This window comes from Chitinispirillales bacterium ANBcel5 (assembly GCA_029688955.1).
Classification (GTDB): Bacteria; Fibrobacterota; Chitinivibrionia; order Chitinivibrionales; family Chitinispirillaceae; genus Cellulosispirillum; species Cellulosispirillum alkaliphilum.
This window is the reverse complement of the sequence record JARUKZ010000017.1, coordinates 1-57,671: the sequence shown is the minus strand read 5'-3', so window position 1 is coordinate 57,671 and position 57,671 is coordinate 1. Positions and strand designations below refer to the sequence as shown.

General features: G+C 40.6%; 44 protein-coding genes (1 of these 44 running past the window's edge). 17 read left to right on the top strand and 27 right to left on the bottom strand.

Annotated elements, in window-relative coordinates; all coding sequences use genetic code 11:
- Both QA601_10650 and QA601_10645 read right to left on the bottom strand, forming a co-directional pair.
- Positions 1–153: the beginning of a glycosyltransferase family 4 protein gene (locus tag QA601_10650; GenBank protein MDG5815541.1), read on the bottom strand. The gene continues 963 nt to the left of window position 1, outside the view; 153 of the gene's 1,116 nt are visible here — the first part of the coding sequence; the start codon lies at positions 151–153; its stop codon lies off the left edge, out of view.
- 73 nt (positions 154–226) lie between these two features.
- Positions 227–1,723, bottom strand: coding sequence for a capsule assembly Wzi family protein (locus tag QA601_10645; protein MDG5815540.1), 1,497 nt, complete (start codon positions 1,721–1,723; stop codon positions 227–229).
- 277 nt (positions 1,724–2,000) lie between these two features.
- On the opposite strand from QA601_10645, the gene QA601_10640 reads away from it, so the two are divergent.
- Entirely contained in the window at positions 2,001–2,681 is a 681-nt protein-coding gene (locus tag QA601_10640) for a hypothetical protein (protein MDG5815539.1), read from the top strand.
- Entirely contained in the window at positions 2,675–3,805 is a 1,131-nt protein-coding gene (locus QA601_10635) for a glycosyltransferase family 4 protein (protein ID MDG5815538.1), read from the top strand. The genes QA601_10640 and QA601_10635 overlap by 7 nt, the downstream gene beginning before the upstream one ends.
- On the opposite strand, the gene QA601_10630 is transcribed toward QA601_10635, so the two are convergent.
- The 9 genes from QA601_10630 to QA601_10590 all read right to left on the bottom strand — a co-directional run bounded on the left by QA601_10630 (position 3,786) and on the right by QA601_10590 (position 14,532).
- Positions 3,786–4,886: a glycosyltransferase gene (locus QA601_10630; GenBank protein ID MDG5815537.1), complete on the bottom strand. Its 1,101-nt coding sequence runs from the start codon at positions 4,884–4,886 to the stop codon at positions 3,786–3,788. The genes QA601_10635 and QA601_10630 overlap by 20 nt on opposite strands.
- Positions 4,887–4,913: 27 nt before the next feature.
- On the bottom strand, positions 4,914–5,999 hold the full coding sequence (locus QA601_10625) for a hypothetical protein (protein ID MDG5815536.1): 1,086 nt from the start codon (positions 5,997–5,999) through the stop codon (positions 4,914–4,916).
- Positions 6,000–6,149: 150 nt separating this feature from the next.
- Positions 6,150–7,310, bottom strand: a complete 1,161-nt coding sequence (locus tag QA601_10620; GenBank protein MDG5815535.1) for a polysaccharide pyruvyl transferase family protein — start codon at positions 7,308–7,310, stop codon at positions 6,150–6,152.
- A gap of 69 nt (positions 7,311–7,379) precedes the next feature.
- Positions 7,380–8,684 carry a Coenzyme F420 hydrogenase/dehydrogenase, beta subunit C-terminal domain gene (locus QA601_10615; GenBank protein MDG5815534.1) on the bottom strand — a complete coding sequence of 435 codons (1,305 nt, stop codon included), beginning with the start codon at positions 8,682–8,684 and terminating at the stop codon, positions 7,380–7,382.
- Positions 8,684–10,141 (bottom strand): oligosaccharide flippase family protein, encoded by a 1,458-nt coding sequence (locus QA601_10610; GenBank protein ID MDG5815533.1) that lies wholly within the window; start codon positions 10,139–10,141, stop codon positions 8,684–8,686. The genes QA601_10615 and QA601_10610 overlap by 1 nt, the downstream gene beginning before the upstream one ends.
- A gap of 53 nt (positions 10,142–10,194) precedes the next feature.
- The gene (locus QA601_10605) at positions 10,195–11,256 is read right to left on the bottom strand and encodes a Wzz/FepE/Etk N-terminal domain-containing protein (GenBank protein MDG5815532.1); all 1,062 of its coding nucleotides are present in this window, start codon (positions 11,254–11,256) and stop codon (positions 10,195–10,197) included.
- 187 nt (positions 11,257–11,443) lie between these two features.
- Positions 11,444–11,923 carry a hypothetical protein gene (locus QA601_10600; protein ID MDG5815531.1) on the bottom strand — a complete coding sequence of 160 codons (480 nt, stop codon included), beginning with the start codon at positions 11,921–11,923 and terminating at the stop codon, positions 11,444–11,446.
- Complete coding sequence (locus tag QA601_10595; protein MDG5815530.1) at positions 11,920–13,488, bottom strand: MraY family glycosyltransferase; 1,569 nt, start codon at positions 13,486–13,488, stop codon at positions 11,920–11,922. The genes QA601_10600 and QA601_10595 overlap by 4 nt, the downstream gene beginning before the upstream one ends.
- A 453-nt stretch (positions 13,489–13,941) precedes the next feature.
- Positions 13,942–14,532 (bottom strand): CDP-alcohol phosphatidyltransferase family protein, encoded by a 591-nt coding sequence (locus QA601_10590; protein ID MDG5815529.1) that lies wholly within the window; start codon positions 14,530–14,532, stop codon positions 13,942–13,944.
- A 366-nt stretch (positions 14,533–14,898) separates the two neighbouring features.
- On the opposite strand from QA601_10590, the gene QA601_10585 reads away from it, so the two are divergent.
- The 3 genes from QA601_10585 (at position 14,899) to lepB (ending at position 17,386) form a co-directional block, all read left to right on the top strand.
- Positions 14,899–15,129 (top strand): hypothetical protein, encoded by a 231-nt coding sequence (locus QA601_10585; protein ID MDG5815528.1) that lies wholly within the window; start codon positions 14,899–14,901, stop codon positions 15,127–15,129.
- A 121-nt stretch (positions 15,130–15,250) separates the two neighbouring features.
- Positions 15,251–16,015: an inositol monophosphatase gene (locus QA601_10580; GenBank protein MDG5815527.1), complete on the top strand. Its 765-nt coding sequence runs from the start codon at positions 15,251–15,253 to the stop codon at positions 16,013–16,015.
- Between the two features lie 240 nt (positions 16,016–16,255).
- On the top strand, positions 16,256–17,386 hold the full coding sequence (lepB, locus tag QA601_10575; GenBank protein MDG5815526.1) for a signal peptidase I: 1,131 nt from the start codon (positions 16,256–16,258) through the stop codon (positions 17,384–17,386).
- Positions 17,387–17,454: 68 nt separating this feature from the next.
- On the opposite strand, the gene QA601_10570 is transcribed toward lepB, so the two are convergent.
- The 6 genes from QA601_10570 to QA601_10545 form a co-directional block, all read right to left on the bottom strand.
- Positions 17,455–18,459, bottom strand: coding sequence for an alpha/beta hydrolase (locus QA601_10570; GenBank protein MDG5815525.1), 1,005 nt, complete (start codon positions 18,457–18,459; stop codon positions 17,455–17,457).
- A 19-nt stretch (positions 18,460–18,478) separates the two neighbouring features.
- Positions 18,479–19,483, bottom strand: coding sequence for a transposase (locus QA601_10565; protein ID MDG5815524.1), 1,005 nt, complete (start codon positions 19,481–19,483; stop codon positions 18,479–18,481).
- Positions 19,484–19,704: 221 nt separating this feature from the next.
- Positions 19,705–20,391: a phosphoribosylaminoimidazolesuccinocarboxamide synthase gene (locus tag QA601_10560; protein MDG5815523.1), complete on the bottom strand. Its 687-nt coding sequence runs from the start codon at positions 20,389–20,391 to the stop codon at positions 19,705–19,707.
- A 156-nt stretch (positions 20,392–20,547) separates the two neighbouring features.
- On the bottom strand, positions 20,548–23,100 hold the full coding sequence (locus tag QA601_10555; protein MDG5815522.1) for a hypothetical protein: 2,553 nt from the start codon (positions 23,098–23,100) through the stop codon (positions 20,548–20,550).
- A 443-nt stretch (positions 23,101–23,543) separates the two neighbouring features.
- Positions 23,544–24,641 carry a transporter substrate-binding domain-containing protein gene (locus QA601_10550; protein MDG5815521.1) on the bottom strand — a complete coding sequence of 366 codons (1,098 nt, stop codon included), beginning with the start codon at positions 24,639–24,641 and terminating at the stop codon, positions 23,544–23,546.
- A gap of 423 nt (positions 24,642–25,064) precedes the next feature.
- Positions 25,065–26,882, bottom strand: a complete 1,818-nt coding sequence (locus tag QA601_10545; protein ID MDG5815520.1) for a cellulase family glycosylhydrolase — start codon at positions 26,880–26,882, stop codon at positions 25,065–25,067.
- Between the two features lie 1,561 nt (positions 26,883–28,443).
- Here QA601_10545 and QA601_10540 point away from each other — a divergent pair.
- The 4 genes from QA601_10540 (at position 28,444) to QA601_10525 (ending at position 33,315) form a co-directional block, all read left to right on the top strand.
- Positions 28,444–29,562 (top strand): hypothetical protein, encoded by a 1,119-nt coding sequence (locus QA601_10540; protein MDG5815519.1) that lies wholly within the window; start codon positions 28,444–28,446, stop codon positions 29,560–29,562.
- Complete coding sequence (gene nudC / locus QA601_10535; GenBank protein MDG5815518.1) at positions 29,543–30,358, top strand: NAD(+) diphosphatase; 816 nt, start codon at positions 29,543–29,545, stop codon at positions 30,356–30,358. The genes QA601_10540 and nudC overlap by 20 nt, the downstream gene beginning before the upstream one ends.
- 181 nt (positions 30,359–30,539) lie before the next feature.
- Positions 30,540–31,877: a cryptochrome/photolyase family protein gene (locus tag QA601_10530; GenBank protein ID MDG5815517.1), complete on the top strand. Its 1,338-nt coding sequence runs from the start codon at positions 30,540–30,542 to the stop codon at positions 31,875–31,877.
- Positions 31,878–32,103: 226 nt separating this feature from the next.
- On the top strand, positions 32,104–33,315 hold the full coding sequence (locus QA601_10525; protein ID MDG5815516.1) for an FprA family A-type flavoprotein: 1,212 nt from the start codon (positions 32,104–32,106) through the stop codon (positions 33,313–33,315).
- Here QA601_10525 and QA601_10520 read toward each other — a convergent pair.
- The gene (locus tag QA601_10520) at positions 33,308–33,433 is read right to left on the bottom strand and encodes a hypothetical protein (protein MDG5815515.1); all 126 of its coding nucleotides are present in this window, start codon (positions 33,431–33,433) and stop codon (positions 33,308–33,310) included. The two genes, QA601_10525 and QA601_10520, sit on opposite strands and share 8 nt — an antisense overlap.
- Positions 33,434–33,664: 231 nt before the next feature.
- Between QA601_10520 and QA601_10515 the strand changes: the two genes are divergently transcribed.
- Positions 33,665–34,648: a hypothetical protein gene (locus QA601_10515; protein MDG5815514.1), complete on the top strand. Its 984-nt coding sequence runs from the start codon at positions 33,665–33,667 to the stop codon at positions 34,646–34,648.
- Between the two features lie 37 nt (positions 34,649–34,685).
- On the opposite strand, the gene QA601_10510 is transcribed toward QA601_10515, so the two are convergent.
- The 6 genes from QA601_10510 to QA601_10485 form a co-directional block, all read right to left on the bottom strand.
- Positions 34,686–34,820 (bottom strand): hypothetical protein, encoded by a 135-nt coding sequence (locus QA601_10510; GenBank protein ID MDG5815513.1) that lies wholly within the window; start codon positions 34,818–34,820, stop codon positions 34,686–34,688.
- Positions 34,821–35,102: 282 nt separating this feature from the next.
- Positions 35,103–35,771, bottom strand: a complete 669-nt coding sequence (locus QA601_10505) for a four helix bundle suffix domain-containing protein (GenBank protein ID MDG5815512.1) — start codon at positions 35,769–35,771, stop codon at positions 35,103–35,105.
- Positions 35,772–36,187: 416 nt separating this feature from the next.
- A complete protein-coding gene (locus tag QA601_10500; protein MDG5815511.1) occupies positions 36,188–36,346 on the bottom strand; it encodes a hypothetical protein in 159 nt (52 codons plus the stop codon).
- A 299-nt stretch (positions 36,347–36,645) separates the two neighbouring features.
- A complete protein-coding gene (locus QA601_10495; GenBank protein ID MDG5815510.1) occupies positions 36,646–37,170 on the bottom strand; it encodes a hypothetical protein in 525 nt (174 codons plus the stop codon).
- Between the two features lie 1,630 nt (positions 37,171–38,800).
- Complete coding sequence (locus QA601_10490; protein ID MDG5815509.1) at positions 38,801–39,214, bottom strand: hypothetical protein; 414 nt, start codon at positions 39,212–39,214, stop codon at positions 38,801–38,803.
- Between the two features lie 156 nt (positions 39,215–39,370).
- Positions 39,371–40,216, bottom strand: coding sequence for a hypothetical protein (locus QA601_10485; GenBank protein MDG5815508.1), 846 nt, complete (start codon positions 40,214–40,216; stop codon positions 39,371–39,373).
- Positions 40,217–40,822: 606 nt separating this feature from the next.
- On the opposite strand from QA601_10485, the gene QA601_10480 reads away from it, so the two are divergent.
- Positions 40,823–41,092, top strand: a complete 270-nt coding sequence (locus QA601_10480) for a hypothetical protein (GenBank protein ID MDG5815507.1) — start codon at positions 40,823–40,825, stop codon at positions 41,090–41,092.
- Between the two features lie 237 nt (positions 41,093–41,329).
- Here the strand turns inward: QA601_10480 and QA601_10475 are convergent, their stop codons facing one another.
- Positions 41,330–42,124, bottom strand: coding sequence for a hypothetical protein (locus QA601_10475; protein MDG5815506.1), 795 nt, complete (start codon positions 42,122–42,124; stop codon positions 41,330–41,332).
- A 258-nt stretch (positions 42,125–42,382) separates the two neighbouring features.
- Here QA601_10475 and QA601_10470 point away from each other — a divergent pair, with 258 nt between their 5' ends.
- The 6 genes from QA601_10470 to QA601_10445 all read left to right on the top strand — a co-directional run bounded on the left by QA601_10470 (position 42,383) and on the right by QA601_10445 (position 53,855).
- Positions 42,383–43,189 (top strand): hypothetical protein, encoded by an 807-nt coding sequence (locus tag QA601_10470; GenBank protein ID MDG5815505.1) that lies wholly within the window; start codon positions 42,383–42,385, stop codon positions 43,187–43,189.
- A gap of 167 nt (positions 43,190–43,356) precedes the next feature.
- Positions 43,357–43,974 (top strand): hypothetical protein, encoded by a 618-nt coding sequence (locus QA601_10465; protein ID MDG5815504.1) that lies wholly within the window; start codon positions 43,357–43,359, stop codon positions 43,972–43,974.
- Complete coding sequence (locus QA601_10460; protein ID MDG5815503.1) at positions 43,971–45,995, top strand: two-component regulator propeller domain-containing protein; 2,025 nt, start codon at positions 43,971–43,973, stop codon at positions 45,993–45,995. The genes QA601_10465 and QA601_10460 overlap by 4 nt, the downstream gene beginning before the upstream one ends.
- A gap of 1,071 nt (positions 45,996–47,066) precedes the next feature.
- Positions 47,067–50,042 (top strand): DEAD/DEAH box helicase, encoded by a 2,976-nt coding sequence (locus QA601_10455; GenBank protein MDG5815502.1) that lies wholly within the window; start codon positions 47,067–47,069, stop codon positions 50,040–50,042.
- Between the two features lie 661 nt (positions 50,043–50,703).
- Positions 50,704–53,208, top strand: coding sequence for a DEAD/DEAH box helicase (locus tag QA601_10450; GenBank protein MDG5815501.1), 2,505 nt, complete (start codon positions 50,704–50,706; stop codon positions 53,206–53,208).
- Positions 53,208–53,855, top strand: coding sequence for a DUF4391 domain-containing protein (locus QA601_10445; GenBank protein MDG5815500.1), 648 nt, complete (start codon positions 53,208–53,210; stop codon positions 53,853–53,855). The genes QA601_10450 and QA601_10445 overlap by 1 nt, the downstream gene beginning before the upstream one ends.
- 268 nt (positions 53,856–54,123) lie before the next feature.
- On the opposite strand, the gene QA601_10440 is transcribed toward QA601_10445, so the two are convergent.
- Both QA601_10440 and QA601_10435 read right to left on the bottom strand, forming a co-directional pair.
- Positions 54,124–55,161: a hypothetical protein gene (locus QA601_10440; GenBank protein MDG5815499.1), complete on the bottom strand. Its 1,038-nt coding sequence runs from the start codon at positions 55,159–55,161 to the stop codon at positions 54,124–54,126.
- A 141-nt stretch (positions 55,162–55,302) separates the two neighbouring features.
- Positions 55,303–56,979, bottom strand: coding sequence for a tail fiber domain-containing protein (locus QA601_10435; GenBank protein MDG5815498.1), 1,677 nt, complete (start codon positions 56,977–56,979; stop codon positions 55,303–55,305).
- Positions 56,980–57,671 lie beyond the last annotated feature (692 nt).

Below are 57,671 nucleotides of genomic sequence, written 5' to 3'. Positions count from 1 at the left end.
ATATTTTGCCCCCAGCGCTTCAAGTTTTTCCGAATAGCTATCAAAAGGAGCACAAACAAAGACTTCATGTCCATTTTCAAGCAGACTCAAAATTAATTTCTTTCTAAAGTTATAAAGATACCAGCTCGTATTGGCAAGCAGCACTATTAGCATCGCACTATCTCAACAAGGTTTTATCCCTGTACTTCTCCAAGTCTAAAAGGGTTCAAAAAACATCATTTAAAGATTAATCTAAGCTGTAATTAAGATTCCATGGCAAACCGATCGTAAGATAGGTATGGAAACTGTGATTAAGTTCTTTATTTTTCACCCAGGGTCTGTAATACATGTTTAAAGAAATCCAATCCCTTGGTAAATAAGTCGCAGAAAGTATAAATGACCAGATCCGATTCGGATCCTCCGGAAAATAAGGTTTATCATCATAGTTTGGTCTTCCATCTTCGTGCCAGGAATCATAAACTGTACCTTCACCCAGAAGCCAGTAATTTGCCTCCACTCTCGCAATTATATCCGGCCTGAAACGAAAAAGTGCTCTTGCATGAAATAGGTCCTGATCATTACCCCAAGGCCACCCTAAGCTTTCACCCCAAAATGTATGGCGATTTAAAACGCTGTAATGCCCATAAGTGTAGTAACTCACATGGGTGTATTCAAGCCCTATCTCACTTAAGATCCCATCACCAAAAAACCATGAACCGCCCAGTTGAAGTGCGTACTTGCTTGGATTTCCAGTGGTATCAAAGTTTGTTATATCATCATTCAGAAACTCTCCATATATTCTTAATGGGTAGAATATCAGGTTAAAATCAAAACCACCTAACAAGTTCGGCGCATTGTCTCCACCCCTTTGACCGACATAATACATCTGAAGAGGATTGGCATAACGGACGAGATCTTGTGAACCATAGAACGAAACTTTCTCATAAATACCAAGCTGGAAATGCTTATTAAATTTAACATCCACCCGATGTGCTGCACCGTATCTTGTGGGGATTTGCTGGTCAGGATTTTCAGATAACATTGCCAATTTTCCTGGAACCCTGTCCATAGAAAAATCATCCCGATCAAATGAAATTTCATCATCGTACCCGGATAAATAGGCTGACATTCTTATTCGATCAGCAAGATCAAGCTTAAAGTGGTAGAAATAAAAGGGTGCATGAGTATGTCCGGAATGAAGAAGTGTACCTTTAAAACCAGGCCCCCATCTCAACCTTTTACGCCCAAAACCAAGCTGTAGGTTTTGATACATAAATGTCAAAAATGCTTCCGGCATTATAAAATCTTTTTCTGACATCCCAGTGATAGGTGCACTTCTATCAGAAATGAATCTTTCAACCTCTATTTCCTGAAAATCGTATTCTGTTGAGCTATTTAGATTGTAAGCATTTAATCTAACTCTTGCATTGAGCCAAGGGGTTTTATACTGACCAATCGCATCGAAGACCCCAAAAACAGCTTTCTTGTCCTGAACTTCTAATGCCGTTGAGAACTTCAAATCAAAAGAAAGCGCCTGTTCCTGTTTAAAAAAATTGAGTGGTAAGTCACACTCAAATATTTGGCCAGGAAGTGATAAAAAGGGTGGCGAAACACTTATTTTTGTGGCAACAGAATTAAGATATTTTTTAGATAATTCAAATCTATTAATGTTCGAAATAACAGAAGATGAATAAACTATGTTAAAACAACTGAGAATATAGAGTAAAATTATCGATTTTTTCATGTGTTTTCCAATCCTAATTAATGTAAGTATTATAAATATAATTAATTGTTTTTTTTTAAGCTAAAACTGTGGATTTAAGTATCTACTTTGTAGTAATTTTTTAAATAAATTATCAAAAGCTATGTTTATGTATATAATTTCCATTACAGTATAATAATATTGCAAACCAGCATTTTAATAGATATGAAACAGTGGTTAACCAATATTTTAATATTATGAAAGAATAAGTATTTTTTTAAACAATTACTTCCTACACAACATAAATTACGGTAATTTTATGGTGACAATTGAATTTTTGGGCTTACCTGGTACAGGGAAAACAACTCTTGTTAAGGAGATATGTAACCGGGTAAATGACTCTGAAAACAGCCTTCATTTTACAAATGCTCTGGAACATTACACAAACTCAGGCAGACATAAGAGACTTTTTATAAAAACGTACTCAGTTATAAATGAAATCCTAACAGATCCACGAAAATTTTTTCGCGAATTTAGGATTATTTATGACTCCGTACAACTTAGCATTAAAGATTTTTTTATTGTTCTCCTAAACTTTTCTTTTATCAGTCATATTTTACGCAAAAACAAAGGTCATATACTGCTTGATCAAGGTTTATACCAGGCTGTTTGGTCAATAAATATCTCTGCTAAAAAGTATGTGCCTATAAAAACTATCATTCCGCCAACTCTAAAGCCCGATTTAGTTTTTTATATTTGCGCTAATGACCATATCATTAATAAACGAATCGAAAATCGTGATGGTATCAATTTAAGGATGAACAAAAAATTAACTGATGTAACAAAATTAAAGAATATTGCTGATCGTATTATTCAAGAAATCGAAGAAAATAACGTTAAAATAATAAAATTGCAAAACAACAAAACTGATCAAATAAAAAGTTTGTCTCAATCAGTTATCGAAACCATCAAAGAACAACTTAAACAGGAGATATGTTGAGAATACTTTTTATCAAAGATAGAATTGGCCCTGGTGGTGCTTCAAAACTCCTCAGAGAGCTATTGCCAAGGTTTAAACAACAAGGCCATTATGTAGAAGTGCTATTCTTAACCACTATAGATGAAAAAGGGTTCATGGCAGAGTTGGGTAACCTAGGAGTAGTGGTAAATCATATTAATAGCAATAAACCATACAGCCCTCTTAACATATTTAGTATAAAAAATCATTTAAAACATGGTCATTACCATATTGTTCACTGCCACTTGTTTCCAACCAGTTATTGGGTTTCTTTTGCTGTAAAACTACTCCGAAAAAAACCAAAAGTTGTGTTTACAGAACATAGCACTCATAATAAACGCAGAGATTTATGGTATTTTAAATACATTGATAAGTTTATATACAAAAGTTTTGATTCTATTATTTCAATAAGCCAAAAAACACAGGACATTTTATTAAAATGGTTAAATGAAGATAGTGATAGGTTTACTGTCGTTGAAAACGGTATAAATATAAATAAATTCAAAAATTCTATCCCGTATAATAAATCAGAAATCAATCAAACTTTCAATGATACTACCAAATTAATTTGTATGGCAGGAAGATTCAAGGCTCCAAAGGACCAGAGAACAGTTATTGAAGCTATGTCTGATTTGCCAACTAATAGCCACTTGATCTTACTAGGCGAAGGTCCCCTTAGAACAGAATATGAAGATCTAGTAAAGAATCTGAGCCTTGAAGGTAGAGTTCATTTTCTTGGTTTCAGAAATGATATTGAGAGGATATTTAAGACAGTTGACATTATTGTACTATCATCTTATTGGGAAGGGTTTGGGCTAGTTGCTGCAGAAGGAATGGCTTCGGGTAAACCTGTTGTAGTAAGCAATGTGGACGGGTTGAGAGAGGTTGTACAAAACGGAGGTGTTTTAGTTGAAAAAGGTAATTCAACTGAATTATCTGATGTTCTAAAAGTGTTAATTTCTAATAAACAATACTATTCGGTGATATCAAAGAAATGCCTACAAAGATCCAAAAGGTATGACATAGAAGTAATGGTTGCTAAATACTTAGAAATATATTCAAACTTGAATGCCTTTCAAGAAAGTTTTATGTGGACATCAAGGTAGAAACTATTTTTTTTGCTCTCAGATCCCACGTATGACAATCTCTTAGTGACATGATTGACTTAGTAGTTTCAATCAATTCTGACCTGTTGCTATTCAGGCGATTGCATATATCTACTATTTCATTATCCCCTGTAACAACCCAACCGATATCATTGTCATTTACAAAATCAGTTGTTGCTGTCCCTGCCGTCGTAATGATTGGCACACCAGCTCCAATTGTCTCAAAAAGTTTATACGGTAATGTGTGTTTCAAATATGGATGAGATGCCCAAAGCAAAGCAAAAATATCAGCATTCTTATACAAATCATCAAGGTCATTTCCGTCTTTATGAACTACTTTGACTTTTGTATAATCAATATACCCGTACATAGACTGATTTAATTCCCACTCTTCTTTTCTGCAGCATATTGTAAGCTCTACATTGTTCAATTTGTTTATTGCTTTGAACAAACCTCGCAAGTCATAAAAAGGCAATTTTATTCCCCCAACATAAAGAAGCCTTAATTTTGAATTTGACACTCCATTTTCTTTCTCTCTTATTTCAGCTCCCGGAGGTAAATCATATAATAATTTTTTAGGCCACTTAGAAGGTAAAATGTCACTCATAGCGAGTGTAGGTATGAATAATTTGTCAACATACTTTCGATAAATAATCCAGTCTAATTGATATAGCGGTAAATTGGTTACTTTTTTTACGATAGAGCCTAGTTTCTTGGGTTGCATCAGATTGTATCGCCAGTGTACATCTCTATAAAACAAAGATATAGGCAATTTAGCTTTCTTGAAAGATATTAGTACTTTTAAATCAAATAATATAGAGGGTCTGATTTTCTTATCAGAAAAAAGGAGGGGTAAATTACAGCTTTCAATATAAACACCAATATAATTGGATCTGTTTTTATTAACATCCACCATAACCCTCTTTAATTTTTGTCTAGATGAACTGCCTTTTCCTGAAATTAATTGCACATCATGTCCGATATCTTTAAGTGCCCTTATCATTCTTTGGGGACGCATTGAACTACCACTGTTTTTCTGATCTTTTATTTCATAAGGCAGATATACAATAATTTTTTTCATATATTTTTAGCTCCTGTAGTATTAATATCAGAAATCTTTATTAGTTTCTATTCTGTGCTTAACTGAACATTTTAAAAAGTTATAAATTATTGGTGTACTGAGAGTAATAATTAATGGAACAACTTTCATGTAGTGCCTAAATGCATGCTCATAATAAGTAGAAATTACAGCAAAACCAGCTATGTTTATAAAAATAAAAAATAACCCAATTCTATTAATCCCACTTGGAAAAAAAGACTTTAAAAATAAAATGAAAAGATTAAAGTTAACATAAAGTACTATGACCATTCGAATGATATCGAAATTTCTAAACTCACCCGCGAAAAAAGGACCAAATAAGCTCTTTATAATCAACTCCACTTTATTAAAGAGAAAACCACTTCCTTGGGACCAAGCTATTAATTCTGAATCCTGGGCTCGCCTTCCAATAAATGTGATGCTATTCCAGATCAGATCTGAAAACTCTGTAGAATTATACAAAAAGTAAAGCTTTGAATGCCCAATTTCTGCCTGAATGGAATAGTATAGAATAAGAGATAGAATTAACGGAAAGAAAACGAAAATGACAAAACTGTGTTTTGACAAAAACCTCTTTTGCCCTGTCAAAAAAGGATAGATCATTGTAACCAAGATGGGTAACAATAAAATTACAAACGCACCATGAAAGATGACTAGGAGTATAAAGTACATTAATATAACTGTAATATATTTTAAGCCAAAAGAATGATTCTTGAATGTGTATAAAATATAGAAAAATAATTGTGAAAGTAGTAAAAGAAGTAGTGTCTCGCGCAATAATATTGCAGAGTTGAATATTAAAGGGGGGCAAAGAGCTATTAGCCACGAAGACATTTTTGCCGAACCAGGTGTTCCCAACAAAACAGCAGTTTTATGCAACGACACTACGACTAAAGTGCCTAAGACTGAATTGAAAACCAGTGGAGCAAAAACAGTGTCTTTTGAAACAAGCATGACCAGTCCCAGCAGCCATGACCAAACATAGGACTGAGTGACATCAAGGTTCCCTACAAGCCCAGTCATTTGTACCTGGTGTGCGGTTTCGATAAACCGCCCAATATCAGTAGAATTAACACCAGGAAATTCTATACCCATAACATTCAAGATAGAAAAGAACAGTCTTAGTGTTAATGCGATTGTAAAAACGAAGTTAGTTCTATTTTTTCTTTCATATCTCAGAAAGAATCTATAACTGAGAAGAATTGCGAAAAAATTGAACACAATACTGTACATTTGAACGCTTCTCTATTCCGCAGTATTATCTCTAATGCTAGAAATCACCTTATTCCACATAGCTTCTGTTTCCTGCTTTAAAATTATTGTTCTTTGGGCAATCTTTTCTTTTAATCTTGTCTTCGATTGTTTGCCTAAAATCAGTTCCAGTTTTTCGTAAAGCACCCGATCATCTTCTTGAATATCTATTACCCCTTCAGGAATGCCATAGTCTTCAAATAGCATCTGGTATTTGTGGCTCCATCCTGTTGCTAAAGAGGGCACACCCTGTGACAAAGCGCTTACCAAACCATGAAAACGGCCTCCCAAAGTAGCTTCACACATGCTCAGCATTCCTTTTAGTATTAGCGGATTTGGTTCTTCAACTACAGGCAGCTTATTTCCAACCTCTTCATTTATTCTTTTAGCAATTTTCAGATCGCTCCTGCTTTCGTGAATGAGCAGAAATGGTTTTGCGCCTTTTTTCACAAGATAATTAACACATTTTATCAAAAAGGGCAAATAGTTATCTTTTTCTAACCCACCCACTTTGTCTAACATCCTGTAGTTTGGTATAACTGCCACTTTACAATTTTCTGTGTCGAACTCATTTGGTTTAAGACCCTCAATAAGATTTGTAAAATCAGGAGCGATCGATATCTTTTGTTGCTCCCCGGTTACCCCGACCAGGTTTTCATATGATGTCTTATCTCTTGGAAATACCAGCTGAGAGTTTTTAACAGCTTCGTTTATTGCCTTCTTGATAGTACTGGATGTGAATGGTCCGAATGCTTGTGGCAGCATAATCAGTTTAGCGCCATTTTTCTTGAACGTCTTGGAAGCGGATGCAAGCTCACAGCATCGTTGTGCTCCCCACAAATCACTATATTCAAAACCTGCGGAGTCTATTACTACATCTACCTCGTTGTCAATAATGACCCCATACATTTCCCTGAGCTTTTTGGGAATTAATTGAAACAGTTTTCCAAATTGAATACCATGCCTCCACAGCGAAGCCTTTTGATAAAAGCCAAGTTTCGCCCTGTCTAAGTATGGAGCTGAACCATTTGATCCAGTTGGTCCCATGGTAAATTTAGCCTCAGGAAATTCAGTTTGCAGCTTTTCTAAAATAGCATACAGCATAAGCTGTGCACCCTTATTGGTGAACCCTGTTTTTCTAATTTCGATAATCATACTATCTCCAAATTACTCTGGTGTAATGTAATGTCGCAGGTATTACCATCTATAAACACATTTTTATAGTCAGAACCTGAAAACATTTCTGACTATTTTTTTAATCCCCCGGCTTATAAATTTATACATTATCAATCTTCTGTGGTGCCTAAGTAACACCTTCCTGTCTTTAAACTCATTTAATTCTACTGACATTTGTAAGTCTTTGTCTATTTTTCTATTTGAATTCAGATTATTACTGATTTCTAGACTACCATAATCAGGTGTTACTTTCAGTGCTCTGCTCCAGGAAGAAATAAATTGCGTCCAATTTGATCTTTTTTCATCTATTTTCTGCCCCGTAAAGATTTCTTCAGCCTGTACCTTACGCAAAATAACATATCCTTCTCTTTGTGCGTAATCAATGACCTCCCTACCCTTTTGGGTCCTTGCAATTACGGCACTCTCACCACGAATTCGGTCCACATCTTGAATCCCATGGGGATCACAAACAGTTATATCACTGAACACATTCATCTTATCGAAACATACTCTGCATCTTGCAGGAGTAAAGTACTCTTTTATCGCCATACGGTACTTAGGAGGAAGAACAGTCTCTTTACCAGTATTTGTATAAATTACAGTATTACCAGGATAGGATGGTTTAGATTTATCTCTGAATACTATAGATTTGGTGTTGTCATATTCTGAGTAGTAGTAACTCAAATAATCCAAAGCTGAAGTTGTAAGAACTCTGTCGCAGACCAAGCCAATTTTTAGTATACATTTGTTGTTCATTGATTTGAACAAGTCAAAATAATTAAACAAGCCATGAATATGACAGCTTAACCCCACGAGAGCAAACTTTTCATTGGTTTTTTCAATCTTCCTAATGGCTTTCAATATCGGTATGGGGGTATACTTTGATTTTTGTGTTAAAGCAAGTTGTTTTTCAGAACGAACAAGTAGGACATCTCCCCGGGGAGGTACTTGTTTTTTCATAACAGTTAGTATTGCAATATCTATTTTTTGGGTTTTAAAAAGATGACTTAATATTGAAGTGACAACCCCCCCGCTTTGAGAGTTTTCAAATATCTCAAGATTAGTAGCCTTACCGATAAAACATCCTTCAATATTTCCTTTGAAAGGGTCTGGAGGTAGTGACCTTTTTAAGCTCTTTCCAAAACCTAAACCAGGACAAATTTTGAGACAAACCCCACAGTTGTTACATTTACCTTTATGTATTTTGGGGAAAATATAACCACCAACGGTTTCGTAGAATTCAATCGCCTCTGAATTACACGAAGAATAGCAGGCTCCACAGCTGTTACAAAGGTAATTTTTTACAACAAATGAAATGTTGTTATTATTATTTAATAGTTTGTTATTACACATTATTTTATCATCAATTTTAAAAGATTAATCGCTTCCCTATCTGTATACATAGTTATGGTCGGCATAATTATTACACCTGTCAGGATTAAAAGGGTAGAATTGACAAGGTAATTATTACTACCAGATAAGAACATATTAACAGAAACAATTGCACCTGCCATTAACAAAACCCGCATTGACACCCTTAAATATAACCCAAAATGTTTAGCCGGAGAAATCTCTAAACTTTTATTTACCATAACCTGGAGTGAAAAAGCCTTTAAAAAACAATAACCAAAATAGCTAAATAAAATAAAATCAAAACCTATAGGGCCATATATATATAGTACGGTCAGATACATGGAATTTATTATTACGTCTAAAATTAGTACCCTTTTAGATTTCCCAACAGAATATAGCAATGATGTTGCAAGGTTAGCTGTTAATACAGTTGGTATAGCCGCAATCGAAAGGACTTGAAATGGTAAAATAGCTTCAGACCAATTTTCTCCAAAAATAGCGGGCACAAGATTACTTGCAGTTAAGCATATACCTACAAAGATAGGTATCCCTGTGTATGAAACAGCCAAGGTGATATTTTTGTATGCCTTGCCAAGATTCTTCCGACTACCATTAATTCGTGAAAACAGTGGCAAAAGGATTTTAGAGAATGAAGAGCTAACAAGTGTAATAATCTTGTCAAGTGTCTCTTTTGCTAAATGGTAATATCCTAAAACTTCCGGAGCGAGAGTAACTGCAATAAATAGTTCGTCCGACCTTCTTGTGAAATAAGTGAAAATACGTTTAAGCGCAACAGGGACACCAAAAGAGAAAAAGTAAGACAAAATACTTAGATCTATGCTTTTTTGTGGTTTAAATACACCAAGCCGAAATACTAGCACTATCAATCCAACAGTACTTATGAATGTAGATATCAGCATTGCATATACAACCGATAGCGCTCCCATGTTGAGCATAAAAAACACTAAAAGAAATATTAAGGTTAGAGATCTTTGAGCAATTACAATTATAGATGGACCTTTGTAAATAAGTTCTCTATGAAGCAGAGATCTGAAAAATTGATTGACTTGAGCAAAGAAAAACAAGGGGCTGCCATAAACTAGCAATTTTGCTGTTCCTGGGACGTTTGTCTTTTGTTCCAGTATGCTTGCAGTAAAAACCATAATTGTTACACCTGATAACCCCATAATTACTGACAACAAAAACAATGTGCTTTTTTCTGCTTGGGTCAAATTCTTTTTTTGTATAAGAGTTTCTTGCATCCCAGCATTTTCTATTACTTGCAGAAAGCCATAAACCAGCATGAACATTGCAACCGAAGCAAGTTCTGATGCTAGCATGTAGCGTGCTTTTACAACCTGTAAAAGGGGGCCTATCAAAGCAGAAAGTACAGTCATCCCAGCAGTCCAGCGCAAACCCGTTACTGCACGTTTTTTTATGTTTTCTGCTTGTCTCAAAGTAATTAGATCCCGATTAGCCTACGCAATTTTTCTATTGGATGAAATAAAAGTTATCTATTATGACCATCTTTGGATTGTACTGCGCTGGTAATAAATGGCAAAGTATGGGCAAAAATAGTTCCTATCAATCCTAAGAAAATTCCGCCTATTAAAGAAAAAATGACAAGCTGAGTTCTCCTTGGACGACTTCTTCTCACAGGCACATCAGGATTTCGGACCACCTGAACAAGCGTCTGATCATCCAACTCTTCGATCCTCACCATTTCATACTGCTTTTGAAACTGAAGGTAAATTTCCTGATTAAGAGTAACCTGTCTCTGTAACCTTGCTTCCTCCAACTGTATTTGAGGTGATCTACTCATTAGATTTCGTTCTTTAAAACGCACAAGAGCATTTTCACTTCGATTAAGATCATTCCGCACCTCCTTAATTCTCTCCTCAATAAACTCTCTTTTTTCCCTAGCCTGACTCTGAAGAGAATTCCTAATATAGTTACTTACATATTCAAGGGTATACCTGTTAAGTTCATAGGCCAACTGAGGATCAGATGCATTGGTCGTAAGCGTCAGAATTCCGGTTCTAACATCCCTGTTTATTGTAATAAACCGCCCTCTGCGCACCCGTTCAATTTTTTGCATTTGGTAGACCCGTTCCCAGTTGCCAACAGTAGAATCAGGTTCAATCTCAAGGATCTGTTCAAGATGTAAGGAGTCATTACCAAGTGGCCATTTACGCTCATAAAGAGATGCAACAAAGTTATAGTCCTGAATTACCTTATCCAAATACTCAGAAGGGTCTATACTACCACCACTCCCCATGGATATACCTGCCATTGAAGCTAACTGGTTGAGATTGCCTCCCCCAGAGCTCCTCCCTGTTTTAGTTATAAAATGTGCACTGGTAGAAAAAACATCAGGAGCATGCAAAGCATAGATAACCCCAGCAGCTGTAGCCAGCAGGGTACATATAACAACGATCCATTTACCCTTCCATATTATCAAAATCAAATCAATAAGTGAAATTTCATCAGAAACGCTATTTATTGTGGAATGAGAACCACTGTTAGAACCAGAAGCACTGCTTTGTGAGCTGTGATTTTCTTTAACTTTCATTTTTTTCCAGGAGTTTATGTTTTTAAGAGTAACTAATAACTGATTCAATAAGGATTTACTATAAAAATAGTTAGCAACTCTGCTCTTTTGCTAATTTTAGTCAAAATTCTATAGCAATTTGCTAATTAAGCCTTAATGATTTATTTGACCTTAAACCAACCATACACTTTAAGAGCAGTAGGGAACCTTATTTTGTTAAAAAATAGAGCAGCAGAAACAACACCGGAGCAGCTAACCCTGCGTGCATCAGAAAGTCCTTTAAAAACAGGTTTTTGGATCGAACTTTCATGTACCCCACAGTGCGCTTTATAACAAAGATTAAATTTTCAATCTTAAACGGTATGTCCACCACTTCATAGACACCATCGTGAAAATAGGAGTACTCGCTAAGGTCCCGGTCTTTTTTTGAGAAAATGATAACTGCCGGGGTGCGGTGAGCCATCTTAAAGAACTGCACAAGCCTGTGGGGATAGTTGGGGAGAAGTGCAGATTCGATCAGAAGAAGAGAGTGGCGATGCAGCATAAAGAGCCGCATAGCATCATTTCGGTTTTCTGCTATATCAACCACATAGCCAAGTTCAGGAACCACTGTATTTAGAGTAAAACGAAGAGAGAGGTCTTTTGTTACTATAAGACATCTGGGCTTTGCTATGTTACTGGTAATCATACTACACTGCCGCCCTTATCTGGCTCTGCATTGATTTCAACAACCCGCTCATGTACATGCCTGGCATTGCTTTTAACAGAGACATTTTGCATCTCACGGGCAAGCTCCCGTAAGGTCTGCTGTTTATTTTTAACCTTTAGTGTTCCATTCTTAAAAAATTCCATCATTGCCAGCTTCGAGTTCTTTTCTGCAGTAACAAGAAATATTGGGCCTTTAACACTGTACGCCAGCTTCTCTGCTTTTTGCAGATCAGTTTTATACTGAGAAAAAGAGCTGCGTATAATAACTGCGTGAAGATGGTTCTTTATTCTATCGGGAATCTCTTCAGTGACCGGCAGGAAGACCACATCATCTTTTCTTTCCAGTTCAAGCGCATGAGAAAGTATACCATCCTTATCTATTACCCCTATAAGGGATGTCCTGGTGTAGCCCGATATTCTTGAGTCACTCAGCCGTAGTGCTTTTTTGAATCTGCCACCAAATCCAAGTTTATTAAGAATAAGCACCACAGGAATGGAGAGATAGATCAGAAAGGGGGCTACCAGATACTTGGGTAGAAAAATGAGACATACCGCACCACCACAAAGCGTGATCGCTGTTAAAGACAGAATCAGAGCGGTTTCAAAGTGGTCAAAACCGCGAAACATAAGACGATGGTGGATATGTGAGTTATCCGCAGTACTTAAACTTTTTAACCGTTCAGTAAACGACTTATTCCTGTCCACTGCCTTAAAATAGCGACGTACCATAGTCACTAACACTTCCACTATGGGAACTCCGGCGATAAGGGGCATTATTAGAAAGGAACGCGATCCGGTAACCGTGCTGGCCAGGTATAGTGAAAGGATGGCAATCATTCCTCCCAGAAAGAGAGAGCCGGTATCTCCCATGAAAGTTTTTGCAGGTGGCATATTAAAGAGAAGGAAACCAAAAACAGAGCCAGCCAGCATGAGACTGATTGTAAGGGCTGCAACATTTCCCCCTATAGCCGAAATCAGAGCAAGGGTAAGAATGGCAATAAGAGAGATTCCACCAGCGAGCCCATCAACTCCGTCGATAATATTTATGGCATTTATAATCCCCAGAATCCATAAAACCGAAATAATCTGACTTGCCCAAAGAGGTATGGTGAAAAAGCCGAGAATAGAGATAGGGCCTGTATGAATCGAACAGACATACACAGCACCCAGTGCAAGCAAAAGTTCGGCAACAACTTTATGCCTGACTCTAACCTCCACAAAAACACTGTCATCTAAAAAGCCAAAGATTCCAATTACCACAGCAACGGCAAAGATCGCCCCTGCCACTCTGGGATCTACCCCGTCTGCAAATGTCGTATAGTGTGCTAAAACAAACCAACAACATAAAGTAAAAAGAAAAGAGAGCACTATTGCAAGCCCACCCATTCGGGGTATAGGCTTGGAGTGTACTTTTCTTTCATCCGGTTTATCGCTGAAATAGCTGGTGATTGGCAATCGAAGCAAAACTCTCAGCAATAAAACAGAAAGAATACATGCGACCAGAAGGGAAACTAAGGGTAACAAATTAAAAGGTAAAACCATCATTTTTGCCTAAGTCTGAAATTATCTAATCTCGATTCTAAAAAAAGAGAAAAACAGAGTATCAATTATTACATTAAAAACTTCGGTTGTATACACTTTTTTCTCCACAAAACTCAACTGTTTAGGAAAAGCACGGATACATTTGACCATCGAACCGGAAATATATCATTTTTTTCGGCTAATTTCCAAAAATTGAGTGAAGAATACACACCCGAAACTCTTAATAAATCCCCTATTCCAGCACAAATGGGGGAATCCATTCTTAGAAAGCATTCTACCAACAAAGCCTTGTACTTACTTTTCAGCTTAAACTAGATGAACAATTTGAGCTGAAACAAGTTAGTGTCTTTTACGTAACTATACGTTCTGTTTTTCCCAACTTATTATTATAATATAATTAACTGCTGTTTAAATTAGTTAAATAACTTCCCTTCTAACAGAACCGTCAACCTATTTTTATTTAGTCTCCATCATCTTGCCGATAAGTTTTCTATTTGGAATAACATAGTCTATAACTGAAAGAAGTGTAAAAAGCGTTGGTAAAAGCATGACCCAGAAGCCAGGGTGAAAACCAAGGATCTGAGCAGGCATCCATTCAACCTGATAGCGAAGCAGCAGGATCACAAATAGGACACCAAAAGTTGCAATCCCCTGGAGTACGGCTTTTGCTTTTCCCGATTTTCTGGCAGCCAGAACGATTCCGCTTGAAGCGCACACGATTCTAAGCAGTTGCAAAAAAGCATCTCTATAGAAAAATATCAGATACATCCATAAAGGGATCACTCCAGTAACCATAAAGGAGATAAAAATGGTCTGCCGTGATACACTATCAGCCACCGGATCGAAGACTTTCCCAAAATCAGTCACTTCGCCCCTGCTTCTTGCAATAGTACCATCTAACAGATCGCTTAGCTCAATGAGAACGGCAAGAGCAAAACAGATCCAAATCCATGCAGTTTGGTCTGTGGGAAAACCAGTTATAAAAAAGTAAGCAAAAAGGGGGGCAAAGACTACTCTTGATGTAGTAAAAAGGGTAGCTATATTCATATCTTTTCCTTATAATTAAGAATTTTATTCAAAACAGACTAAAAAATCACTTCTGCCCAGTCTTTTTTCAATTCGTTTTTTCAGTATACCAGCTCTTACAACAACCTTTAGGGTTAGTTTCCATCATTTTTTCCCATCATCACCCCTTCGATTTACTTTTAGAAACAGTCAAAAAACCTGCCAAGAGTTTTGGGTTGTGAAAACACCCTATGCCTTCCAAAAAATTATGGCACAGGCTCTGCTATAACATACTTTCATTAAGTTTTGCATACTATTTTCGTAGGAATTACTATATATTTAACTATTGTCCCTTTCACTTATCGGTACCGTAGAACTACTCAGGTAAAAAAAGAGGAGTGTGAAAAAATGATCTGCAAAATCTTATCCTTACCGTTTTGGCTACTTTCAAAAGTTTTAGGCACGTTCTCATCGGTTTTAAAACTTATCCTATCACTGTTGGGCAAAATCGTTGCATTTGCTTTTAACCGTGGCACCGGAACTGTTTTCGGAGCACTGATTGGGCTTATTCTGGGCAGAAAACATGTAGGCATAAAGTTGTTTAATCGTAAGAAAAAACTACTTAAAACGAATAAGTAGAAAACTATGTGTGCGGTTTTCTAAATTAAGGGCTACTGCCTCACTGGGGTGCAGAGACACCGATAGGCTTGAAATCCAAACGGAAACTACATCTAAGAACTAACTACTTTCAGGAAGTTACATGTTAAAAAAAGAACTGTCGACCGCACTTTTAGCAGCTCAAAAAGCGGGTGCAATTCAAAAAAAAGGATTGGGAACAGCACTCTCTATAGAGCGAAAAAGCGACTGCTCACCAGTTACGCAAATCGATCAAAAGTGTGAGCAAACGATTAAAGAGATCATCCTGAATGAATATCCTGAGGATGGTTTTTTGGGCGAAGAAACCGAAGAAATTGCGACAAATAATGGTAGAAGATGGATAGTTGACCCTCTTGATGGAACTCGCCCCTTTATCCGTAGGATTCCAACTTATAGCGTCCTTATTGCACTGGAACAGGACAATGAACCTGTTCTTGGGGTAATTTATCTTCCTGCCATGGACTGTATGTGTTATGGTACAAAGGGCGGCGGTGCTTTTATTAACAATAACAGTATAAAGGTTTCTCCCACTTTAAAACTCCAAAATGCTATGGGCAGTGTTTTAGGGTATGTGGAAAATGCAAACCAACCGATAGGGCCCAAATTGCTAGAGCTGATGAAGCGGTGGGATTATACGTACGGCTTTATGGATGCCTACAGCTATGTATGCCTCGCAAGCGGCAAAATTGATATCTGTGTTAACCTTCTGGATAAACCGTGGGACTGTGCAGCTGCAGCCTGCATCATACGGGAAGCCGGAGGGTATTATACCGATATAAAAGGTAATGATTCAATCCATAACGGCTCAATTCTTTTCACCAATAAACATCTTCATTCCGAAATTCTTTCTGTCCTCAATAATCCATAAAGAGAGATCCACTCCCCGGGTATTACATCTATATATCGGAATAAACCGACATTACCCGAACGATTAAGGCCTAAGAATTGAAAAAACCAAACAGAGCATCCCTTAAAAGGTGGACCGGAGATTAAGAATTAACGTATTTTAAATATTCTTTCAGTAGTAACGAAATAGCTTTTTTAAAAGCATGCCTTTATTCCAGCTGCAACATTATGCTCAACGTTATTTTAAGACGGAGGAATCACATTGTCCAAAGATCAAGCCCGCAGGTCTGAGAAGGCCGGAATTTTACGATTATTCAGAGAGATGGGCTCTGCACTTGCTATGGCCCTTATCGCAATAATATATGTGATCCAGGCCTTTAAAATCCCTACCGGCTCAATGGAAGACAGTCTGCTGGTTGGCGATATGCTTCTGGGCCTTAAGTTTATCTATGGTGCCCCTATTGTCCCCTTTTCACAGGACCTGGGGATAACTACCCGATTTCCCGCCTTTGCAGACCCCAAGCCGGGTGATGTTGTAATATTTAAGTATCCCGGAACCGAAAGAAAAGACTACATTAAGCGCAACATCGCAGGCCCGGGCTCTACGGTAGAAATAAGAAACCAGCTTGTACTGGTAGATGATATACCAATTGAACTTCCCCCCGATGGGAAATACATAACCGGCAATACTCTTGATCCACGCATCTCCTTTTTTGCTCCGCTCGAGATACCTGCTGAAGGTGATGTTTTAATACCTCAACTGATGCCGGTAAGAGAGTTTTTGTTCTTTAAACACCTGGTTAGACAGGAAAACCCACGCAGGGATGTTTCAATCGATTTTTCTTTATACCTTGATGGTGAATTTTCAAACGATGCCCGGTTCCCCGCCTTTAATACTACTATAACTCTTAACGACCTGCTTTCGGGTAGAGTTACTGTTTTTAACAGGTTAAAAAACAAGCAGGTTCCCTTTGATTTCAATACAATTGATGACTGGGTTGAACTGGACAATGTTTTAAAGCATGTAGAAAGTGGGGTGCAAAAACGCTATCCGGATGCAGAAATCGAACTCCGAAAACATGTCTATATAGATGGCCAGGAGATAGAAGAATACCAAGTCAGGTTTGATAACTATTTTATGATCGGTGACAACCGTAACAACTCCATGGACTCACGATACTGGGGGTATGTGAATCGTAACTACATAAAAGCAAAAGCTTTTATTCTCTATATGTCGCTTGATTCAGGCTTTCCATGGATACGCTGGGATCGCCTTGGCAGGCTCATAAGGTCCTATAATCTCACGGCTCAGGAGTCTTTTGCTACTGAAACCACAGATAATGAATTGGCACACGCCTTAGAGCATGGCCATGTACCTGAGGACGACAATTGAGCAAGTAATAAGGAACTCCAAAAATAATTTTCCCGTTTCAAACCAAGAAGTTCTTTGGAACGGGGAAGCTACTTTTCTACCCCCCTCTTTAAAGCATCTATAAAGTAGTCTAAAACTTCTCTTCTAATCGTTTTGGATTCATTAAATAACTGATGCTTCGCGCCCTCGACCACTTTGGTCGTGCATTTTTCTAACCTTTTCTCAAGAAAAGGTATATTATACCTCCAATTTACTACATTATCTTCATCACCCTGAACGATAGTTATCGGAACACTTACCGTTTTCATATTTTGTATATTTCTCTCCCACTCATAATAAGCGGTGGCCCATTGCATGGGAAAATACTGATGCTGCAATGGATCATTCTGTTGTTTTCTGAGAAAAAGTGTATCTGAAGAGGAGTTTCTGAACCATCGGGGGAGCTTACTTTTAAAGGGGCTTGTAATGAAGTGAGCAATTTTTGCGACCCGGAAATGGGAACTGCGTATTAGAGGAGCCAGGAGCACAGCCGTTTCAATTTTAGAGTCATCGTAAGTAGTAAGGTAACTTATGATTACTGCACCACCAGTTGAATGTCCGGCGGCAAAATAGGGCCCGGGGAGCTCATCAGCAGCAATGGCTACTGCACTCTTAAATGCGTTTGTATAATGATCGAACGATTCGATTGAAGCTCTCTTTCCCGTTGAGAGCCCATGGCCGGGAAGATCGAAAGCCACCACATTAAACCCCGAAGACAACGCTTTTTCAATAAGATGAGTAAGCATTCCCACATGGTCATAGTATCCGTGTACGAGAATAACTGTACCTTGCGCCTTTTTGACCTTAAAAACCTGAGCTGCACAAACAAAAGAATCTGATTCAAAGGTAGAGAGTGTGTGGCAAATGTTGTTTGAGGGAAGGTCGTATTTACTGATATAGGCATAAAAGGCGCCATTTTCAGCACAAATTTGCTCTTTAGGTGAAGGAAGGTGGGCGCGTAACTTATCGATGCAGAATTGAGAAGAGCTTGCTGCCCCTAAGCTAAAAAGAATCAGGCCAAAGGTCTTAAATAGAGTAGTTTGTAACTCCCCCACCTTCTACATCCACCCTTCACTACATTTCATTCTTCATCAAAGCCATTTCTTCTATCTCTTTAAACAGAGTGTGTATAGCGGCGCTACCTTCACAAAAAGCATGACCCTGCTTTATGAGCTTAGATACCGTTGCGTTAGATACCCCAAGGTAAGTAGCAATATCTTTTCTTTTGAAACCAAATCTGTATAGCGCAACAAACGCAAGCACTTCCTGTGCAAGTTTAGAAACATTGGAACGTTTTGGTTTAAAGAAATCGCTGTTTTTCACTTTCATTAAAGAAACTATGTTATTCTTTAATTTCTCCAAGCTCACATTCTCTTTTATATATCGAGCTACATTTCTACTTCCGGTAATATCGCAGCTAAACACCATAGTTGTAAATTTTGGGTCCCCAACAACCCAACTTTCAGCTTTTGTGAAACTATACCAGCCTTGGTTTGCTTCTCTTACGCACCTAATGAGAAAAACATCTCTATAGTTTTGAGGTGCAGAAAGGACAAATTTCCTGTAAGAATTTACAGGTTTAACCCCGGAAAAATTTCTTAAAAGTGCATCACAATCTATAATTCCTTGCTCATCCTTCACAATTTCTCTATGCCCACTCCATCTGTAAGACTTTAAACTGTTTAACGAACAAGCCCCCCTGCGTACAGGGTTTAAGTGAACCCATCGGACCAGATCTTTAATAAAAAGTTCCTCCTGTACTATTATCCCATTAAAACGGCTACTAAAAACATGTCCCTCCCTTTTATGTACATGATTGTAGCGCAAAGCAAAACTTGTGTTAAGTTTGTTCATAAATGAAGAGATTGGAAGGATACTAGTTTTTACTATGAGGTGAAAATGATCATCCAAAACAGACCAGCCCAAACATCGATAACTATAATTTTTCAACAATTCTGAAAGTTTTTTCAGAAAATATGCTTTAAGATTATCGTTTCTGAAAATGCCGTTTTCTGGAATGCCATGAGCAAAAACCTGGTATACTGCTCCTGGTACCGTTAAAACTGATTTGCTTCCCATAACAAACGTTCTCCATTAGTGGTGCACCCGTAAGTGGAAGCAAAAATTCGGCCATTTTCTTCATTATATATGAATGAATATTTCTGTTTATTCCGCGGGCAACGCTACATTCTGATTATCTTATAGGACCAAAAACTCACTCAGTTTTTTGCTAATCTTAGGGAGGGGTACAACTCTGTGAAATCAATAATTTCACAGAGTTAAAATCCTGTTTTGGTGTATTACCCAGTAACTAATTTTTCAAGAGTAAGCGGCTCTATATACTTTCCATCTTTATAGGCTCTCATGTTACCACCTGAAATCTCATCGATAAGAACGATTTGGTTATCCGGTTGCACTCTCCCAAATTCAAGTTTGATGTCATAAAGCTCAATGCTTTTCTTTTCCAGCTCTGATTTTATGATACCTGAAATTGCGATCGTGAGTTCTTTGAGTCTTTTGTACTCGTCTTTAGAAAGGATACCAAGCATCTCCAGTGCATCACTACTTATAACAGGGTCATTTCTCTGATCATCTTTGAGGGTAACTTCAACAAATGCATCAAGTGGCTCGCCCTCTTTTACATAATCTCCGTACCGACGCAGAAAACTTCCAACAGCTCTGTAACGACAAATTACTTCCAGGCCTTGTCCAAACACTGTGGCTGGTTTAACTTTCATAGTAGCGTTTTGGATATCTGCATCTATATAATGGGTTGGAATTCCTTTATCCCGCAGCACCTCAAAGAATTGTTTTGTGAGTTTAAGGCCGGCTTTACCTACTCCTTCTATGGTAAGCCCTACAGAGTTTGCACCAGGATCAAATACGCCATCCTCACCTGTAACATCATCCTTGAATTCAAGTAGGTAATTTCCATCTTCAAGTGCGTACACATCCTTTGTTTTACCTTTATAAACAAGTTTTGCCATAAACCAGGCCTCTTTTGGAAAAGTGAGAGATTTAAGAGAAAGAAAATACAAAAAAAATTACATCTAAAATATATTTTTCCGTTTTTTTCTATATTTGTATCTCACCAATAAAAACGTAACTGATTTATGATTAAACCAGTTACGCTCACCATCGTTTCAAAGACCAAAAAAATCTACACAATCTTTAATATCAAAACCTCCACCTCCAAAAATCTCCCTTTCCCTGTCACTGAATATTTGTGAATTTTCCAGTGTAGCAGTAGAGTTTTCATGCCATATTCCTTGAGCAAAGATTACGGCCCTGTTATCAAAAAAGGATGATCCGGTCATAAACAAATCACTTTCCACACTATAGACCACCCCCCCTTTTCCTGAAGCCCGGTTTGCTATAAAGTTAACATTTTCTATGGTCAAATCCGTATTATGGATGGCAAGAGCACCTCCCCCGGCAGTTTCTGATGAATCCAGCGCCCTGTTATAGGAAAAATTCACTTCCTTTATAAGTGAAGTCGCGCCAAAAGAATATACTGCCCCTCCCCGACCACTTTTTGCGATATTGTATCTTACTTCACCTCTCTCAAGTAGACTAAAGCCGGCTCTTGACGCAATAGCTCCCCCTGAGGAGTCAGCGATGTTGCGCTCTATATATACATCATATATAGAAGGGGTGCTGTTTCTACTCATTATGGCTGCTCCGGTGCTTTTTTCACCACCCCCTTGCGCCACTCCACCCGTAATCACTACTCGTTCTACTCGTATTGCCTTGCTACCATAGCTTGGCCCTTCCATTGTGACTACATTGTATGCATTATCATTTAAATAGATACTGTCACCAGGAGCCGGCGGCCATTGAGAAACAAGGTCATCATTACCTTCCAGATCACCCGATAACACCGTGGGGTTAGACGCATCCCCCCTTGGAGGCAAGCTGGTTTCGGTACCAAGAAAACTGGCTATTATTCTAAGCCCCGGATACATCATGAAAGTAGCAGATCTGGGATCATCGGGATCGGTTCTGTAGGTTGGATTGTAAACACCTATAGCAACCCATAGTTCCCTTCCTTCCGTAACAGCCTTATCGATAGCGGGCTGCAAGTCCGCGAACGCGGTCTCCCAACTTTCTCCATCCTGTTCACTTTCAGGCGCAGGAGAGTTTACATTTACAAACAATTGATGATTAGGTGACCTAATAACCGAAAGTATGTACTGACTACTACCACAGCCAACATCGTTTTCAAGGTTAACCACTATGTCAGTAGTGTCTCCAGTCAAATCTATTGGCAACCCCGGCTCACCCCCATTTACAGTAACAGTTACTCCTGGTAAGTAGTCTACTTTTGGTATTATGTACGTTTCACTCTCGGGGAACACTGTTTTATATCTAAAAACTGTAGGATCAAAAGAAGGTGCCTGTGCCCATCTGTTGTGATAAAAATCAAACAAAACAGGGGGTGTACATACGATTGCATCAGGCTCAACGACAACTTTTTTTCCTGCTATTGAGCCGTAAAGAGTGGTTCTGGATGAGAGATAGATATCTGCATTTGGAGCTTTTATGTCTCCATACAACAAAGCATCGGTACCTATTCTCAGTTGCCCCGACTGGCCGCTAAAAAATGAAACATAGTAGGGGGAGAGGGAAGTATCTAAGGCCATCTCAAACCTGTCTCCAATACTGATCTGATCACTTACGTGTATTTCAACCTTACCTTCATCCTCCACCTCAACTATTATATTTACATCCGGCTCAACAATGAAGTTCTTTGCTGAATAGGTTCCTGAGCTGAGAGTAACAGTCGCGTTACTGAATATTTGAATCGTTCTGTATTGCCCCGGATCTAAAGTAGCTGTTTCGCCCGGACCAACTGACACATCAGCGCCACTGTACTCTACCTCAATTTCGGGAATAGGGGGAAAAGTGATTTGAGCATACTGGCGTTGTTCACCGCTCACAACTACTCCATTTTGTTTGTTAATACTTTGTACAGCAGCAACATCTCCTTCAATGTTAGCTCTCTCTCTGATAAAAACGTTGCCACCGGAGTAGATTCCTCCGAAAATCTCTGTGCCAGCCCCTGCTTCTGTATAAAAAGCAGAACCAACCCGTCCGCCCCGTATAGTTGAGCGATCCCTGATGTCAGTAAATTCTTTGGAATACACTGCGTAATTTCCCTGACTTAGATTGATTACAGGGGGTTGCGGAGGGTTTTCCGGATCTTCGATTCCGTTACCATAAATCTGAGTCCCATCTGAAAGGAAAACTGAAATCGCACCATTAAGTGTGAAGTAATCACTTCTAGTGTTGGATGGATCGTTTGTTTTGTTCCATTCTGCCCAATCATCGTACATCAAACCAACAGAATTACCATCGGTATTGGGATGTATTTCACCTGGCCCAAGAGTCAGTCCCGAAAAATCATATTTAAGAAAGTATATTCCATTTATAGTATCATGCATTGTTATAATACAATCAGGAGCATAGTATTCTTGAAAAACCGGCACTCCCCCCTCAGGCTTAAAAAAGTAATAATAATAGAAATCAGCTATTGGTTCAGTGCCACTATTTTCGATATAGATTCGTGGTCGTGAAACATTATTCTCATGCAGCGCATCCTCTCTTGAATACACTCTTACCGATATAGAACCATGTACAGAAAAGACTGCCAGAACAACAACAAATACTGCATTTAGCAAGTTACGAGTATACATAGCACCTCCATACATTAAGGGTGATGGGAAATAAACTTTCTCTCTCTTTGAAATTTTCAAATGCTAAAAGCATTTCAAATTTTGTATTACCAGTAATACTCTTTAATTAAGATTATATATATAATCAAGATTTATTTCAATCCTTTTTTTATATATTTGATTATAGAACAATATGTTATATTTGGGTGACAATTTATTTTTTTTCTTTTGTTTTGCAAATATTAAGTTCTGCTAATTTTATTAACTTTCTCACATGCCAAAATAGTAGTTTGCAGGCTACAATATCAACTACTTTTCGCGATACGAAAACAATGTACAATTCGCTGTCAAACCATTATCTCTTCAAATGTTATTTTCATAGCCAAAATAATGATAACTATGATACTAAACCCATTTTTCTGGTTTGCAACCAGAAAACGATACTGTATAAATAGTTTTCTTTTTTACTCCCCGAGGTAACGCTGTTTTATTCTGTTCAAATCGCCATTTTCAATCAGCTCAAGAAGTATAATATTTACATGTTGACGCAGATGGCTGTCCAATGGCAAGGCAATACCATATTTTTGCGGATTAAAAGTTGAAGAAAGGGTATGTAGTTTTCCGGCATAGTTTTGGTTTATAAAATAGGTAAGTATCGGTGCATCATACACAATCGCGCCAACGATTCCTGAACTGAGAGCCAAAAGTGCATCTTCTACCGAATCATAAAGTTTAGGATATATTCCCCGATCATGTAAATAATCAAAACTTGTTGTATTATTTATAGTCCCTACACTAACTCTCTTTAAATCCTGGGGGCCACTAATTTCTGTATCCAGTGAAGCCACTGTCAGTGCAGAAGTAATCGATGCTGTAATGATTGAGATCCCAATGATTGCTGCAAACATCCATATCAGTGCTACCAGCCGCCCCCACAATGTAACCGGAGCTTTATCCCCGTATCCAACAGTAGTCATGGTTACAGCCGACCACCAGAAACCCGCACCTATACCCCTTAAAGTGTTACCCCCAAACTGAGAACGGTTACGTTTCCTTTCGAAAAACCAGATCAAAAAACCGAAAACAAAAAGCACTAAACTCAAAGTGGCGATAATCTCTAAGAATTGCCTGGAAAATACCCTTCTTAGTATAGACCACAATGTTGGCTGTTGTTTCTGATGAACTGCTATGCCAAGACCTGTTGTAAAAAAGGGGTGGGAAAAATCCATGACCGTTTCCCGTTCACTGGTTATGGAAAGTGCTGCCGCACCAACATCTACAGTTCCATCCTCTAAACCCTGAAGTATAGCCGGCAGAGTAAATGATTTATAGCGATACGGGATATTTAACTGTGCAGCAATTCTTTCCCAAAGCTCAATTGTTATGCCTGACCAGTTCCCGTTTTTATCCTGCATGGCAAAGGGTGGAGTTTCCCGGGTTCCCACCAGAAGTGGCTCGGATGTATAATCTGCATTTGTTGTAAAAAGAAAAGCAATTGAGACGATTAGCATACCAAATTTCACAATAGTCGTCTTTAACCCAATAAACCTGTAAACGTTCATGTCGCTTAATTCCTGAAATAACTTAAATTGAATAACAGCACTCTATTTTAGAGGTGAAATGAAAATAACAAATAGTTTCTATTATACAAAACTATAAAATTCCTTATTGCAATTTAGATTATTGCCAGGAAGCCTAATCCCTGTTAAATCTTTCTACTCACATGAATCTCCGTTCCCTTGCCCCAAAAAACCAAGGCGAAATGTGATATGAAGAGTAAAAAAAGATGTTTCTTCCAAGTACCATATTGATCATACATTAGATCTGTCCCCTGGTGAGATCGAATTTTCAACATTTTGGCACAGATATACTCATAATTATTTGGGTAAACAATAGATATCTTTCAAACCAAAACAGACCGCCGGAAAACTCCAGCGGTCTGAGATTGTGATGACACGACATGTAAGAATTATATTTTTGTACACTTAATTCATAAGCACCATTTTTCTGTTCAAGACCTGTGAATTCCCTGTATTTAGTCTGACATAATACACTCCCGAAGGAACAGAGCTTCGGTTAAAAGTGTAATTGTAAATTCCTTTATCAAGAACCCCTGGCCTAAAAGAGTCAACAAGCCTTCCGGTAACATCAAAGACCTGAAGAACAACGTTGTTTCTCTCAATGACATTGAAGGTTATATTGGCAACAGGACTCAGTGGGTTTGATGTAATTTCCATAAACAACCCACCTTTTCTAACAAAGGCATTATTAACTGAAGAGGCTGGAGTGTGTTCTTCAATGATTACATTATCGATGAATACATCTTCAGATGAAGTGGATCCTGCATTAAATTCGACCCGTGAGTTGTCATCTGTAGTGTGAGTCATTGTAAATTCAATTTGAAAGGTTTGCATAGATGCTGTTAAGTCAAAAACACCGTGCCCCTCTCCAATATAGCTCTGCCAGGGATCATCAGCCATTCCAATATTTGCCTCAATGGTTCTGCTCCCTTCCGCTCTGGCATCAAAAGAGAATCTGTATGTTTTGCCTTCTTCTAATCTAATACCCGATTGTGTAAATTGGACATGCCACGGTTCACTTCCGGCATCCTCAATTGATATCCTGTATTCTCCGTTTGTTACACCACCTGAACCTGCTCCGTCGTGGAATTCCAGATTCCAATAGTCATCCCCCTGTGAGAAATCACCATTCAATAATGTCCCTCCGGTATCACCACCTCCGGTATCACCACCTCCGGTATCACCACCTCCGGTATCACCACCACCAGTATCACCACCACCAGTATCACCACCCTGGTCAGAATAAGAGGAGGGATTCAACTCTCTTATTTTTTCCCTAAGATAGGAACCAGACTGAGTTAGCTGATCCGGAGACCAATTACCTGTTGAGCTGGGATTATTTTGAAGTGCAGCAGACGTCTCATCCTTATCAACGATCGACCATGCCGTCCATGAAATCTGATTTTGTTCCATCCAGTTTACCCAGGCATCCACTCTGCCAATATCTATGTGCCCATCACCTGAAGCCTGAGTTAATCCCCATTCGGTTACAAAAATCGGTATACTGTTTTTTGCATAATCAGCTTTTGCTCTTAAGTCTTCCTGATGCCAATCATCAGAAGCATAAAAATGAAATGCGTAGGCTATATTGGAACCGGAGATAGGATCATTTGCAGCATCGTCCACATCCTGGGACCAGTTGGGAGTTCCAACGATTATTATGTTGTCGCTGTCATGCTGCCTTATTGCAGGAATTACCTGTGAGGCATAGTCTTTTACCGTATCCCATTCAACACCTGTGGGCTCATTATAGATTTCATAGATAATATTTGGATGGTTACCATAATCTCTTGCCATTCTTGAGAAGAAATCAACAGCTTCGGCAGTGTTTGTTTGTGCTTCGTAAGAGTGCCAGTCGATAATTACATAGATGCCTCGGGCAATAGCCGCTTCAACCACATCCCGAACCTTGTATTCTTCACTGTTATCATAAACATAGCCACTTCCGGATTCGTGATGGTTTGCGCCCATTGCAGCTCTTACAACATTTACCCGCCAGTCATCGATAAGCCAATCAACAGTTCCGCTATTATAAAACCTGCCCCCTTCCCACTGACTCCAAAAAAGGCTCATTCCTCTTAATTGAACCGTATTACCGCTCTGGTCTACTATTCTGTTTGAAGTAGTACTAAGTTGACCATGCTGTGCAACGGGGGTTGCAGAAAAAACAGCTACCGCACAAAACAGAACCGATAGTGCCACAAGCAAAAGAAACTTCTTCATAAAACACATCTCCTCTTCATTAATAAAAACACCACATCAAATTAAACGCTTAAACTGCCACTTACCTGATAAGCACCACCCCCTGAAGAGAATTAGTATGCTTCACCTTTATTACCACAAAAATCAACGATTTCTGATACTGTACCCACCTATTAAACGGTTAAATAGCCTGCTCTATACAAAATAGGTTCAGGATTTATAATAAAGTAGGTTTAATAGTGGTTAAAATACGACTGTGTTTAAATTGTTATAGTTTCCAGGTTTTGGAACAAAAGGGACACAGTCAAAAAAACCAACACCACAACTTACAAAAAAGATCGCTCCCAATCCATACAATAATTATAGACCCCTTTTTAATCCTTTTCACGACAAATCTTTTTATAAATCTCTCAGACAACGTTCTCAAAATAAATAGTCCGTCCCCTCTTTTGTCCCGGCAAAAACAAAGTCCCTGACACATACCCGGTACCCAGCAACACCAGCCCTTCACCCATTCACGCTGCAGGCGTCCTCAAGATTGCAACACTTCAATATTTTTGGATGAAAACAGAGTAGAAGTATGACGATAAAAACAGTCCGTCCCCTAAAACTTCTCCTTCATGGAAAACCCTACCGACCTCCAAACTTCTCTTCCACTTGCTCTTAAAAGCAGTGATGAACTCCCTAATTGCGGGGGGTGAAGAGCATATAACTGAAAAGAAGGAGGACTGGCTTGGTTTAAGGCTACATAAGGAAGGATTAAAGTGTTAAAGATAGTCCGTCCCCTCTTTTGTCCCGGCAAAAACAACCACTCAAAGTCCCTGACACATACCCGGTACCCTACAACACCAGCCCTTCACCTATTCACGCTGCAGGCGTCCTCAAGATTGCAAAACTTCAATATTTTTGGATGAAAACAGAGTAGAAGTATGACGATAAAAACAGTCCGTCCCCTAAAACTTCTCCTTCATGGAAAACCCTACCGACCTCCAAACTTCTCTTCCACTTGCTCTTAAAAGCAGTGATGAACTCCCTAATTGCGAGGGGTGAAGAGCATATAACTGAAAAGAAGGAGGACTGGCTTGGTTTAAGGCTACATAAGGCAGGATTAAAGTGTTAAAGATAGTCCGTCCCCTCTTTTGTCCCGGCAAAAACAACCACTCAAAGTCCCTGACACATACCCGGTACCCAGCAACACCAGCCCTTCACCCATTCACGCTGCAGGCGCCCTCAAGATTGCAAAACTTCAATATTTTTGGATGAAAACAGAGTAGAAGTATGACGATAAAAACAGTCCGTCCCCTCTTCTCCTCACTACTAAATTGAAAACTCCTTACGGCACTAAAAACAGTCCGTCCCCCAAAAACCCATCCTCAGCAATTACCCCCATCCACCTAATTCACAATCACTTATTACCTTTGATCTTTGCAATACCAGGGTAAACATGTGTATTTTTCCTAATACGGTTAAAGATTTGCTAATCTATAGCAATAACTATTTTGAGCTTTAGTGTAACTTTTAAAATGCTTAGCCAGTCTAACTAAACGATCGTCCAATACGTATCTCTACAGTGAGTGTTACATTGAAAACAACATCATCCATTATTGCGCTGCTTACTTTGCTTTTCTGCACTATTGTGAACCCGGTGCAGGCATACCACTCTTTAAGCAGTATCGAACGAGTTCATCATCGTACCCCTCTGCCCAGTACCAAATTCAGAACCGATCCTGCGGGTTTTTATTTTAGAATAGTGGGACCTCACAGGCTTCGCACAAATTTTGATATCCATTTCAACAACCGATACAAAGACCCTATCTACGAGTTCACCCCTGATCTTTATGATTTTACGGTTCGGTACAGAAATCTCAATTCAATCGATAAAAACGAATACTTTGACCGCCTTAAAGTACAGCAACATCTTTTTGAACTCCGACACCTACTTACCCTCTACGTTCAGGAGGCCAGAAGCTCTGAGCATCAGCACCGCTCCGAACTTCAAATGCTTCTTACTGCTACCGACAACCTGATCAGAGTATCAAGGATCCCCAGAAGAGTGAACACATTTAGACATCAGAGCGTCTATTATCGTCACGGGCTCGTTCATAGATTGGGAGAATTTGAATTTGAATACAGTAATTCCAAAATAAGCGAAATTAATGGCAGAGCGATCAAATACGGCTCCAACAATCGTATCATACAAATAGGTGATGTTGAGGTCAAAAGAGATTTTAACACCATAGACAAGATCGGTGATCTTACTATTGATCGATATCACAGCGACTATTTCCTCTACTCTCTGGATATGATTCACTGGGAGGATTACATCGAACGCCAAAAAATTGTCCCCGATTTAGCCGAGATAGCTTTTATCCTTAGCACCTATCTCAGAGAAAAAGAGAAAGCAACCGGTGAGTTCCCTGCAGAAATTCTTGAACTTTATACATCAATTGTAGACTGTTTAATCATCTCTCAGGAAATTGAACAGATACGACAGGTAGAAGACCTGAGAGTCGACTACACCTTTGGAAAAGTTACCCAGATAGGTGACAAACGCTTCGAATACAGCTTTTCAAGACTGGTAAAAGCAGGTGATACCGAGATACACTACAAAGGCGATAATGTGTCAAGAATCGGTGATTTGGATATCGAGTGGCGCTTTGATGACCTGATCAGGATTGGAGATGTCAGGGTTGATAATTAAAAGGCATTCTCAAATAACAGAAGCGGTAGAAATGAGTGACCACTGTTTTATTTTCAATAACAAAAACTTGCTTTTAACCAAAGAGGATCGTCGGTTACCCGAAACAAAAGAGGTTATCAGCCTGCTCCCTCATCTCACCAACGTGCTGGAAGTAACTTTTGATAATAAGGCTGTGCTCACCGCTCACTACTGTGGAGATATAGACACCACCCCCTTTCGCTCCATAAGCTTACCATCCAGCCGCTCTGTTTTGGATAAAGATCTTCTTCCAATGCTAAGTTATGCCTATCATATGTATAACTGGAATAAATCGACACAGTTTTGTGGTGCGTGCGGTAACCCCACTGTACTATCAGATTTAGAAGTGGCAAAAAATTGCCCAAATTGCCACGAGGTTAATTACCCAAGAATCTCTCCCGCAATGATCGCAGGAGTTGTTCGGGGTAATGAGCTGCTGATGGTAAAAAGTCGTCTCTATAAATCTCCCTATTTTAGTATCGTTGCCGGCTATCTTGAACCAGGTGAAACTCTTGAACAGTGCGTAGCCAGAGAGGTTAACGAGGAAACCGGAATAACGGTGAAAAATATCACCTACTTTGGGAATCAACCCTGGGGCTGGTCGGGTTCAGTGATGGTCGGATTCACCGCAGAATATCAAAGTGGTGAGATCAGCATAGATGAATCCGAAATTATCGAAGCAGACTGGTTTCCTTTAAATAAACTTCCTGAACGTCATCCGGGAAAATCTATCTCCAAAGATATCATTGACCACCTGATACGGTCTTCCCATACATAGGGTGTCCCCACCCTCTTGCAGCACACTACTATCAACCGATAGCCACACTTCTCCTGCGGTATTGGTGTTCTTCCCCCCCCTGAATGTGTTCACTCCTGATTCTATACTACAGGTCCACGTTTTGCATTTACAATCAACAGTATGGAAGGTAACGCGATAAACCCGCTATGAGTGATAATAAATGAATGAAGCCGTTGTCATATTCCCCAACCAACTGTTTGAGAATCATCCCTGTTTAAAAAAGAACAGAAAGGTAGTGCTGGTCGAGGATTCATGCTTTTTTCGTGATTTTCACTTTCACAAGAAAAAGCTCACCTTTCACCGGGCTGCAATGAAAGCGTACCAGCATTTTCTATTTCAAAAAGGATATACAGTCCGCTATGTTGAGTTCAACCGCAGCTGGCAAAGACAGATTGCTAAACACAAAGTTTTCGCGATCGACCCCTATGACCCCCAACTTAAATCAAAACTTCCAGCCACAGCAGAGTTGTGTAATTCACCTGGCTACTTTGGGGGTACTCTTAAGAAAAGCAGCCATTACAACATGGCAGGTTTCTACCGAAACCAACGCCTTCAACACAATATTCTCATTGATGATAACGGAAAACCAATCGGAGGAAAGTGGAGCTTTGATAAGGAGAACAGAAAAAAACTTCCACCCCACTACACTCCCCCGCCGGTTACCTGTTACTCAAACAGCTTTACAGACGAAGCGGTTGAGTACGTAGATAAACACTTTTCCCAAAACCCGGGTGACACTTCAGGCTTTTTCTATCCTGTCACCTTTAAAGATGCCCGTCACTGGCTTAAGGAGTTCATTGAGAAAAGGCTACCCTACTTTGGCGATTATGAAGACGCGATTTCAACCGATAAAGAATTCTTGTACCATTCACTACTTTCCCCGCTGCTTAACAGCGGCCTGCTTACCCCCAATGAAGTGGTTCAAAGTGTTCTTGCCACTGCTGTTCCGCTCAACTCAAAAGAGGGATTTATCAGGCAAATCGTTGGCTGGAGAGAGTATATGTTTCAGGTGTATTTACTTGAGGGCGAGCGTCAAAGAAACTCAAACTTCTTTGTAAACACTTCCCCACTGCCCCAATCCTTTTACACAGCACAAACCGGCATCGTTCCTGTGGACACAGTTATCAGCAAAGTCCTAAAGAATGCCTACTGCCACCATATAGAAAGGCTTATGGTGCTGGGGAATTTTATGATGCTTAGTAACATCCATCCCAAAGAAATCTATCGGTGGTTTATGGAGATGTTTATCGATGCCTACGACTGGGTTATGGTTCCAAACGTTTTTGGGATGAGCCAATATGCAGATGGTGGGCTGCTTTCGACCAAACCTTATATCAGTTCATCAAACTACATTCTTACGATGAGTGATTTTAAAAAAGGTGAATGGTCTCTCACCTGGGACTCACTCTACTGGAACTTTTTGAAAAAACACCAGCATAAACTTCAGAACATCCCCAGAATGAAACTGGTATTAAAGCAGTTAGAGAAGAAAAAGTAGTCCTAACGCCTTTGTATCCGGTAGTTGCCGCCCCTCAGGGTTTGACAAATCCTCTGGTTTGTGATATATTCTTGACATCAATTATCAACAAACAGGTGAAGGTAAAACACAGACGCACAGAAATGTCACAGGCGCCATAAATTGCCCGAAACTCAATGTGTTACCCGAACATACCTGAACCAAACCTGCTGCAAAAAACTGCTAACGTCAGCATCCGGAGGATACTATGAATGCACATAAGATAAGCGAAGGGATCTTTGCGATTCATGCCAACATCACAACAGATGATCTTTTTGAGGGGATATGGCCGATTCCCCACGGAGTTACTCTCAATTCATACCTGGTCAAAGGCGAAAAATCTGCCTTAATCGACCTCGCCAAGGAGTGGGAAGGATCGATCGGGCAGTTTGAAAAGCAGCTTGGTTCTGCACAGAGTTCCTTTGAATCATTGGACTATCTTATCCTCAATCACCTGGAACCGGACCACACAGCCTTTGTTACCGAGATTCGTAAAAGAAACCCCAATGTCGAAATCATCTCGACTCCAAAAGGCATTGCCATGGTGAAAAAGTTTTTCAAAATCACCGAAAATCTTCGTGAAGTGAAAACCGGGGATTCTCTTGATCTTGGGGGCGGTAAGGTCCTTGAGTTTTATGAAACGCCAAATATTCACTGGCCGGAGACGATGATGTGTTACGAGCGTACCGAAAAGGTGCTTTTCAGCTGTGATGCCTTTGGTTCATACGGCAAACTGGGAGAGCGGCTTTTTGATGATGAGTTTAATGAATCGGAGCATCAGTTCTATGAGAAGGAATCACTGAGATACTATTCCAATATTGTGGCAAGTTTCAGCACCTTTGTTAAACGGGCACTGGAGAAACTTGGTGGGCTTGAAGTCAAAGTGATTGCGCCCAGCCACGGTATCGTCTGGCGTAAAAACCCCGCCGAAATCATTGAACGGTATGCGCGCTACGCAGGGTATAATACAGGCAGCCCCTGCGAAAAAGAGATCTGTATCATTTGGGGATCGATGTATGGCTACACAAAAGTAGGTCTCGACGCGGTAATCAGCGGAATCGAGGAGATGAATATCCCCTATACTATTCACCGGGTTCCCAACACCGATTCATCTTTTGTGCTTGCGGACGCATACAAGGCTTCGGGGCTTGTGCTTGCGATGCCGACCTACGAATACAAGATGTTTCCGCCTATGGCACATGTACTTGATCTCTTCCAAAGAAAGCATTTTATCAACAAAAAGGTGCTGCGGATCGGAAGCTGGGGATGGGTTGGAGGTGCAAAAAAGGAGTATGACCAGCGTATCGATTCTATGAAATGGACAAGTATCGAGTCGGTTGAATGGCAGGGGGTTCCCTCTGAAGACGATTTAGCGCTTCTAAAGCAAAGAGGTAAGGAGCTTGCGGGTCTGATCATGTAAGTTTTAACCGCAGGTGATTTGTAGCGATGCTCTCAACTGGTGTCGCTACATTGTTTTGCCCCTGTTTTTCTGGTACCTTTGCCCTTACCATGAAGCCTGTTACAACGAAACCATCCATATAAAGCGACCCGTTTTCCTGGAATCTGCCCCGCCTCTTTTTCTCTCGCCGAAAATTCATTTTCAATATATTATATTGTATGCGAGTCTGTTCTCCGCGTTGGTCTGTAGTACTACTTTTAGGGAGCCATTCTCACACCTAACAATAGAAATACCACTTCAGGATCTCGACCTCTTTCGGTAGGGCTGCTTTGAAGAAACACCCGTGATTTCGAAGAACTGGATTGAAAGTATGCAAAATGAACAAAACATCTCTGCTGTATCGGGTGATACCATTGAACTTCATTACTGGTTCAATGATGACTCACCTACTATTGATGCCATTGTTCAGAACAGGTGTGAGTGTGAGATATTAGGTGTTTTAAAAGAGATAGCGCAATCATTTAATACCGCTATTACCATAGAAACCGAGCCTTTTGGTGAAGGTGGTCTGCGCAGATGGTTCCGGGTGGTGCCTAAACTTAAAACTAGCAGGGGTACTGCTGTTGCTGCGCTTATCACAGCGTTGTTTGGCGGAATCATTGTGACTCCGGTCACCGCCCCCATAGGTCCTCAAACAGACCGGCTGATAAAAAACATCTTGAAGGATAAGAAGCTAAAGAAGTTACACGGTGAGCTTGCGCTGCTTAAACAGGAAGTCTCAAGAAGCAGCCAACAATTAAACGACAGTACGGTGATTAAACGAAAGAGATCTAACTTTTTCAAGCTTCTTCAAAAGTACCCCAGGGTCAGCCAGGTATCGATTACTATCACTGATCAAGAAAAAAACAGGGTTTCAGATGAGCTGATAGTCGATCGCGGTAAGTTCAGGCAGTATGTGTTAATCAGTGATAATCTGGACCCCGTTGAAGAGGACAACGCGATAATTGAGGTGGTTTCACCGGTACTTAAGAGGGGCAGGTACAAGTGGCGTGGGATCTATCAGGGATCGATCATCTCCTTTGATTTGAAATCAGATGAATTTATAGCGCTTGTCCAAACCGGCCGCGTCCAGTTTAAAAACGGTACCACTATTAAGTGTTTACTGAGGATCAGAAGAAAGATCGACAATGAAGGGTTTGAAAAGATCACCGGTTATGATGTGATGAGAGTTAATGAATATTTTGAGAACGATAAGTTTGTCTTAACTGCTGAAGGGAAGCGAAACAGAACTAAGGAAGCCGCCCTTGCTCAGCAGTTGGATCTTTTTGACTGTGAACCGGTTGCGTTTTACTAAGATTCTCTCTTCCCCCTTATCTCCTTTCTTCTACCTTTTATCTTTTCCCTATAGTGTAGTCCCAGGCATACATGCACTCAGTAGCTATGATCCGTGCTCGTTTCTCTTTATGCAGGTTAACAGAAAGCGTGTTTCGGTTGTACAGTATTTCTGTTTCTGTTTTACATTTCACAATCCGGATTCTGATTACGGGTCGCCCGAGGCGAAGGTGGCCACCCCCCAGCAAGGCCTGGTGGCAAGTGCCGGGTTCATCACGGGGGCGCCAAGAGGCTTGCTTGCCACGTGAAAGCGTGAGGGATGGGTTTTGAAGTGTAAGGAACTCTTAGAGTGACTGTTTTAAGGAAAAAGGGGACGGACTGTTTTTTTACTTTACTCCGCAATTTGCGGCATCGGTCACATAATCTGAAAGCCTGCTGGCATTCTGGCTATATTGAGCTTGGGGTCGATAGACGTTTTAAGACAAACCTGCGTCTTTTAAGTGCTCTTTGCGTTTAGCGCTTCTGATCTTGTATAAACGTTCTGTAAAACCGCCCTGGTTTTCGAAATCTATTGCAAGGCGTTCGACCTGACGGTCAAGGAGATATGTGGCCAGGTTCAACAAAGATAGTGCAGCATTGGCAGCAAGACAGGCAGAAGACAAGGGTGAGCACGGACTGGCACTGACGTACGCCGCGGCTTGGTTTTCATCATCAGTTTTTTGCTTCCGTTGGTGTCCATGCTTGTCAGTGCCCCTTTTTTTTTCCTGTGCCACCCAAACCTGCACCTCTTCCAGGGTTTTACAACGTAACTCTTTAAATCGCACCAGTGCAGGGTGCTGTGGTGGTAGTTTTGGGAGTTTCCTCTGCCTCAAAAAGTCCTCATAATCCAGTGTTAGCTCCTCCAGACTTGCCCGTGCAACCTGTGTCAGCTTAATCTCAAACTTTTTTGATGTAGCACTGGTCTGAGAGCCCTCTGCAATGTTTTGAACACCACTTCTGGCAGCCTGAGTCATCTGGTCGCGAGTCCTGGAGAAGCGGTCTATGTACCGCTCACAAAAACGCACGGTCACATCGTAGATAAGCTGAGATACCTGAAAGCTTTTTAGTTTACGGTATCCACCATGTTTGGGTATTAGCTCGCTCATTTTCTATCCCACATTCTTGTTTAAGCACTTCTTCATTTTGGAATAGTGAGAACACAAATCCGAAAAACATAGCAATACAGGGAATTATGGGTGTGATCTGTTGGTTAATCACCAAAGCTTTTTATAATATAGATATTAGGAAAGCAAGATGGGAACGAATATGGAAGAAAGATCATTCACAAACGTTTTCGTTAGCGTAACACAGTAAAAAAAGACAATATGTATAGTTTTATTAGAAATAGCCATGAAAAGAAGAAATCAGATCAATATCCTGTTGCGAAAATCGCTTCACTATCCCACAAGCCCAATGACTTTGCTGTGGCCTGCAAAAGAGATATGGACGGGTTGAGACCCTACGGACTCACAGAAGAAAACGTGAATTTTAGGAAATGGTATAAACCAAAGTTGTTGTTTTTTCATGGGAACAGTTTCCTGGTGTGTCGGGAGGCGGCCGGCCCGATTCTACCAATCCAGCCAAAATCTTTGAGGTACTTACTATTTTTCTCAATGATTGTTGCACCTATTCCTACGATTACCACAAGCTGAGCCTGGCTAACAGCGGGATTTTCGCGCATAGCATTCAAAATCTTTTAGCGGTTCACCTAAAGTTTTTCACCCCTCTCATTAAGAAAGGTAGGTGCAAATAGTGCCATAGAAACGCCGCCATTTTTCCCGATGATTTCTGATTCAGGTAAGTGTGCTTCTTTGCGGGCATTAATAATCTTGAGTGTTCCGCGCCGCCGGGTAGCAATGTAGCCCCCTAAAAAACAGGTGTTGGCCAATAAGGGATTGCGTGAACGTGAACTATGCTCTTTTTTGAGATCTGGAGGCTTAAGCCGTTAGGGAGAGCACTAATGACCAACTTCTATCAGGCTCAATGATCTCTGTAGGTAAATATCTTATATGGAGGGTCTGAAATTTTTGATCTGCTTACAGACCACAACAAATGAGCTCCACCCGTTTTTTTATTAATCGTGTCGATTACAATGTCGAGGATGGTACTTCTTAAAAGACGGGCAGGTTCGCTTTCGGTTATAAGCATGGCAAGATTTAAAAAAGCACGGAAATCAAATACTCCTAACTGTGGGATTTTTATGTTAACGAAATTATTTTCGTTAACATGTTGTTCCATTATCTCTAACTTGAACCGCTTCAATCGATTACCACGTAGCACCTCATAGCCGTTTCTCTGCAATTCGTCTTCATACCGTGCAATGTAGTTATCTATTGTTCTGGGGGTTACCGCAAAAAAGTCTGCCACCTGATCTTTTAAAAGAACTGCTTTTCCCTCAAAAACAAAGCACTCTATCCGTGTTGCCCTATGGATCTCTTCGAGAGCATAGGGATTGTTCAGTATATTCTGCCGATCAATCACTGATTTTGTGAGATCTTTAGCCATTGTTCCCATCAACCCTTATTGCTGTAACTACCAATTTGTCGAATTTGGATTGCTCCGTACAAACACCAATACCTGACATATAAATTGCTATCACTTTTTTTGGTATTTCACCCGATACTGCCATAAAAGTCGTAAACTGTTAGTGTGAAAAACAGGTACATTATATAAGGTAAATGATCGGAGATATTAATGCAAAAGACTTATATGGCTTTTGCAGATTTTCCCCTTCGACTCCAGCTCAGGGACCACCCTCGGCCTGTCGCTTAGGGATCTTACATCCCCACTCTACAGCAACACTATTCATGTATACACAGTAAGATTATTGCTGGACCACGTCACTGCCAAAACCATCGTATCACCATAACCCACCAAACCCGCTATTTAACGACTTATCTCTTTTAACAGGTTTATTTTCCTGTAGGCATTTCTGGTGGGTACCCAAACGGTTAAGTCTAGCTTCGATTGCTTATTATTTCCACTGTTTTCACACCAAAAAGACCGCGATTTTTCAACTGAATGGCCTTATAAATAATCGAATTATATTCGGCATAAATGCAAAAACTGTCATACTGGAGATAAGTTTTAAACCATTGGGAAAACCGAACATATTTTAAATACTGGCGGGTGAACCATTACAGCCTCAACCATAAACATCAGCCGTTCATGTAACAGCTGATGCTTGGATTTCAGAGCAAAATGTTGCGAGGTTGGGCTTGAGCCAAGACCTTTCATCTGAGGAAAGAAATACTTACATCCAATGTGTCTTTTTTTACCGGATTTGAGCTCGTTAGGTGCTTCAGGGTAGTGATCTTTCTGGGGTTTTAGGAAGCGGTTTAGAAAAGGAGTTGTGGGTTTCCATGGGAACGGTTTCTGGTGTGTAGGGGGGCGGCCGGCCCGATTCTACCAATCCAGCCAAAATCTTTGAAGTACTTACTTTTTTTTCTCAATGTTTATTGCGCCTATTCCTACGATTACCACAAGTTGAGCCTGGCTAACAGCGGGATTTTCGCGCATAGCATTTAAAATCTTTTGGCGGTTCACCAAAAGTTTTTCACCCAAATAGAACAGTTGGATTGTGGGGTGTTCACGAGCAATGGATAAATAGACAGTACTTGTATTTTGAGAATGACATACTCACTAGTTTTCAAGAGCTTGGAAAATCCTATTAGAGGACTGAGTAAATATATCCTTGCTAGCTTTATCTGTTTGGTTTGTAATAACAGTGGTGGCTTCTAAATGATTTTTAGTAATAAAGAAGTGTTATATAAATGGTATTACAAACATTGTGTAGTGTTTCCAAAGCATACGATTACATCGTTAACGGCAAATCCGCCATCGAATAGATCATAGGCCGCTACAAGGTCACTATTCACAAAGACACCGGTACCAAAAACGATCCCAACGACTCAGCAAAAAAGATGGGGAATGAGCGGTATATACTGGATTTGCTGCTTAGTGTTGTAGAGGTTAGTGTGAGGAGTGTGGATTTGGTGGAGAGGTGGTTGTATCTATTTCTGTTATCAAAGGAATTGTGCATAACGTTGAGTGTATGCAAAGTAAGCGATTGCGGGCTTCAAACCTTGATTTTACTACTGTCACATATGTTTTGTATATACATTGTTGTAAAACTTTAATTTTTACCAATTTCGTTAACTTCTAAATTCAACTTAAAATTCTTACTTGAGCGATATTTTTTACCGTCAAAATCTTTTAGTTCCGCACTTATTTTATATATACCTTTGTGTCTATTTTCAATTTTGCTCAAATCAATTGCTGAATCAAGAAAGACACCAAATCTATAATTTTGTCCTGGGTTGATTGGGTTATCGAATTTTTGTTTCCCGACCCAATCAAGTCCATATTGGATCTTACTTCTATTTAAAAATATGACTATTGAATTTTTATCTATAGCAATTATTCTTGATCCTTGATTAATTAAATCAATCACAATCACTATATCTTCTTTTAATCCATTTAAGTCAGAACCAAATTCATTATCTTTGTCTAATTCTTCAAGGTTTAGACAATATAAATCAATAGACAACTTTTTTCTCCTATCGATTCTCGTGATAATGAAAGTAATCAATGCAAGAATAAACCCGAGAATTCCCAATATTTCAGTATATTTCATATTTGTTTCTGCTAGTACCAATTCTGTTATGAGATTTTAATGTTGTATAACACTCCGATTTTTACTCATTTATGCTATTTTTGTGCATACTAATGTGTGAAAGCAAAATGGGTCCTCTGTATTGCGACCGGGGTTAAATACAAAATCCCACCCATCACTAAAATATTTGTTTCTGTTGAAAAGGTGTATATTCATAGCACCTGAGTTTATGCTCTCTTGAAAAACAAAGCAACCATTTCGACATATAATACTTTTGAATTTGTCGATATAGTTATAAAAATCAGGAACGTATGTTAAAATGTTTTTGGCTCTTATAGCTACTATTTTGTGCTTATTCAATATTGAAACGTCAAAATCTTTGACACACCCACAGTAAACGTTAACATTCTTTAATCCTAATTTTCTAACCTTATACTTCAAACACTCGCAAGTAAAGTATGACTTATCAATCAAAAAATAAGTAGTTGAAGGGTTTAGATCTTCAAAGAAATCTATGTAGTTAAAACCAGCTGCTAAATCTATACAGTAACCACCTTTGCTGCATTCGGGTGGTAATTTAGGTGTTGTAAATCCAGCTTGTTTATAACGATTAATAAATAGATCAACATAAATCTGTGCGCTAATTTTAAGATAATCAGTCTGCTTATTATATATAAGCTCGCCATACGTCACAAAATAATCTTTAATGTCTAGCCTGAATTGATCGATATCTCCTAGTGGTGGCTTATCCTTAAGATAACTGTTTATGAATAAATCTTCAAACGAGTCAACATTTCCGGAACAGTTATCAAAAAATAGTTGGCATGTGGTGCATTCTGTTTTTGCTAAACCAGCCTTTGTTAGAAAATCTAAGTTCTTTCCTGTAATAATATTGTATTGTTTTTCTAATTGAGTTATTAGTTCTGCATTTTTCATTGTAATTTTCCAAAAACGAGTTTTTTTTTCAAGCTAATAGTTTAATAGTGACTTCGTTTCTACTCGGCAAGGCTACTCTTCTTTTCCGTGGCTGGCCCCAAAATATGACGAACAGTGGTTCGTACCCATAACGAAGGTTTTTACGTGTGAAATGAATTAAAAATATAATTTTCTGTATTTCCTCTGTTTTAAGCTGTAACTTTTCACCCAAAGCCGAGACCCCCCCCCCCAAAAAAAAGAACCGCTCTATCTAAACCAGTGGATTGTTCGAAATGAAGACTCGTAAGAAGCATAAACCCTTAAACTGATAATGTGATAATGATAAGTACATTATATAAGCTAACTAATAGCTGCCTTTACCGCAATAAACCTATGTAATTTTATCAGATTTTGTCCACCGATTCACGCCCGGGGCGACCACCAACCCTCTCTGCTCCCGCCAGGTGAGTTCTCAAAGGTTGCGCGTTATGTTTCAAACAGAGTATCGCACAGTTTAGTGAGACAGTGCCTTCCAGAATATGTATTACACCGGCTGTATTTACATTCACCCGCATCTTGACTGAGCTCCCACAACCGGAAGATATAGTTCAAAGCCTGTTTTGACGTTTGCTGCCAGTGCAAGACGACGATCCGCAGTTACTACGAGAGCTTCCGCACACTCCACAACCACTTCCGCATACCCCTGTAACCCTTCCACATCCATGTTTTAACCTTCCCGACTACCGTTTCATAGTTACCGGGGTCGTTTTCGATCCTACCGATAGCGTTTTCTACCTTCCCGATACACGTTTACTTCCTCCCGACAACCGTTTCGTTTGTCCCGGTAACCGTTTCGGTTTTCCTGTGTGGGTAGAAATGGTTCAGGAGGTGAAATAATTACAAAATGGGGGCAGATAATTGGCTCGGGGGGTTAAATAATTATTGTACGGGTGATGTAAAGTGGTCTGTGGAAGAAAATAACAGGTTCAGAAGAGTTGAAAACTACCTGGCGGGGTGAAAAAACCTCATTGTCGGGGTACACATTGCTCAATTGGGTATAGAAGTGTTGTGGTCCCTTAAATGCAGGGAGTTATAAACGGTAGTGTTTTGGGTAAAGAAACGGTTTTGCGGGTCTTAACTATCCGGTGGCGGGCCGGGGTTTGTGTTTTTGGGTTCCACCGGTGGGTGACCTGTGGGTTTCTCACGTGTTATAACAGTAGTTTTAACGGTCTCACGTTTCTCTGTTTTTTGCTTACCGACTTTTGGTGGTCTTCCGGGTTTGGGGCGACGCCAGTAAGAGTTCGCGTAGAGTTTTCTCCGTCTCGACTTACGCATGGCAAATTTACCGCACACGCGTATCTCCTGAACTATTGTATAGAGTTTAGAGTAGAGTTCATCACGCGCTTTACGCTCTTTTGAATTTTTGGGCTTACTCTGCCTTCGCCTTATAATTTTCCCGGTGAGGTTAAAGGAGTGCTCCACCGCCTCTTCAAGAATCGACATGTCGAAATTAATCTTTTTAAGCATCCACTTTTTCTGTCGGCCCATCACCGCAAGATCATTTAAGTCCTGACTCACTTCAAAACCACTGCGTGATTTGTAGTAGGGGACTTTTAGATGAGAACCGGACTTCTTTGCCGCGAATCGTATGGAGCGGGCAAGATCGGTACGAAACTTACACAGCTCAGCAATGTACTTTTTAAGCTCTTTACCTTCATATACACTACCAATTTTCACCCGTATCCACTCGCCATGAGCTTTGGACAGATCCAACACAAGCTGAGGAATGGCGTCTACCATTGTCATATCGAGCCCGACATTCTTAACAGCTTCAAGGTCGGTGTAGCAGTGTTTATGCATATCACATGCCTGTTGTAATAGTTCCGCAACCGGCATTTTGATAGGAACGAGTTCTGTTTTTGACTTCATACATTCACTCCTGTTATAGTAGTGGGTTAACAATAAAATATTACAGGGAAAAACAGGAGGCAAAAAAAAAGATAAAAAATATCTTTACTCTGATATAGACAGGAATATAGTTTTTATTTAACCCTTTGGGATACCAGAAAAGTTTTACACATATTACGATCAGTTATGCCCAAATATCCCATTATCACTAAGGTTAATTAACCGCCCGGCAGTACGATGCTTTCGGGTAATTCACACATAAACAAAAGGAGTTTTGTTATGCCTTTTCAGGAAAAACTAGAAAAAATGCTTCCTGTTATCAGAGAAGTCCCCCTGGATGAAGTAAAGAAACATAGAATTCCGCCCAAATTTTACGCTATGGAAGCGACTAATCTATATTATCTTGCATTACAGGATAAGGAGAAGCTGCTAGAGGATCATCTGGACTGGAACCATGCCGAGATGATGTATTCCTTAAGTTTAGCACTCAGGGAACTGTGTTCCAACTGGCTGGTTATCTATTTTGACAGAGCTGAGGACCGTATCGCCTGGGAAGAGAGCCTTGAAGAAGCCAATAAGCTTTTCGATGATGTGTATGGTTATTTACGCTTTCACTTCCGTCACGACCAAAGCACCATCAATCAGCTTCGCCAGATCGCGGACGGAAACAGACACGCCGACACTATTCAGGATTTTAACGATCTTGCAGTAGTGGCCCGCAATCTGACACCCCGCCTGGAGGAGTTGAATTTTGATTTCTATAAGTTAGACAAGCTTACCAAATATGCCTACGATCTCAATATTCTTTATGCAAAAGCCAGAAGGAGCAACATGCCCCGTACCGAACAAAGAGAGTTGCGGGATAAGGCCTATCACCTTTTGAGAATACACACCAGAGAGGTGATCGATCATGGTAATTATACATTTCGGGATGATGAGAAACATGCCGCGAATTACGCGATCCACTATCTGCCAAGCACACGCAGAAAACCTGAGGATGTACAGGAAGATATTGAAGAGTCGGCAGAGGAGTTGGAAAAAGACCTGGTAACCGGAACGAAGTTTAAAGTGACCAGGGTAGAATAGAACCTTTTTCGTTGGGGAGTAGTAAGGGGCTGGTCCTAATGGGGACTGGCCTTTTTTGGGTGTTTGGGTTTTACGTACGATAGACTGTTTTTTTGTAACAGCTTAAAATAGTACCGCTCTAAGGGTTCATGGTCCCATTCTTTCAAAAAAAAAAAGGAGGTATTGCGATGTCCATCGATTATTTCACAAAAAAAAGAGATTCTGCACTTTATCTCATTGTGGCCATAGTGTCTGTTTTAGCTATTCATAATCAAATAGTGGCTCAGGATATTGGGTATGATACAATTCTCGTTTTTGAACAACCAGGAGTAATGGGAAACAACGGATATCACATAATCAGGAATCGAAGTGAACTGCAAGAAATAGTAGATCGAATTCGACCAAATGATTCAATAGTTACGCCATTAACAGAATGGCCGGATTTTACTGAGGTCATAGTATTTGTCTTTTTGGGGATGGGGTATATAGATATAGAAAAAATCCAGGACTATGAAGACACAATAACTATCAGTTACAAGTTTAGAGGAGATCTTTTCCCTAGCATGGTAACCACCTTATTTGCTATTCCTTATACTGAAAAAGAGATCGCGTTTAAAAATGTTGACGCTACTTCTGTTTTTGATTCGAGGCGCCGTAGCAATACTCCCTTAAGAGCTAATGATTATACTAACACTATCCGCTCCCGATCAAAAATAATGCTCAATGGCAGAGCGATACAAAGTAATACTGCAAATAGAATCTACTTAGAACGCAAAGGTCTGGAAAGAAGATTGCATTTACAATGAATCGGGTAGTAACTGGTATGAAAAAAATCGTGGTACTCTTTTTTCTTCTATTAGGCTTGCCAATAGTTGCTCAAGACATAACAAACTATATCAATTACCTTGATGTAAGTACAACATATTTAGATGATGATGAACTTTGGGTTGGGACCAATACTACCGGTCTTTTTATGTACAATCGCTCAACCAAAAAGAAAACAATATATAATGATGATAACACATTTTTTGGTGATAAAGTAAATAGAGTCCTTAAGGATCAGCAAAACCGGATATGGGTAGCATGGCCCCGGGCAATTGCATACAAGTATAAGGGAGAATGGGAAAAACTTGATCCTCTTATTGATAGAGTTTATGATTTTACCTTAGATAATACTGGTAATATATGGGCTATCGGATTGGGTGGTGTGGTAAGAACCAGCGGTGGCAGTTTTGAAACAATTAGTACACCTGTTGATCTGACAAATGACCCGCTAAGAGGCATTGCTTCTGGATATGATAATGGAAAAATCTATGTAGTTACCGACTCCAGGATTTTAAAATATAATACTGACGGTAGCTATTACGGAAATATTGACCAACCTCGGAACACCCCTCTTTCCGTTGCTATTGACAACCTCAACAGAATATTTTTAACTTATTCCACCGGTATTTTCAGGCTCGAAAATGAAACTTGGATTAATAGCTCTTTTAATGTTCCAATTACAGATCTAAATGTTTCCGAGGATGGCTATGTATGGGCATATAACAGAAATAGTATCCACGTTTATGATCAGAATCAGTGGCAATTAATTCTACAGTATCGAAATGACGTAGGATATATTAAAAGTGTTCAACCACACTCTAAAACGGAAGCACTAATTGGAGGTGATTTTTTCTTAGGGTATTTAGAGGGCAGCTTTATTCACCCGGCCTTCAGCAATATTAGCCCGATTATTGAATCCAAAGCACCACGCGGTAATACAATACGGTTTCTGTATACAGATAACTCCGGCACAGTTTGGACTTATGCGGATTTTGATCCTGAAGGCGTCAGGCAATTCGTAAATGAAAAATGGCAAAGTACTGTGTATGGGCCTAGTATCAGTAATCAAACAACACGAATGATCAGCAGAGACGATGAGGTATGGTTTTTAAACTCCCAGGGAGTTCAAATTCTTGAGAGAAACAGTTTGTCTGGTTTCGAATACTCCGGTCGTGGGATATTGAACGATCTGGTTTTTGATAAATCCGATAGCCTTTGGTTTGCTACCTCCAGAGGTGTTGGAAAGTATAATGGTGTGGAATTTTATGAAGACAGAAACCCGGGTTTTCAGTCTAACAACATGACAAGTCTACTTGTCACAAAGGATTCTTCCTTGTGGGTCGGTGGTTATGAAGGCACTCTCGCATTTTACAGTAACAACATTTGGACACAGCGTACTCTTTCCAAACCTGCAACGATTACTATGCTTGCGCAGGATTCACTTGGTAGTTTATGGATTGGTACAAATAATGGATTAGTAAATATAGGTAAAAATGATTCCGAAGTGTGGTATACAACTCATAACGGACTGGGGAGTAACAATATTCAAGATATACGCGTAGATACATACAACAGAATATGGGTAGCTACAACAAGTGGCTTAAGCTACCTGGAAAATGAAACCTGGAAAACTTTGGACAGATCTTTGGGGCTTGCTGGTAATTACGTTTCATCTTTAACAATCAGCAAAGATACTATACTCTGGATTGGCACTGATAGGGGCATTAGTGCTCTAAACCTTAATTCACATACCATTAGCGTTGAAGATAGTAACAGGCGATTGAACCCTGCAACAAAAAGATATAAACAATCCAAATTACAAATAAATCTGGAGAATAATAGAATTTTTCATTCCCCTGATAACAACTTTTACCTACTCAATGGTAGAAAGATTAACCCCTCAAACAACAAAAGAAAACTTCCATCAATGATATACATAGAAAGCAATGCTTTTCAAAAAACAGGGAGTAGGGGACGGCCCGAGTCTTCGGGAAATCAATAGTTAATAATTACTAAGGACTAATTACAATTTACTAATTGAAGGCAAAAGGTATCGTACCCTGATTAGCTTGAGCAGGAAAAAGAGGTTCATCTTAGGACTTCTTAGCTCTTATTGTCTTTCTCATTCCCCTACACTTGAAACAACAAGTAACACTTATTCCAACCATACCTCTAACTCTTATACCAGCAGTTTGTTTTCCTGGTCCCGTAGGGACCGCATAGTTATAGAATATTCAACACAGAAAAACAGTCCTCGTCCCGTAGGGACGAAATATAAAAGAGTGCAGCCAATAAACGCTATGTTATTATAGGTAAGGATCTAAGAGCCTGCCGTCGATATCAACAACGTTCATTCAGGGCTAGGACAACTCCGCTGTAACCAGGAAACGATCCTCGTACCCTTAGCGGGAATCGAATGGTTACAAAAATCATGTAACAAGTTGCAATGTTTTCTTCTATTATTTTTCTTATATAGAAAACCTGTCATTTTCACCTTTACGGGTTGTAAAACCCTAGATGAGGTGCAGGTTTGGGTGGCACAGGAAAAAAAAGATCACTGACAAGCATGGACACCAACGGAAGCAAAAAACTGATGATGAAAATCAAGCCGCGGTATACGTCAGGGCCAGTCCGTGCTCACCGTGTGTTCCGTGCCTTCAGTGGTTAAAAAAATCCTAAGAATTACAACCACCGAAAACACGGAATGCACGGAAATTAGAAAAACAAAATTCAGTGGTCACAAGGGATGCTCTCTCCTACGCGGCAGGCAGGACGGAAGGTGAGGGGCGAACGGCAGTGAGCCCCGAAGACAAAGCGAGGACGGCGCGGTCTTCCGCGACTACGAGCTTCGGCCGAGGAGGTACGACGAGCCTGGAGAACATTGTGCCCGAATGGGTAGGCCGACCCGAGTCCGCGAGGGTGCCGCCCAAATCGATAATTACTAATGACTAATTACAGATTACTAATTGCAGGAAAAAGAAAATGTAACCGTGCATCACCTTACCACCCTCTTGCCATCACCACAACAGGCATCTATATTGGTATTTTTCAAAACCGGTAAAACGAGGTTATTGTGCCGCAGAATTTTTCTCTAACCAATGTCGAATTTTTCAGAAACTCCTTCATACTGATATCAAACGATCACAACACCCACCTTCCTCTGCTCAGCGTTACCTCCGCACGGGATAAAAAACCCAGACTCTTCTGCCGCTGCTCAAGAGGTAGCTACGCTGCATGCTTTCATGCCCGGGAACTTAAACGACTCTTTGAACAGATGGTTGCGACCACCGCTCCGGAACTGCCACACAAAAGCTTTCAAAACAGCGATATATATTCGATTTTCAAGCCCCTGATACGGCACTCTCCAAAGCCGCTAACCGGTATCAAATCAAGCACTTTCGATGATTCTATCAAGGTCGGCAAAAAGGGCTCCGATATCTGCATAGAGTGCAGCCCCGGTGAATCAACCACCCGGTATCTGGAAAGACTTGGGCTTGAGCATGATACTGTCACCACCCTCAATCGCCTTGCCCCCCTCTCCAAAACCAAAGACTTTGTCTACACCGAAGGAGAGAAGCAGCTCCTTTCTGCCGGCCACAAAACAGTCCGTATGGCAGAAGAGGAAAGTATCTGGTTCCGCACTGCATACCATCTCTACCGTGAGATTGGAACTAAAACGATCGACATGGAAATCAGTATCCAAAAAGAGCTCTGTATTACCTTTTTCATGGAAGATAACCGACAAAGCCAGCTAACAATCACTGTGCCTCGCAGCTGTGTTTCTGAAGTGCTTCAAGTGATTGAGAAGATCGACCCTGAACGACTACCATTTTCCATCGATAAAACCACTTCCCGGTTTCTCTTTCACCTCTCCTATCCATCAGCAGACAAGGTTAGTTTCGAACCTGCAGTGCGGCTTTCTGATACCAGGGAGGATTATGAGCTGTTTTCACCGGAAAATGTTTTTGGTTCAATGGTCTATCTTCCTTCCAAACAGCGGTTTACCAATTTTGATCAGCCGGGCCTGGGCCTGCTTGCGCAGGGCTGGTCAGAAAAAATCACCACAGAACAGAAAACCTTCTCAACCTTTTTAGAAAAACACGCGTCTGCTTTTTCCCTAAGCTCCGGATCGGTAAGTGGTTCTTCTTCAAACCATTACGACCTTTTTTCATCGGTGGATACCAGCGAAAGTGAAACCCATGACGCGGACTTCGGGCGCCTGGCTAACCTGCCATGTTTTAAAGAGATAGAAGAGATTGAGATCGAAGTGATCAACCTAAGGGATCAGTGGTGTACGTTATCGATTACCTACTTTAGCCCGGGGGCAGCAATTACACTCAAAGAGCTCCTGAGCTGCCGAAAGGAAAAACGTCGTTTCTTCATAACCAGCAAGGGCTTCTTTGATTGTGAAAGTGAAGGGATCTGTGCGGTTATCCCCTTTCAGGACCTTAAAGAAGAGGGGGATAACAGGTTTCAGTTTCCGCATTCCGCATTGATGCAGTTTGTTTCCAGAAACAAGGATTGCAGGGTTACCATAAAGGGTGATAAGGAGTTACGCCTGAAGCTTGAAACGCTTACCCAGTTTCGAAAACCACAGCATGTAAGTGGTGCCCTGCCCGGATTTACATCAAAACTTCGTCCCTATCAGGAAAACGGGCTGGCCTGGCTGCTTTTTCTCTATGATAACGGGTTTGGAGGTCTGCTCTGTGATGATATGGGGCTTGGAAAAACTCATCAGGTCCTTGCGTTTATCACTGCCCTTAAAGAGCAGCGAAACAATAGGTTACCGGTTTTAGTGATATGCCCTGTATCGGTGATTGGTCACTGGCAGCGGCTCTGTGCCACCTTTGCCCCGGGGCTTAAGAGTACAGTCTACCATGGCAGTGGACGCTCAACGCTTGATTTCCATGAAAATCAACTGGTTATCACCTCCTACGGGGTACTGCGTGCCGACTGTGAAACCCTTTGCGAAAGTAGCTTTGAAGTGGCTGTTTTCGATGAAGCACAACGACTTAAGAATGCTCAGACCGCTGTGAGTAAATCCGCTGAAGCACTCAGGGCGAATATGAAACTTGGGCTCAGCGGCACCCCTGTCGAAAACTCACTGAGCGATCTAAAACGGCTCTTTGATATAGTGCTTCCAGGGTACCTGGGCTCAGACCGGTCCTTTGGTGAAAGGTTCCTTGAACCCATAGAGGTTGGTAAAGATTTAAAAGCACGTGAGCTGCTAAGAATATCCATAACTCCTTTTATATTAAGGCGTTTAAAGGAAAGTGTGCTTCTTGAGCTGCCGCCCAAAATTGAAGACAACAGGATCTGTTCGCTTAGCGATGAGCAGCATTCTCTGTATAAAGACGCTTTTGAAAAACGGGGGGAAAAGCTCATTGAAAGTATCGGTGATAAGGAAAAGGCAGTCCCCTATCTTCATGTATTTTCGCTACTTAAGCACCTGAAGGAAGTGTGTAATCATCCGGCCCTCGCACTGAAAGACCCCGATGGATACGCGAATCATCAGAGCGGCAAGTGGGAACTTTTCACCGAGATTATGGATGAAGCGCTTGGATCGGGGCAGAAGGTGGTGGTGTTTAGTCAGTATCTGGGCATGATAGAGATCATTCGCCAACACCTTGAAACCGTTGGTGTTGGGCACGTTGTACTCACCGGGTCCAGTAAAAATCGGGACAGGCTGATAAACCGGTTCAATGAAGATGAGGGTTGTCGGGTATTTGTGGGTTCACTGAAAGCTGGCGGAGTGGGGATCGACCTTGTAGCTGCTTCAGTAGTAATACATTACGACCGATGGTGGAATTCAGCCGCAGAGGATCAGGCAACAGACCGGGTCCACCGGATAGGTCAGAAGCGAGGGGTTCAGGTTTTCAGACTTATTACGGAAGATACGTTGGAAGAGAAGATTGATAGGATAATTTCCAGAAAAAAAGAGCTGGCCAGTATGGCGGTAAGTGAAGATTCCCCTGATGTGGTTAAGTCATTTTCACGTGATGAAATACTTGAACTGTTGAGCTGGAATAAGGAAAAGGGAATTGTTTAAACCTAATCCCGTGGCCCGTCGTTCCCCCTCGGTGCCCCGGTTGTAGCGCTGCGAGGACTTGGCGCGTTTAGCTCTGCATCATTCGTGATCACAGTAAAAGGATTGTAAAACGCAGACCTATGCTGAGCTAAGCAGTAGAGATACCCCGGGCGCCTGCCGCAGACGGCACCGGTTGTACCCATTCGGGCACTATGTCCTACAGGCTCGTCGTTCCTCCTCGGTGCCTCGGTTATAGCGCTACGAGGACTTCGCTTTTTTGAGGGCACTGGCACTTAAGAAAGTGCCACCTTCCGTCCCCCCTGGCGCGTTTTACCCCTGCAGCATTGGTGAACACAGTAAAGGGGTTTTAAAACGCTGAGGGCGCAAAGGGCGCAGAGGTAAACGCTTCGCGTTTAGGTGAATTAAGTTTCCATACAGTTGTGATTACGGCATTCTCCAAGCTGTAATCCGGAGCGTTAATCCTTGGTTCACCATTCGCAGTAGTCCTCTACGGAGAACGGGCGATCTCTGCGCCATAGCGAACCTGTATAAAGAAAATTCACCCGAATTCATTTATTATCTGACACTCTACAACATCTTCGATGAATTCTTACAGGACATTTCTGAAGATGAACTTGCAAACGAAAAAACCGGGTTTAAACAGTCTGTTATCTGGAATAAACTGTATGATTTCCAACGTGACGCTGTCTTAGGTATTATCAACAAACTGGAAAGATATAATGGCTGCATTCTTGCCGACAGTGTCGGCCTTGGCAAGACATTCAGTGCCTTAGGTGTTATCAAATATTACCAGGAACGAAACCGCACTGTACTGGTACTCTGCCCTAAGAAACTTGGTGATAACTGGCAGACATTCTTAAACAACTATGATGATAACCCTCTTATTAATGATCGCCTGAACTACGATGTGCTTTATCACACCGACCTTTTAAGGGAACATGGTGATTCTAATGGTATCGATTTAAGCCGGATTAACTGGAGCAATTACGACTTGGTTGTAATTGATGAGTCCCATAATTTTAGAAATAATGATCCTTGCAAAGATCGGGTAACAAGATATCAAAAGTTGATGAACGATGTTATAAAAGCCGGTGTGAAGACGAAAGTGCTTATGCTCTCGGCAACACCGGTCAATAACAAATTTATCGACCTAAGAAACCAACTTGCACTTGCGTTCGAAGGTCATACAGATGAAATAAATCAGAAGATAACTACCGGAAAATCCATTGATAATATTCTGAAAAATGCACAGAAAACATTCAACGATTGGGCGAAGTTACCAATAGAAGAGAGGACAAGCCAGCAGCTTTTGAACAGGTTAAACGCAAACTTTGATTTTTTCAAATTGCTCGACAGCGTAAGTATTGCCCGAAGCAGAAAACATATCGAGAAGTATTACGATAGCAGTGTAATCGGCAAATTTCCGAACCGCCTAAAACCTGTAACCCATCATGCGAATATAACCGAGCTTCCTGATTTTATAGAGATTTCAGAATTATATAAGGAGCTTTCGCGTCTGAATATGTCGATCTATTCACCATTTGAGTATATCCTCGACAGCAAAAAAGAGTTCTACAGCGTTGTGTACGATACAAAACTGAAAGAAAACACCAGTTTCAAGCAATCGCACCGTGAAAAAAGTCTTCAAACATTAATGCGGGTAAATTTGTTGAAACGCCTCGAAAGTTCCGTTGATTCATTTCGCTTAACGCTCAATAAATTCATTAAAGAAATTGAAAGCACAATATTTGCCATAGAAGAGTTCGAAAAAAACGGCAATGCCTCTTATACTACAGCAACTCAGTTTGGTAATATCAATCTGGATGCAGATAGCGACGATTGGCTCAGTGATGAGTTTAGTATCGGTGATAAGATTAAAATCAACCTGGCCGATATGAATACAACCGGGTGGAAAACTGATTTGCAGGCTGATTACTATGTTGCAGCACAACTACTCGAAGAGATGCATCGGGTTACACCCGAGCACGATGCAAAGCTTAATGATCTGAAAACAGTCATAGAAAACAAACTGAATAATCCAATAAACCCAGGTAACAGAAAAGTACTCATTTTTAGTGCTTTTGCTGATACTGTACATTATTTATACACAAATCTTGCGGATTATGCAAAAAAACAGCTCGGCCTTGAAACGGCCAAAATCGTGGGTACCGATAAGAACGCTTCAACACTCGATATCCATTCAGGTTTTAATACTATTCTTGTTCATTTCTCGCCCCGCTCAAAGGATCAGAGAAATATAAATGCGCGTGAAATCGATATACTTATCGCAACAGACTGTATATCTGAAGGCCAGAATCTCCAGGACTGCGATACGCTGATAAACTATGACATACACTGGAATCCGGTGAAAATCATTCAGCGGTTCGGCCGCATAGACCGCATTGGCTCAATAAATAAGGATATCCAGCTTATCAATTTCTGGCCGCAACTCTCTCTGGACGACTATATCAACCTGAAAAACCGGGTTGAAAGCAAAATGTTCATGGTGGATGTTACGGCAACCGGAGAAGATAACGTTCTTACAAATAAATCATCGGATTTGCTGTTCAGAAAAAAACAGCTTGAGAAACTGCAGGATGAAATTGTTGATATTGAGGATATGGGGACCGGGGTTTCAATTACCGATTTGGGACTCAACGACTTCCGCATGGATTTGGTGAATTACATTGAGAAAAATGGCAGATTGGACAATGTGGCCAACGGAATGCATACGGTCTGCAAAAAGGCACCTGAGCTTGGTATCGACGAAGGCGTTATTTACGTTCTTAAGAATATTAACAATGATGTGAATATCGATAATACAAACCAGTTGCATCCCTTTTATCTGGTGTATAGTAAGGAGAATGGTGAAATTGCTTCAAATCACCTTAATGTGAAAGAAACGCTGGATATTTTCAGGGCACTCTCAAAAGGGCATAAAGAGCCCATAAAATCAGTCTACGAAAAATTCAATGATGAAACCCACGATGGCAAAAATATGGATAAGTATTCCACCTTGCTTAATAAAGCCATTGAATCAATCATTTCGGTTAAAGATGAAAGTGATGTGGACAGCCTTTTTTCTGCGGGGGGGACCACTGCACAGGCAAGTTCCATAAAAGGGTTGCAAGATTTTGAACTGCTAACTTTTGCGGTTATAAAATAATGGTGAATAGTGAAATAAATCTGCCAAAACAGGCTTATGTGAACAAATTTGTTCCCAAGAGCAAATTCTACGAACGAACACATCTCAGCTCGCGACTGCAAAAGGAATTCACCGGGAAAATTCAGCGCATTACCTGGAAGTATAAACTTGCCGAGGAAACAGTAGGAATCACTAAAACAGAAGCAGTGACCGAGATACAGATATTTGAACTGGAATTGAAAGCGCAGGAAATACCTGAAAGAATCCTTAAAGTGATAGATAAGGCGATACCGTACCAGATTCTTTATAAGTTTGTATATAATGGATCAGTAGCCTGGGGTATTACGTTAAAACAGGGAAATAAAGCTGAAAATTATTATTTTTCAGAGTGGGATGCACCATTACACTTTGATTTTACCGGTATCGATTTGGAGAAGGTGTATCAGAAGCTCGTCAGAGCATTCATTGGTGCTGATAGTGCCGCAAACCGCAATTTTGGGGAACTTGTGGCCAATGATGCCGCCAGAAAGCAGCTTGAAAGCGAAATAATCGCTCTAAATAGAAGAATGAAACGTGAAAAGCAGTTCAACCGGAAGGTTGATTTGAATAAAGTACTACTCGCGAAAAAACAGCAACTGGAATATATCAAACAAGAGCTAAGCGGATGAAAAAAGAGATTGTGGTAACTTTGTCAATAATACCCAGCTGAGGTGTAGATACATTCTTTCATTCCAAATTCCAATTCCCCCTCTCCTCCCGCGACAATAGCCCAAGGGTCCCCCCAAACGGGTCCTCTCACGCTTTTACCATTGACGCCCGGGGGTGACCCAATCTATCGCCTTTAGCCCCATAAAAATCCTTTTATCTATTTCCTATTGATAATACACCGAGGGAAATCAACACCAAACGACAGACAGGCCCTTAATCCAAATTTCCTCACACACTTCTCACCTCTTCATCGTTTCTCTGCGGCTCAAAGTCCGCTCCATCGGCATTTAACAGAGTATAAAGCATAAAGTTCTCTTCAAAAGTGCGAACCGGACCCTCTTTCTGTGAATACCAGCGCAGGAAGGCAGATTTTTTTCTGTGGTTGAAAAAGCGGTACAGCTCAACCGGATCATCAATTCTACTGCTCAGATACACTGTATCTTTACCAATAATTTTGAGTACTTCATCGCGCTTTACACTCGCTTTGTCTGATTTAAAAAGCTCCTTTTTAACCGTACACAGCTCTTCATAGGACAACCCGAAAAGGAATTCTTCAAGCGCCGCGGCTTCATCGGCAACATGTGAAGCGTGGTGGATATATTTCTGGCAGGTTTCATTTACATGACCAAGCAGCGAAATATACTCATGCACCCCCGTAAGTGTTCCGAAAACGGGTATATATTGCCGTCGAATTAACCACATGTTGCGCAGCTCAGAGATAAAGGGGATAGTTTTGAGCGATATCCTCTCCTCCCATATCCTGGCCAGCACCTTTGCAGCCAACCCTTTCACCTCCTCGCACCTGGTGTCACTGAGCAGCTCCAGAAGCACATCTTCACTCATTATCGTAAGCATATGATCTGTAATAAAACCGAATGCTTCGTTTTGAAGCTCACCGGTTTCCTCCATCCCTTCGAGGAGGTGATGCACCATATAAAGCAGGTTAATTCTACCAATCTCAAAGCTTCTTCCCACATGAGCCTTGGTTGGCATCACAAAGGTGTCTTCAACTTTATATTTACTGCACAGCTCAGAAACAAGCGTCTCCGCGTTCCTTTGAGCACTGCCAATGCGATTACACTGCAGTATAGAGGGATAAAGTTCCAAAGCTCGGGCCTGGTGGTGAAGGGCAGAGAGGTTATTGCTCATCCACTGCTCCTCATCCTTCATACCTGCATTGGCCAGCTTTTGGGATAAAAGGTCGATTAGCGCCATCTCCTGAGCAGACCAGATCGGGGCGGTTTTCTCTTTTAACTCTTTTTTCATAGTGTATCCTGCCTGGTTCCATAGTATACCATACTTATACAAATATAACATATGTTTATAGATGGATTTGGGAAGGGCTGGTCCGGGTGGGGGGGGATAGCACGCCTGCCTGGTGCGGGCGTGCTAAAACGAATACTAAATCTACTCTAATCCCAAATGCTTTTTTATGGTTTCAATTTCTGCTCTTAGTGTTTCGTTTTCTAATTTTTGTTCTTCCATTTGGGCATTTTGCTCTTCAATCACCATTTGCTGCTCTTTTATTGCTTCCACCAAAACCGCAGTAAGCTTATCGTAGGAGAGGGATTTGTATCCATCGGCGTCGGTGTGCACAAGCTCCGGAAGTACCTGTTCAACCTCCTGAGCGATAAAGCCGATTTGGCGGCGGTCAGAAAAGTTACGTTCAGGATATTCATCCGCTTTCCAGTTAAAGCCGATGCCCTGGAGTGAAGAAACGGTGGAGAGGGCGTTAGTGATAGTGTCGGTAATTGTTTTGAAAGTGGAGTCGGAGGTGGAAAAACTACCATTCTCGGTTAAATTTCCTGTAATTACAACATCACCATTAACCCGCAGAGCATGATCATCATGGGGATCAGTATTTATACCCACAGTTCTTCTTATTCTAACCACACCGGAGGATGGGATATCCACTCCGGTGCCCCCCAATGAGAATAACCCACTACTATCTGATAATATCCAATAACGATTACCGTTTGAATGTTGAAAGTTAATAGCTGCATCTGATGCACTCTCACCTCCTATAGACAATGCAGCGTCTAAAGGTGCCCGTCCTATACCAACTCTCCCATTTAACCTTGCAGCTCCACGGACATCCAATGCACGCGTTGGTGAAGCGACTCCAATACCAACACTTGTATCATTTATGAATACCATTTCTCCAAGCACATTATGGTCATGACCTGTATCTGCCTTTCCTTCCAAAGCGGGTGCAAGGCCATCAACCATATCCTTAGATATACCTTCTACTTTTGAAGCTGACACGCTACTGATTTTGTCATCCGTTACCGCCCCTTCAGCAATCATTTCAGTAGTAATCTCCCCCTCACCAATTTCTCCTGTGGGAATTTCAGGCCTATCTTTGATTTTACTCCAGCTAACAGAATCGATCTTCTCATCCGTTACCGCGCCATCGGCGATCTTTTCGGTGGTAATTGATCCCTCTCCTATCTCACCTGTGGGAATCTCCGGCCGGCCTTTTATCTTACTCCAGCTTACCGAGTCGATCTTCTCATCCGTTACAGCGCCATCGGCGATCTTTTCGGTGGTAATTGATCCCTCTCCTATCTCACCTGTGGGAATCTCCGGCCGGCCTTTTATCTTACTCCAGCTTACCGAGTCGATCTTCTCATCCGTTACAGCGCCATCGGCGATCTTTTCGGTGGTAATTGATCCCTCTCCAACTTCACCTGTGGGAGTTTCAGGCCTGCCTTCAACCTTTTCCCAGCTTACCGATTCTATTTTCTCATCGGTCACCGCGCCATCGGCGATCTTTTCCGTTGTTACTGAATTATCTTTTGGAGTAACCCCGGTTAGCTCAGACCCATCCCCCGCAAAGCTCCCCGCTTCAACGGCACCTGGCACAGTGAGATTACCCTCCTTTACTGTCATGTCTCTGCCACGGGAAAAGGTCTCGAGAAAAAACTCTCCTGTTTCAGACGATCCCTGATACCCAAACGTTGCAGTAGGACTGGAGGTAGTATCATAAAACTCAATGGCACTGCGCTGAGCAAATACCGTTAGTGATAATAACAGAACAAAACCCGCAGACAACAAGGGCTTTTGGGGAAAGGTGCGTACCATGTGTTTAACTCCTGAAAAGGTTTTTGATATGATAAGTGTTTTTTTGCAGAAACCAGCAAATGCAATTGGATTCATTTAATCTATTTAAAATAATTAAGTACAAAAAGATAAGCTATAAACGGTGAGCTTTGAGCAGGAAAAAAAGTACGTACTGGGCGCCAGCACCCGGGGTGGTGCCAGAAGACTGGCTTACCCCGGGCTATAGTATCACGCGCTTTCAGCGCTTAAGAGGAAGACCAAGACCAAATTCCGTTCTCCCTCCCCTCCTCCCGCGATAATAGCCTAAGGGTCCCTTCAAATAGCTATGAGCATTGAGCGTTGAGCAGGAAAAGGGATAGCTGGATAGTTACCATTTTCTTCATAGTATATTAGAACAGATACGCCCCTCGACTACGTTCGGGGAACTGTTATATATATTCATGCTCAAGGAACTGCTCAGGGCATGCTCGAGGAACTGACTAAGTGCAACCCAGTAAGACCGAGCTGAAGTGTAGATACATTCCTTCATTCCTTCATTCCAAATTCCAAATTTTCTCTCCTCCCGCGATAATAGCCCAAGGGTCCCCCCCAAACGGATCCTCTCACGCTTTCACCATTGACGCCAGGGGGTGACCCAATCCATTGCCTTTAGCCCCATAAAATCTTTATCCCAAAATTCTCGACGGCATAAACGTATATCCCGCACTTTCAGC

Bases quoted from the DNA above. Each gene is read 5' to 3' on its own strand.
- QA601_10645 (MDG5815540.1), bottom strand. From the start codon at position 1,723: ATGAAAAAATCGATAATTTTACTCTATATTCTCAGTTGTTTTAACATA.
- QA601_10640 (MDG5815539.1), top strand. From the start codon at position 2,001: ATGGTGACAATTGAATTTTTGGGCTTACCTGGTACAGGGAAAACAACT.
- QA601_10635 (MDG5815538.1), top strand. From the start codon at position 2,675: ATGTTGAGAATACTTTTTATCAAAGATAGAATTGGCCCTGGTGGTGCT.
- QA601_10630 (MDG5815537.1), bottom strand. From the start codon at position 4,886: ATGAAAAAAATTATTGTATATCTGCCTTATGAAATAAAAGATCAGAAA.
- QA601_10625 (MDG5815536.1), bottom strand. From the start codon at position 5,999: ATGGGTATAGAATTTCCTGGTGTTAATTCTACTGATATTGGGCGGTTT.
- QA601_10620 (MDG5815535.1), bottom strand. From the start codon at position 7,310: ATGATTATCGAAATTAGAAAAACAGGGTTCACCAATAAGGGTGCACAG.
- QA601_10615 (MDG5815534.1), bottom strand. From the start codon at position 8,684: ATGTGTAATAACAAACTATTAAATAATAATAACAACATTTCATTTGTT.
- QA601_10605 (MDG5815532.1), bottom strand. From the start codon at position 11,256: ATGAAAGTTAAAGAAAATCACAGCTCACAAAGCAGTGCTTCTGGTTCT.
- QA601_10600 (MDG5815531.1), bottom strand. From the start codon at position 11,923: ATGATTACCAGTAACATAGCAAAGCCCAGATGTCTTATAGTAACAAAA.
- QA601_10595 (MDG5815530.1), bottom strand. From the start codon at position 13,488: ATGATGGTTTTACCTTTTAATTTGTTACCCTTAGTTTCCCTTCTGGTC.
- QA601_10590 (MDG5815529.1), bottom strand. From the start codon at position 14,532: ATGAATATAGCTACCCTTTTTACTACATCAAGAGTAGTCTTTGCCCCC.
- QA601_10585 (MDG5815528.1), top strand. From the start codon at position 14,899: ATGATCTGCAAAATCTTATCCTTACCGTTTTGGCTACTTTCAAAAGTT.
- QA601_10580 (MDG5815527.1), top strand. From the start codon at position 15,251: ATGTTAAAAAAAGAACTGTCGACCGCACTTTTAGCAGCTCAAAAAGCG.
- QA601_10565 (MDG5815524.1), bottom strand. From the start codon at position 19,483: ATGGGAAGCAAATCAGTTTTAACGGTACCAGGAGCAGTATACCAGGTT.
- QA601_10560 (MDG5815523.1), bottom strand. From the start codon at position 20,391: ATGGCAAAACTTGTTTATAAAGGTAAAACAAAGGATGTGTACGCACTT.
- QA601_10555 (MDG5815522.1), bottom strand. From the start codon at position 23,100: ATGTATACTCGTAACTTGCTAAATGCAGTATTTGTTGTTGTTCTGGCA.
- QA601_10550 (MDG5815521.1), bottom strand. From the start codon at position 24,641: ATGAACGTTTACAGGTTTATTGGGTTAAAGACGACTATTGTGAAATTT.
- QA601_10545 (MDG5815520.1), bottom strand. From the start codon at position 26,882: ATGAAGAAGTTTCTTTTGCTTGTGGCACTATCGGTTCTGTTTTGTGCG.
- nudC (MDG5815518.1), top strand. From the start codon at position 29,543: ATGTCAGGGTTGATAATTAAAAGGCATTCTCAAATAACAGAAGCGGTA.
- QA601_10530 (MDG5815517.1), top strand. From the start codon at position 30,540: ATGAATGAAGCCGTTGTCATATTCCCCAACCAACTGTTTGAGAATCAT.
- QA601_10525 (MDG5815516.1), top strand. From the start codon at position 32,104: ATGAATGCACATAAGATAAGCGAAGGGATCTTTGCGATTCATGCCAAC.
- QA601_10520 (MDG5815515.1), bottom strand. From the start codon at position 33,433: ATGGATGGTTTCGTTGTAACAGGCTTCATGGTAAGGGCAAAGGTACCA.
- QA601_10515 (MDG5815514.1), top strand. From the start codon at position 33,665: ATGCAAAATGAACAAAACATCTCTGCTGTATCGGGTGATACCATTGAA.
- QA601_10505 (MDG5815512.1), bottom strand. From the start codon at position 35,771: ATGAGCGAGCTAATACCCAAACATGGTGGATACCGTAAACTAAAAAGC.
- QA601_10500 (MDG5815511.1), bottom strand. From the start codon at position 36,346: ATGCGCGAAAATCCCGCTGTTAGCCAGGCTCAGCTTGTGGTAATCGTA.
- QA601_10495 (MDG5815510.1), bottom strand. From the start codon at position 37,170: ATGGCTAAAGATCTCACAAAATCAGTGATTGATCGGCAGAATATACTG.
- QA601_10485 (MDG5815508.1), bottom strand. From the start codon at position 40,216: ATGAAAAATGCAGAACTAATAACTCAATTAGAAAAACAATACAATATT.
- QA601_10475 (MDG5815506.1), bottom strand. From the start codon at position 42,124: ATGAAGTCAAAAACAGAACTCGTTCCTATCAAAATGCCGGTTGCGGAA.
- QA601_10470 (MDG5815505.1), top strand. From the start codon at position 42,383: ATGCCTTTTCAGGAAAAACTAGAAAAAATGCTTCCTGTTATCAGAGAA.
- QA601_10465 (MDG5815504.1), top strand. From the start codon at position 43,357: ATGTCCATCGATTATTTCACAAAAAAAAGAGATTCTGCACTTTATCTC.
- QA601_10460 (MDG5815503.1), top strand. From the start codon at position 43,971: ATGAATCGGGTAGTAACTGGTATGAAAAAAATCGTGGTACTCTTTTTT.
- QA601_10445 (MDG5815500.1), top strand. From the start codon at position 53,208: ATGGTGAATAGTGAAATAAATCTGCCAAAACAGGCTTATGTGAACAAA.
- QA601_10440 (MDG5815499.1), bottom strand. From the start codon at position 55,161: ATGAAAAAAGAGTTAAAAGAGAAAACCGCCCCGATCTGGTCTGCTCAG.
- QA601_10435 (MDG5815498.1), bottom strand. From the start codon at position 56,979: ATGGTACGCACCTTTCCCCAAAAGCCCTTGTTGTCTGCGGGTTTTGTT.